The sequence below is a fragment of the Pollutibacter soli genome, from assembly GCA_029269725.1.
GTDB lineage: Bacteria > Bacteroidota > Bacteroidia > Chitinophagales > Chitinophagaceae > Pollutibacter > Pollutibacter soli.
The window spans coordinates 1-57,671 of the sequence record JARJHS010000003.1; the positions used below are offsets into that span (position 1 = coordinate 1).

Below are 57,671 nucleotides of genomic sequence, written 5' to 3' on the forward strand. Positions count from 1 at the left end.
TAACCTCCTTTTTATACAGCTCAATTGTGTATAAACCTATATCCAAAACTGAAAATAAAAAAAGCTGCCTCATTTTACTTTTGAGACAGCCTCTTTTATGGATAGAATACTATGTCAATTATTTTAATTTTTTACGGATTGCTTCGGCTGCATCCAGATGTGCCTGCAATTTTGGAATGGTGCTGTTCACAAATGCTTTTACATCTGCATTCATATCATCATCGCTTGCATCTTTAAACAGGTCGATTGTTTTTTTATGATCCTTCACCATCTGGTCCATAAAATCCTTGTCAAAATCTTTGGCGCTTTTTTCATTGAGTTTTGCTACATCTTTCTGATTTTCTTCAGATGGCGCTGAAGGAAGCGTAACATTCAAAGCTGCAGCCAGTTTTTTAACTTCTGCGTTTGCGCCGGAATGGTCATCAACCATCATTTTTGCGAAATCTTTTACCTCCTTATGGGTAGCTTTTTGCTCACCTACTTTACCAGCTTCTACTTCAGTTAAGCCACCATCGGCTGCTTTAACGAGAAAGTTGCTGGTATTCTCAACTGATTTAGTATCTGTGTTGGTTTGCTCTTGCTTTACTTCGTTGGTCGAGTCTGCTTTTTCAACCGGATCAGACTGGTTGTTACATGCAAACAATACGGAAGAGCCGATTAATAAGAATAACGCGGTCTGTTTCATTTGTCGAAATTTTAATTCAGGTTGTTTAAAATTCATGCCACGTAACCAGGAAAATACTCATCAATATATAGCGTGAAAAGACCGATATTAAAAAAGGAAGGAGAAACATCCGCACTATGTGGAATTTTGATGCATTGTAGTGGTTTATTTCTACAAAAATCAAACCAGGTGGCTATGCATTGAAAGAACAACAATGAACTCCACGCCTCTTCCGGGCTCGTTGTTTATTTGAATTTCCCCACCATGTGCTTTAATTATATCATATGAAAGTGACAAACCCAGACCCGTCCCGGTGCCGGTTGGTTTGGTGGTAAAGAAAGGTTGAAAAACTTTTTCGAGTACTCTTTCGGGAATACCTCCGCCGTTGTCTCTGATCCTTATTTCGACAATATCATTTATTTTTTTTGTTGTCAACTCAACTACCGGAACGAATTCATTGCCTTCCACTTTTTTCCTTTCACACACTGCATAAAACGCATTGTTGTATAAATTCAATAACACACGCCCGATATCCTGTGGAACAATGTTGATTTTTTCAATAGATACATCCTTATCAGTTTTAAGTTTTATTTCTGCCAGGTTATCTGCATACGGCTGAGCACCTTTACCCCTGTATCCATGATAGGCAAGTTGTAAATATTCTTCTGCCAGCGCATTGATATCTGTTGGTTCTTTCTGACCTGTTCCTGCGCGACTATGCTGCAACATACCTTTTACAATGGCATCTGCACGTTTGCCGTGGAAGTTTATTTTGGTGAGATTTTCTTTGACCTCAGAAAGCAATTCATCTACTGCCGGGCTGTTTTCTCCGGCCTCCTTCCTGCTTACTCCTGCCTCTTCAAGCAATTCACTACTCACTTCAGAAAAATTGTTTACAAAATTCAACGGGTTCTGTATTTCATGTGCGATGCCGGCAGTAAGCTCACCCAGGCTCGCCATTTTTTCAGACTGTATCAATTGTTTCTGCGTAGACTTTAGTTCATCCAGTGATTGCTGAAGTTGTGCAGTTCGTCGCGCAACTTTCTCCTCCAGTTTTCTATTTTCTTTCCTTAGTTGATATGATCGGAAGTAGACAATACTCCAGATGATGCCGAAAATTGTAATCGCGAAAAGCAAATATGCCCACCAGGTTCTCCACCAGGGAGGACGGATAATAATTTTGATTGTTTTTTCAGCCCAGATACCATAGCCATTTGAACCCTTCACATGAAACACATATTCACCTGGTGGAATATTGAAGTAATAACCCCTGTGATCCAATCCTGATGTTCTCCAGGCATTGTCATAATGCTCCAGCATGTACAACACCTGATTTGATTCAGGAAAATTATAGTCGATAACGGCGAAATCAATTGAAAAAATATTCTGATTATAATTCAGCGTAATCATTTTTGATTCTGAGAGTGGCGCAGTCAGAATTTCTGCACTACTTGATTGTACAGTATTATTAGCGAGTCTGAAGTCGGTTAAAGCAATTATTGGGGGTGGTATCCCTTTTCCAGGATCTCCAGGAAAGAAATGATAAAATCCTTCAGCATGTCCGAAAAATATTTTTCCATTTCGTGTTCGGTAACTTGATCCATAATTGAAGCCGTAGGCATTCACATTAAATTTACTGCCGTAATCAGCGGATTTTTTCGCTCGCATATCGATCATCTTAATGCCGTCAGGGTTTGCTAACCAGATGGCACCATTATTATCGTTAATGAGAGAATTTGCATTTGTGATTTCTGACGTCGACATGGGGTCGGAAAATTGGTAAAAACTGTCAGTAGTCTTATCAAACTGGTAGAAGTTATTACCCCCACCCCATACTGTGCCGGCACTATCTTCAAATAATCCTACAATTGAATTTCCTATAAGGTAACTTCGGATTTCGTTTCCTTGTGTATCGAGCAGATGAATTCCTCCCCCCATCGTACTACCGATCCATATTTTTCCATCTTTAGTCTGAACAATAGCCGAAATAAAGTTTTGCCCGATAACATTGGTATCGCCAGGAAAAAAAATATATTGTCTGAATGTATCGGGGCCTGGAAACATAAGGTTTAATCCAAGATGTGTGCCGACCCATAACCTGTTCTGGCGATCTTCATAAATAACTCTGACCAGGTTATTACCTAATGACCCAGCCACCGATGGATTATGCCTGAAGTGTTTAAAAATTCCGGTCTTTTTGTCAAGCTTATCAAGACCATATTCCGTACCAATCCAAAGGTTGCCCAAATGATCTCCCTTAAGTGCTGAAACCGTAAGACTACCTAACGAGTCCGGATGTCCATGTCCATCTCTGTAATGATGAAGAATACGAAATGATGAATCTGTGTGCAAAAGACCTTCTTCATATGAACCGATCCACAATGTACCATCATTGTCTTCATAAAAGGAACTTACATCCTTTATGAGTTTATTTTCAAACGGAATACTCCATGTTGAAGTCTGGGCACGGTAAAGCTTACCCGAAAGTCCGGATATCCATGTAATACCTTCTTTAGTGTTGAATGAAGCCCAGGCAGTACGGTCGCCATAATTATTCGCAGTATCTTTTATAGATTCAAAATGAATTATTTTCTTTTTTACAGGATCGTAATAATTCAGTCCTGATTCAGTTGTGCCAATCCATATGCCGCCATTCACATCCTCGTTGATAAAGCTGATATGATCATATTGGTAAAAATATTTGTTTAAACGAGGCCGACTCAGTTTTTCGGGATGATGCGGATCGTATGGAAATCGTCGAAAAGTTCCCTTTTCCCTGTCCATGATATGTAGTCCGTCGCCGGCAGTGCCTATCCAGAAATTTCCGTACCTGTCTTCTTCCATCGCCTTTACTCTATTATCAGTAAGAGAAGTTGTATCTCCCGGATGGTTTACAAACTTTTTGAATCTCCCCGTTTTTCTATCCATGCGATTGAGCCCCCCTTCTTCCGCTTTCAGTTTCTGATTATACACGCTGCCGGTTGCTATCCAAAGAGTTCCCCGTCTGTCTTCAAAAATGTTTGTGATATCATTACAACTTATACTTGTCGAATCGGATGGATTGTTTAAGTATCGAATAAATTTTGATTTGGCAGTATCAAAACGACATAGTCCCTGCGTAGTACCAATCCATAAAACGCCATCTTTGGAAACGAATAGTTTTCTTATTCCATCGCTCGGAAGTGTTGCGGAATCATTGGCCTCAAAACGGAAATGTGTGAATATCCCTGTAACAGGATCCAGTTTGTCGAGACCTTTATCTCCGGTACCGATCCAGATATTTCCGGAACTGTCACAAACTACTGCCTCCAGCGCATCGCTTACTATGGAATTCTGATCGTGCGAATTATTTTTGTAAGTGGAATAACGATACCCATCATATCGATACAATCCCCTTTTTGTTGCCAGCCATAGAAAGCCGGTCTTATCCTGAGTAATCGAAGTAACATGTTCAAAAGTTTTTCCTTCCGGCGGAAGAACTCTATGAAAAATAACGGGCTGGGCCTCTGCAATCGTTACCTGAAGAAGCAAACCAATCGTCAAATTAAACCGGATTCTGCCCATAAACATTTTTGAAAAATGCCTGGGTACAGGATTAACCGCGAACAAAAGAAATGCGAATACTTTTCGGCCTACATATCACTAAATTTAATGTAATCCCTCAATTTGACAGAAGAAGAATTCGGATAAATATCTGCTCACGAATTGCCGGAAAGAAAAAACACAAACCCGGCTCCTGAACGATATTAAAAGCACATAAAATTTGCATGTTTGTAAGGTGATTAAAAAAATGCATACCCGTTAAAAAAAATATCATCCTCCCTAACGACGAAGTTCAATTACCTCAGCTGAACAGTGACAGAAAACAGAAACATATAAAATACCGGAACTCTGCGTGGTCTGCTACCTGCTCACTGCTGCTCTTACATCATCGCTTCCCTCAACATCGCAATACTCTTCGGCACCGCTGTTGCAGGATCTTCTCTGCCTTCAAACTCCAGCGACAAATACCCCTGGTAATTTACTTTTTTCAGGATGGAGAAGATTCGTTTGTAATCGAGATCGAGACTATACCATTCACCACCACCGTAATATGTTTTCGCCTGTACAAACTGCGTATATGGTGCAAGCATCTCCAGTTTGCTTTAAGGATTCTCGAGGAAATTCCCGGTGTCCATCATGATGCCAAACCAGGGAGAATCAATTGCTTTCTTTATTCGCAACTGCCCTTCCGGCGTTGAACAAAGACCCCAGTGATTTTCCAAAGCCATCAATACACCAAATTCTTCCGCAGCGGGCAGACACTGCTGAATGCTGTCAATACACCATTTGAATCCGTCATCTTCAGTATATCCTGGTAATACCGGTTCAATACCGCGGTTCTTCATCAGGTCATCAAAAGATTTAATCGTATTCCAACGTCCTGAATTTAATCGCAGACAAGGAATGCCCATCCTCGCGGCCAGTTCGATACATTTTTTTGTATGATCGATTTCTTTTTTCAGGAATGCTTTATCCGGCGAAACAAAACTCTGATGAATAGACAAACAGGTAAAGGTGATGCCATTTTCAAATGCATGCTTTTTCAGATCCTGGATGTATTTGTTATCATCACCATCCATTTGTCTGTGAAGAATATCGATACCCTCGACACCAAGTTTTGCTGCTTCATCGATAACCTTCCTGATCGGGTATTTTTCACCCCGGAAATGCCAGTACGAATAAGATGAGATACTGAGCTTTATTCTGCCGGCGGCTTCAATTTTGTCTTCTGAATCCAGGTGGAATTGCGGGACTAACGGCAATGCGAGCGTACCGGCCAAACCGTTTCTGATAAAGGAGCGTCTCGAGGATGACATTTGAAAAATTTTGAAAGAAGATATGAAGAAAACTTTGCTTTTCAACCCTGATCAGGAAATTTTTCATTCATCTGAATGCAGAAAGGCCGGGCTCCATAATAGTTTTGCTGATTGGCGATAAATATTGGATTTTAGCTAAGTATATTTCTGCATTCAAAACAATATGCATGGTTATGAAAATGATAACAGCATCGTTCCTGCTACGTTTTCCCGTAGCCGTCATCCTGCTGGTACATAGCGTTCCAGGGATGTTCAACAACGGCATCAATGACTTCGGAAAACTTTACCTCAATGAAGCAGGCTTTGCTCCTGTTGGCGTGCTGCTTGCATGGATCATCAAACTATCCCACGTCGTTTGTGCAATCTGTCTTTTAGTAAATCGCTTTATTATCGCTGCATGCATCATCACGCTCCTGATACTGGTAGTCGGCATTTTTATGGTTCATCTGAAAGACGGCTGGTTTGTTGTAGGGGGTGGTAGAAATGGTATCGAATTTAATTTTCTGCTGATATTCGTTTTGCTTGCAATTGTAAGGCTTGATCGTGCAAACCTGAGCGCAGCATTATAACTCTCAGAAATATTACCTCGCAGTCGGTGTCTGCTGTTACATGTGCGAATCACATTCAATTTTGAATTACTGGAAATTTTGGCGTCAGTGTCCGTACGTATGTAATAGTCAAAGCGTGAAATACCTCGCACCTGGCTAACGTTCTTTTACGGTTTAAACTTTTTATCCTTCGTTTCTGCATTTCTGCAAAACGCAGCGATTCAACGAATAACGAAAAACGAAGAATGAAAAACTAACAACTAACAGCGATGAACCCCACCAGTCCTCACTTAATCAGCAATCCCTGCTGAGTGATCGGTAACACGATAATAAATTCCGCCCCTTCGCCCGGCATACTATTGACATTTATTTCCCCCTGGTGTGCATGAATGATATCGTAAGCAATCGATAGACCCAGCCCCGTTCCTATACCCGTTGGTTTTGTTGTAAAAAATGGTTGAAATATTTTATCAATTATTTTTTCAGGTATACCCTCTCCATTATCACTGATTGAAATCTCAATGCGATTAAAAATTTTTCTGGTACTTACTTTCACTGTTGGTAAATAGCCTTCATCATCTGTGATCGATTCTTCATCTGTGGAGTTTTTGCCTTTTTGACTGACAGAATAAAATGCATTATTGAAAACATTAACCAATGCGCGACCGATGTCCTGCGGTACAATAACCATTTCACCAATACCTTCCTGTAGATCTGATGTAATTGCTGCCTGGAAACTATTGTCCTTTCCACGATAGCCATGGTATGCGAGACGCAAATATTCGTCGACAAATTTGTTAATATCCATCGGCATTTTCTGTCCGCTTCCACCACGACTGTGCTGAAGCATTCCCTTCACAATGGAATCAGCTCTTTTACCGTGGTGATTGATCTTTTTTTCATTGGAGATAACATCAGTCGCTATAAGTTCGATTTCTCCAAAATTACCTTTCGATATTTCCTCCTTCATCTCCTGCAGTAAATCACCGTTCAGGTCGGAAAAATTATTTACGAAATTCAATGGATTCTGAATTTCATGAGCTATACCGGCAGTCAGCTGACCGAGTGAAGCCATTTTCTCCGATTGAATCAATTGGCTTTGTGTTGACCGGAGATGTTCAACAGTTGCCCTGAGTTCCGAAGTTTGCCGGGCAACCTCTTCTTCCAGCAGGCGCTGCTGATGTAAAGCGACTTCCTTTTTTTCTTCAGAAAGCCTCACGATTTCCTCCGCATTTCTCCTTACTTCACTAATGATTTCCCTGAATCGGAAGCTTACATAAAACAATAGTCCTAAGGGAAATGAAAGGTAAATAGCAGAAACAAATTTCAGTGCGTGCGGAAATATCTGAACCCTGTACCTTGAACTGAAATAAACAAAAACTGCGATCCAGAAAAGCGTCAGTACCATTCCAACTATTATCGCCCATTGTGCACCACGTAGTTTTTTCCAGGAAGTCGCAATATACCATACACAGATTCCGAGTACTGTTGCAACGAGTATATTACGAAGAGTAGCATCAGGGAAAAACATATTAAAGATGCCGAGCAATAACAATCCAGCAAGAATTATCCGGATAGGTGCAACGATCCGGCTATGAAACACCTGGCCGATGATAATTACCATCATCCATAAACTCAAGGCGATAAATATTTCGAAAAGGTAACGATAGTTTTGATAGGCAGAATACGTGTTATTGCCATTCTCCGACGTTGCGTAGGAAAGGATGGAAAAAGTCAGAAAACTGGTACAAAGTGCAATAGAGAAAAAATTCTTTTCTTTATTGTTCTGAATATAAATCAACCAGAATAATAAACTCAGTATTGCGCAAACAGCAATTAACGCTGTATAATAAATCTTCCATTCATTTATATGCCTGGCCAGTGCATTGTTATAGAGTGGACCTGTTAATCTCAGGAAAGCCTCACCTTCAGTTTGTTCAAGTCTTAAAATTCGGTTTGGAAAGCCAACAACGGTGTCCCTGATATGAACGGCAATAACATGACTGATGCCTTTTTCCATTTTAACAGGAATGGGCAACTTATTTAATGGATTGAATTCATGAAAGTGTCTGCCATCCGCTCCGGTACTTCCCAATCGACTTACAAGAACACCATCCAGATAAAGATCCGCAGCCGCCCAGTTATAATACCTTAATCCTAACAGAATATTACCAAATGAAGTATCGGGAATAAATCTGAATCTTAGCCAACCCTCAAGCCTTCCGTTCTCAGCCATATCGGTACGTAGATCCAGCGGACTGAGCTTCGCCCAATCATCGTCATCAAAATCTTTTGCTGCCCATGAGATATCATTTCCTTTCCTGAAATGCCAGCCATCCATTCCGCCAATAAAAACTTCCTGGATATTATTGAACATTGAAGGAGTGATCAGCACTCCCTGTTCCTGGGAATATATACCTGAATAAAAAGAACAAAGAAATAAAGAAAGGGTAAAACGTGCCGCAGCGGAGACATAACGGTTCCGCATAAGGTAAGACTTACAGAAAACTCCATCCCCTCGAAACCGATACACCCGTAATAGCATAGGCAGACTCAACAGAATAAAGTTTTGGTTACCCTTGTGTTTAATATTCACTTGTAATATAATAACAATACGAATCCGCTTGCATAATACCGGTGAATTTCATTATCAAAAAATGCAGGCTCAACGATATTGTAATCACCGAAGAACAGAATTTTCCGAAACAATTGTCGATAAGCTACATTCTGTGATTGATTTACCAACTGGTTATCGGGTACTGGTGCAGGTAAGTAAATGCGGAGAAGAAATGCAAACTTCTTTTCGATCAAAGTGTAAAACATCGCATTACATGCAGAATAATCTGTCTCTGAAAAGTATTTTCCCTTTTTTTAAAAGTGGCAATCGGGTTAAATTGTTTCTGCTAAAAACAACCAGGTATCCGATACTTGCAAGTATCGGATACCTGGCGAAAAAATTTCCTATGGTCCATTTTTAAAAAATCCCTGCAATCTTGAAATAAAAGCAAGGAATTTCTGGTTAGGCAGGTCTGGATTTAGGAGTTAAGGCTGGTGGCGTAGGTTGGACAGAATGATTTTTGACCGGTTTAATAGTTCTGAGATAAGCGAAAATCGCCTTGAGTTCATCATCCGTCATATGCTTTACAGGCATCATAGCCATAGGTGGCAGCAGCGGACGAGACCCTTTCAGACCCTTGCTGGTCATATTGCGTAATGCATACAAAAACTGCTCTTCGGTCCAGTTGCCCGTTCCGGATGAATCGGGAGTGAGGTTGGCTGAATACGTAATACCCCATGGCCCCACCCAAGAAGTAAAGGTTGCGGTAACCACCAATCCTTTTGACTCCATCTGCTTACGATCAACAGCAGGAGCCGGCATGTTTTCCGGATGGCCGGATAACATAAGAGAAGAATCATCGACCGGGCCCTGTGGGGTCATTTTTTTCGGCGTATGGCAATCGTTGCAACCACCGATCGTTACCAGGTGTTCACCCCACTCGACCTGCGAATTAAAGCCACCGAATTGAGGTTTTTCTGCTGCTACAGCTTTGACTTCTTCTTCGGGTTTAGGTTCTTCCGTCTTGGATCCGGAACAGCCATAAATGCTGAATGCCGCCACTACCAGGCAGCCGCCGACGAACATTGCGTGCTTGTTCATAATGATTGACTTTATTGTATGGAATGGTTTACCAACCTCGTCAGGGCAACGATTAAATTATCATTTTGAAATAACAGGGGGTACAAAAGGCATCGATAAAAAGCATCCCTTAGTTAGCAGTAATCACATCGATTGTTTTGCAGCGAAGTCTTTATGCACAGAAGTTAGGAAGATTCCGGAAAATTCCAATATTTTATTTTCAAACCTTTCTGAAATAAAACTACAGTTCAGCCTGGGAAATATTGGAGTCATTATCACCTAAATCATTCCCTCCTTCCTACTCACTACGTACTACTTACTATTTAAAAACCTTTCCGCATTGTTATAAAAAATATCCTCCTTGTCCTTTTTCGTAAGGAAATCCAGACTATTCAGAAACTGAACAGATTTTTCAATCGAATATGGCCAGATCATCTGATCCGAACCAAACATCACTTTGTTGAGATAACCTGCTTCTTTGGCATTCCGAAGAAATATTTTTACTGATCTCTGTGCATTTGGTTCCACCCATAACATCACTGCGATATCAGTATATAACTGAGGATAGTAAGCCATCAATCTTAACGCGTGTTCGTGCCAATCTTCCGCACCTGCGTGCATCAGATATATCCTGAGTTTTGGAAATTCCACCAGTACATCTTCAATTAAATATGGATCACCCAAACTAAGTCTCGCCTTCGGAGACCAGGAGTAAGTACCGCCAGGATCTCCGCCACCGGAATGGACTGCCACGGGAATATTATACTTTTCGCAAATCCGCAGATAGGGTTTCCATCCGGCATCGCTTAAAGTTCCACCGGAATAATATGGTGCGATCTCTCCGAATATTTCAATCTTTTTCTCCTGCACCAGTTTTTCAAATTTTACCGAATCAAGACCATAGTCATCCGGACTAAACATAAGGATACCACGAATCAATCGATGGCTGCTGTCTTTTTCAACCCATTCATCAACGCTTTCCGGGTGTCCGCTTACCACAGCTTTCAGAATGTTTAATTTTTTAAGGGCGGCAAAGGTCTCAATTCTGTGCGCCCCAGCGTTAGCCGCGCCTTTCTTCCCATAAAAATCAGGTACATTCTCGCGCGCTCCCCAATCCTTATCAAAATAAGAATGCAAATGCATATCAATGATCCTTGTTTGCGCAGAAACAAACAATGAGGTCAATGAAAAAATCAAAAGCAGTAAATTCTTTTGCAGGGTCAACATCTTCAGGTGGCTGATTTATCTTTCAGAAAAATACTGATCGGGGATCTCTTATTACCCCATTTGCTTTCAATCGTCATCTGGATTACTCCTTCCGGCTTCAATACAAATGATAACTTTTCGTAGCTGCCATCGGGCATTCCGGGCGATTCAAAACTATTTTCTCCAATGTATTTATAACCTTCACCAAACACCTCATTTTTTATCCACAAAGTGTTATCCTTTTTAAAAATCTCCATTTTCTTATTCGCATCCGAAATATCGGTATACGTTCCCGTTAGTTTATCAAGCGAGGCAGATTCCGGGACAAGGTTGGTGGTCATGCTTACATTATATACAATTTTCTGGCTACCGGATTTCAGTTTTTGTACTTTAAGTATCCTGCTTTTTGATGTAGCGGCGCTTGAAGCAGGATCGTCCTTGATATGCTCATCTCCTTCAAAATACAATTGTGTAACGAGTGGCATATAACCTTTTGCTGTCACCATCAGGTGAAAATGAGCAGGACGTATAAACCCAACGCCGCCATAAGGCACCGGCATCATGGTATTGAATTTATAATTGCCTTTATCATCAGTAAATACTGTACCCCTGTAACGAAACTCCTGAGTGGAATTGTCATACTGACCTTCACTATCGCAATGCCATAATTCCACTTTTGCATTTACATACGGCGTGACACAATCCGTATGTCGGATCTTACCACTCAATTCGACCGGAGTTCCTTTAGCGCCGGGGAAAACAAGACTGCTTCGTACCGGGCTATCGGGTCGGTAAAATGGGCCCAGTATATCTGTCGTCGTTTCGCAATCGCCGATGAATTTCTGACCATCGAAATGAATAAATCCGGAAGATGAGACGGCGATAACCGACAGACCGGAGTTGAAGATAAAATCCCTGCGTTTCATATGCTGTAAGTTTTAAGTGATAAACTATTCTTCATCGTCAGCAACATGATTTTTTTCAAAGGAGAATCCGGAGTATGCAATCAGAAAGAAACAATTTATATAGGCAGGGATTGTGTGAAGGAGTATGACGTTAAATACTGTTCATCTTCAAAATTCCAATCAGCAAAAAAATACTACTGCTCCTTTTCAGTAGCAATTCTTTTTACAAAATCTTCATACCCGGTCTTAAACTGCTGGTATTGGTAAGCCCCGTTTTGCGGCTGATCCTCACCGGTAGTTGCTTCGTTCACAAGTTCGAAATAGGCCTGCGGATATTCATCAGAATAAAGGCCCGGCAACACTCCCATTCGGTTCAATCCGAGATAAATAGAAAAAAGAAAAAAGATAGAAGCAATCAGCAACGAATGATCTTTTAGTTTAAATATGATCGAAAACCCGGACTCTGTTTTTCCCTTTACAATCGCAGTGCCGCTAAACGTACAGTAGATAATGTCCGCCAGCAAAACTACAAAAGCAATGGTACCGATCACTTCAGCTGACGGTTCATGCAAAGGCATCAGCAACAAAGCAAGTAAAAATAACATCAGGCTTGAATAAAATGCGATCACCGGGTATGCCAGCTTCGGTTGCTCATACATCATCTCTCTACTCAGCCTCATCATGCGTCGGGCATACACGAGTATCAATAATAAGGACACCAATGCCAGTAAAATCTCCGTGCCCGGAATGCGGAAATAAAAAACGCGAAGGGCAAGCAGAACTGAAATTATTGCAAGACAAAACATTTCAATTATAGCAAAAGTTTTCTTTGGACCTTTTGCCCTGATCTGACTTATGCCCCTCCAAAGAAAAATGATGGCAAAGGTTATCCCTACCAGGCCAAGAATAGTTAGCCCATAACTATTTTGAGCCATGGAAGCAAAAGCTCCCATGATCAGCAGGAAGAAAAGAATGTAAAATAATTGTGCGTACCTGTTCATTAATTTGGCAAAAAGTCTGTGTGATGATAGTTATGCAATAAAGCATTGTCTACTTCTTCCCAGCGCTTGTTATTATTCTGTTTTTCTTTTGCACGGGAAGCTCCCATCATTATTTCTGTTCTGCATTGAAGGTCCTGCGACTCAGTCAATGTATTTGGAATTGATGTAAGCGCCCGATAATAATTTCCTTCAAGCGTTATACCCTGTATCTGTGCAAGGATACCTCTGAGTTTATTTTGCTCAGGGATATCTCTCAACACTTCGGCGGATGCCATGTTTATTCTTTTACTCCCGATTTCAGATAGAACGCGGATTAAATCAGGTCGGGAATCCAGAAGACCAATGGAATTAGAAAAATCAGCCTTCAGCATTTTTGCCCAGGCAGAATCCGCGAAAATGAATGCTTCGGGGTTTGCATTTCGCTGGTACAAAGCTTCGGTCATCGCACTGTATACAATCACCTTCTCCATATTTCCGGGAAATAATTCAGCGACAACAACGGCATCTTTGATATGACCAGCCTTACCAAGATTTGCTGCGAGGTATTTCATTTGGTTATATATAAATCCTTTTTCAAGGTATTCATATCGATCTGAAGATTGCCTGAGGGTCTGAACATCGATCTGCGAAAAATATTTCAGGCCTGATGTTGTATCCCCCCGGTCAAAAGAGCGACTGCTGAGTACGAGCAGCAGGAGGTTTTTATCAAATTCATTTCCGTTCGGATGCTGCGACACGTACATCAGAATCGATTTCATTGCTGTGTCCGGTAACTTAAAATTATTACTGTACAAAGATCTCGAAAGCTGCGGCTGAACTTCAAACGCCTTGGTAACCCAGAGATGCAAAAGTTTCAAATCATTACCATTCCGGAAATAGCCAGATAATAAATTCTTTCGAAGCAGGTAATTAAACAGGTAATCGCCGTGATAGGTCCAGGCAAACCATCCGTCCCTGTAATCAGGATATAAAAAAAGACTTTCCCGCGACTGTTGTCCGGTTCGGAAACCATCGCTGTTATAAATCAGCGTTGTGCTCTCTGTTCCCTCTTTGTAAGCCTGACTGACAAGTGCGAAAGATGCAAAAGATTTTGCTAGCCAATCATCCAGCTGTACTGAATCCAATGGCATTTTTCTGTCACCGCGATACTTGTATTCGAAGATGGCTTTACGTTTATAATTCATTGCCTCTTCGAAATTTCGTTCATCTGCATCCGGAATTTTTTGAATAAGGCTGTCGTAATCATGCATCATAGCATCGTATACATAGCGTTCGCTGAAATATAGGTTAGGATAGATGTAACCACGAATTGACCTGTAAAAATTTTTCTGGATATTGATCCAATAGAGATGGGTTATATAACCAGAACGAATAACCGCGTTTCGGACAAGTGTGATGGGTGGATTATCTTCTGTGTGTATGGCAATCCAGTTCAGAAAACGCGGAATGAGTGCATTGTGCCTGTACTGGTAAAGGTAGCCAAGTACGTTCAGGTGATTGTTCAGCACACGTGGTAATTCGAAATAAGGTCGTTGGTTGTTGTCCAGCAACTGCTGAAAACACCATTCTGTTTTTTCAATATTTCCTGCGGCGGCATACATCGATGCTAGTGTATGGTATCCGCCATTAAAATCAAATGACTGTCGGCCGCCCGGTTCAAAGGCTCCCTTGGGATAATATATGTTGAATGCTTTCCGGGCAGCTTCATTTTCTGCCGGTGAGATCGCGCCAAGGAGATGATTGATTTTTTCAACCGACACAGATCCAAATGTCAGCCAGTAATGAACAATCAGGTTGAGCTCGGTAGAGATCGTCGGCCGGAATAGTTCCGTGTGCTGATAAAACTGCAATGCGAGCTCATATCCTTTATCGGCAATCGCACGCAGCTTTTCTCTTTTTACCGCTCCAGGATTATAATATTCGTCCATTGCAAGACGAATCATAAATTCATTGCCCTGCGTAACCCTGAACTCCGGCGCAAAATCATATTCCTTAGAAAGCAAAAGATCTGAAGTGAGTGTAAATAGATTTCCCACAAGCACTGACGTGTCGTGCTTCCTGAGGTTAACCAGCAGCCCATACACCTGCGCAGCCATCTGTAACTGGTCGCGTTTATTTAAGGTCTTGAGGTATTTCATGATGGCTCCTTCTTCAAATCTTTCTTCACTAATCAGGTAAAGACCTTTGTTGAAAACGGTTACCTCCTGGCTGCTCAGTAACTTACCCGATTCACTTCTTACCCTGTCCAGAACATTGCCGTTTTTCTTTTCATCGGCATTATACCAGTAAAAGCCGGTAAGTACCAACATAATAAAAATGGCCAACAGGGTTGCGATTCGACGTACCCCATACTTCATAAATGTGCGTGCGAAAATCTCCTTGGATGCACTCTTCTTTAAGAAAAGATCCGCCTCAGTCAACAGTTTTGATGCATCACGCTCTTTCTTTTCCCGGGTTTCAGACACACCAGCATAACGCATGATCCACGCGAGGTTCGGTTTTGACTCAGCATACCAGTTCTCAAAAAAAGTCAACGGTCCTATTGGCAACAAATAACCGCTCTTCTGACCGCTTTGTTTCCAGCGATCAAATTGTTTTCTGAAGTCGAGCCATATACTATAAGATTCAAATTCCTTATTAGCCCAAATTTCCAGCTTATCCCAGTTGCGGATCAGGCTCTCGTGCGTAATGTCCAGGACGGTTTCCGGCTCCAGCTCAAAACTGGCCGGGTCGAGGGTTTTGAAAGGATGTATGAAGGAATTGCCTTCCTCACGAAAAATATTGATCACCTTACCAATAATGGTAGTAGTGATTTTGGGAACATTGATCAGGCCTGTAATTTCCGCCAGCGTCATACGGTTTCTTACTGCACGACTGTTATCAATTTTTGTAAGACCTGTAAACGTGGTCGAAATGATTCTTTTTACTTCCTCATCGGATAAAGGAACTCCTGTACCCTGGCTATTGTAAATTGATGCAGCATTTTCATACAACAGGTTTGCATGGATATCAATTACCCGGCTCAATCCTGTCTGATTATAAAATTGTTTATGTGCCTCTGGGAGTCGGTTAAACCATTGTTGAAAACGATTGAAATCTTCATCAGGCAAATCCTCCGGCGGCATACCTCCTACCATGGCATAATGAATAAGATCCATCTGGTCCTGGCCGCGATCTGCAGCGAGCCATACCTGGTTCAATGCGTGTTGAAGTATTGGCAACTGATCCACACCGTCAGCCATATCAAATACCAGGCGTTCGATCAGACGTTGAGAAATTCGATTTCCGCTTAATAGTGCCGGCTCTTCAATCACTTCCTTCAAATCCATTCGCTTGAGCCGCGGTACAAAAAACTGTGAGAAGCCAATATACTCCGGAAGTCCGCGGAACGCAGAACACTGCCCGATATAATCGGACCGCATCGTACATACTATAAAGACGGGTAAGTTCCTTTTGATGGCAATGCGCGCTGATTCCAGCATTAGATTAACAACGATCTGCGCATCTGTAGACGGCACATCGTTATAAAAATTTTCAGGGTTGGTAAAGAATTCTTCAAACTGATCCGCAATGATCATCAGGTTGGCAGCATGCCTTTGCTTTTCCTTACTGTCTTTTTCTGTTATCTGTGCGTCACCTGATTCAGCAGCCGGGTAACAGGCAGATTGCGTATACAGATCTATCAGTGACGAATAACCGCGGCGCAGTTCCGTTTCTACTGTTACCGGATTTAAGTTAAGTTTTTCGGCCAGCGACAACGCAAGGTTATGAACAGGATTTCTTTCAGGCCGGAATGATGCAATCGCCCAGTTGGAATATTTTGCTTTGAAAAAACCAGCCCTGGCATTGGGTACGAGCCCTCCGTAAATCAATGAAGATTTTCCCTCACCGGACGCACCGGACACCATCAGGAATTTATTCTGCTCCAGCAATGCAGTGATCTGATCCACCTGCTGATCGCGGCCTTTGAAATAAATACTTTCATCCTCCGTAAATGAACGAAGGCCGGGATAAGGACATATCGGAACGAAATCAGTTATTTTCATCTATATACCTTAAATCCAGAATTGAAAGAGGGGTGTAGTTGCTGTTATATCTATCCCATTCCTTACCGGAAATCTTTTTTCTCAGATTATAATTGTAAAGAATCAGGGCATAAAAATCACAGATATCCGTATCAGAGCAGAGTTCAGGAATATTTGATTTCGCTTCAAAAAGTTTATCATCAAATCCTAAAGCCCCACAGATATAGGATGTTGCATAAAACCGGGTCGGAATATTTTTAATAATACTGAAAGCATTGTCAATATTCCTGGTTGTTGGATGCAGTGCCAGTGCAGCCGCAATCATTTCCCGGTTAGGCTGATCCTGTGTAGTTATTTCCGAACGCGGCAATTGGGCTTTTGCAGAATCAAGTAACTGTGCAGCCAATGGTCCCGCATTATTTGAGATTTGCATCTGGTAAGACGCATATGCATATAAAGATGACCGGTTGATCGGACTTTTAAACACATTTATTAACCGCTGTGCTTTCTCCGGCTGTCCATATTCATACAACGCTTTCACTGCGAAAGCGATCATGCGAAATGACTGATTTGAAATGTTACCAGCGAATTCTTTTGCCCTGAGTATATTGAAAAAATTTACCGGTATCAAATGAGCATAAATCTCCAGCATGCGGGCAGAATCCTTGTGGAGAAAGGCCTGATAACCACCGTATAGATACAACATATTCAGGTCCGTTTCTTTGGCAAAGGGCAATTTGTCAATCTGTTTCGCCAGTTCAGATAAAGTTGAATAACTCAATTGCTCTGTTAAAAGAGACGAAGGAGCAAATTGCTTTGCATTATAAGATTCCATCCACCTTGCAAAATTGCTTATATCATCCACCGAAGTATACAATTCTGAAAAAAGATTTTTTTTGAGCAGGTACTCAATAAAGGAAGTACTGTAATTAAAAAAGTAAAAAGCACGGGGCTCAAGTGGATGAAAGGCCGTTCGAAAATCCGGATATACAAACAGATCCTTCATATGCCCAGCTACTTCTTCAACTGAATTAGTACCAATAAAACTTGCTTCCCGATGAAGAAATTTATCGTTTACCTTACGATAAAATTCTATGGATTGATCGAAGCATTGCTCTGCGGTAGCTTCACCTTCTGACAACGGCTCGACATTCAACGACAAAAGAATTCCCTCATTTTTATAAGAGACTGCTGCAAGAAAATTCCTTTCGTCAATATCCTTAATTTCAGTTTGAACAACTTCTCTGTATTTGTTAAAGAAAAAGCGCAATGGGGCACGTCGGAGAAATTTCAGATTGACGTTTTCGATGGAATTTCCCCAGAAAAATAAATCGATCGAAGCGAATGTTGCATTGCTGGGTGCTGTTCTTCCGATCAAGCGGTTGTAAAACATCTCACCTGAAATTTTCTTTTTGCTGCAATAATCCTGTACAAAGGCATCGAGTTTATCCAGCTGATCATAAGTGTAGTAGACTACGGCAATATTGGACGCATTCTCCGGGTTGGCAGTATAGTCGTTCTGGTAATAGATCTGGTTATAGAACAAAAGCGTATCAATACATTTGGCCACCTGTGCATTATTACCCATGGCGGCGTAGAGATAAGCGAGATCCTGGTACAGCCCGTTAAATGGAAATCCATAACCGGTAGGGCCACGAAAAGCTATTTTATCATTCGAAAATTTTTGCTTCAGCCACGGTGTCTGCAAACCGTTATCCATTGGAGAAAGGATACTGATCAATTGCTTAATTTCCTCACTACTCAGTGCTTTTTGATTTATTGCATTTTCCAGATTCAGCATGAGCTGATCGATATTCTCGAAACTTTCAGGTTGACTTTCCAGAATTTGCTTTACGACAGCAGCAGATCGTAAACCATTTCGTTTGCGAAGACTATCGATGCGCGGGTCGGCGTTGTAATAAAACGCCATCTCAATTCCAGTCCTCAGATCCGAGATTTCCTTAAGCAATAATGCCAGGCTTACACCATCTTTTTCAGGAACAGGGAACTTTTGCAAGAGACTGTCTGTGGTGAAAAGGCTTTGGGCTATCAATGAAGCCGGCTCTTTTTCACCCTGTAAAATCAACATCTGAGCAATACCGTTAGTTACATGGATCTGCGTAATCGGATTTTTGACAGCGGCAATTACTTCATCAATGGTGGTGAGCCCTAGTTTAAGTTCTTCAACTATGAGTGCTGCCTTGGAACCAAGACTCACTTTATTTACAGGTGCCAGCCTCAGCGACTCCTTATGTATCAATTGCAGAACGAAATCATTCTGCTTTTTGTACATCCCATTGATCACGAAAGAGCATAATGAAAGCACTACAATCCCCGCAATCACAGCAGCAATTCGCTTAGGTCCGATCTTCATCAGTTTTCTGGTCAGGTAATATTTCCGCGCTCCCTGGCTCAGAAAATCTTTACTGTCTGTGAGTGTTTTTTCCGCTTTCTCCAGCTTCACGGTTTTAGCGCTGCTGTCGTCAATGTATCGTGCGATCCAGTGTGGATTTGGTTTTGATTTAATAAACCAGTTTTCGAAATAGGTGAGCTGTCCGATGGACAACAAAAAGTCTTTTGACTTTTCGCTGTTTACCCAACGACTCAGCTGTTGTTCAAAATCTTTGGAGACGGTGTAACTATCGTATTCTTCTTTCGCCCATTTATCGAGGTATTGCCAGTTGCGGATCAGGCTTTCATGAGTAATATCCAGGATCTGGTTCGGCTGTATCCTGTTATTCTCCGGATGTTCCTGGCTGATAAAAGGGTGAATAAATGTACTGCCGGGTTCCCTGAATATGTCGACGACACCGGCAATGGTATCCGAATTGCAGGCCGGATTTGCCGCAATATCAGTGATCTCACGCAGCGTCATCCTGTTTCTTACTGCACGTCCCTGGTCAATTTTTGTAAGACAAACAAATACGAGGCGGATTATTGCTTTCGCATCGGTGTCGGTAATCTTGTTTTTCGTATTTTCTTCGTAATACGTTGCCGCGTTTTCATAAAGCTTATTACAATGCGTGTCGAGAACATTCTGAAGGCTCGGCGCATGATAGCAGGAACGGATAACCGAAGATTGGGAACTGAACCAGGTGTCAAAACGATTCAATTGTTCGTCGGGGAGTTCTGCAGCGCTCAGGCCACCAACCATTGCATAATGGATCAGGTCCATCTCCTCTGCTCCATTCGAGGCCGCAATCCAAACCTGTTTTAATGTATGCTGAAGAATCGGGAGCTGGTCAACGCCTTCGGTAATATCGTGTATCAATCTTTCTGTCAGTCTTCTTGTGATGCTATTGGCGTTGAGACTTGCCGGTTCTTCGATCACCTGTTGCAACTGACTTCGATTCAGTCTCGGAACGAAATATTGCGAAAAGCCCAGGTATTCGGGAAGGCTGCGGAAGGCAGCACATTGCCCGATATAATCTGAGCGCATAGTAAAAACAATATATATCGGGAGATCTTCATCAAGTGCGATCCTTGCTGTTTCGAGTAAAAGATTCAGTACAAGGTTAGCGTCCTTCGATGGAGCACCCTGTCTGTAATTTTCCGGATTCGTAAAAAATTCTTCAAACTGATCCACCAATATCATCAGGTTGGCCGCATCTCTTTTTATCGCAGCTCGTTTTGACTGATCGGCTTCCTGCCATGCTATGCTTTCGGTATCTGCAAATCGTTTGGAATTTTTATAAAGGTCAGCGAGTGCAGAAAAGCCATGCCCCAATTCCGCCTGTACTGTTTCCACAGCGGGAATTTCCAATTGCTTCGCAACGGCTTCACAAAGATTCAGGAAGGGGCAGCGCTCAGGCCGGAAATCGGCTACACACCAACGTGAGTACAGCGCTTTGAGAAATCCTGCGCGTGCATTGGGTATGATGCCGGCGTAGATCAGCGAAGATTTTCCATCACCGGAAGCGCCTGTCAGCATCAGAAATTTATTTCGCTGCAACTGCGCAGTGGCGAGGTCAATATCTTCATCCCTCCCTTTGAAATAGATGGATTCCTCCTCTGTGAAGGAGCGTAGACCGGTATAAGGACAAGTTTGAAAGGTTTCGAACATCGGTTGTTGACTCATGTTTTAATCCTTTCATAGGGTATGACGGTCATCAGAAACCAATCATGAGCACTGAAAAAAATTCAGATTAGTTATTTCTGGTAAAGCATATTATTATACTACGTTTAGATAAACCTTCTTCACTTCAGATGGAATTGCTTCTTTCGGAATTATAGAGGATATCACTTTGGGTGCCCTGAAATTTCGTGCAAGGTTGGATCTCGGGTCATCTTCTCCTACCAGGAACATAGGTGTGGTTGACGAAGCGCCTCCTACCTGTTTCCATATCTGTTTTATAAACGGCAGGGCCCAGTCCGCCGCATACTTAAAGTACACAACTGCAAGTTTGCTTTTAGGAATCTGCTGAGAAGAAATATCACGATATGCATCTTCGCCTTCAGGTAATATGTTCATTGTTTCTACCGGGTATTCCATACTCAACTGGTCGATGATCAGCTGAGCATCAAATTCATCCTGCTGGTTAAATATGAAAAAGATATCCGTATCCTTGGAATCATATGCTTTAGCATCCTGCTTCATGATCACGATACGCATATCATCTACCAGTGCCATTGGACCAAGGCTGTTGGAAAACATCATGTTTCTCGTAATGTTATTGCGGATGTATTTAATGAATTGCTGTTGGGCCGGTTTTACGTTAGCTGTATTTTCCGGAGAGAGCCAGATGAAAACATTAAAATCCGACCCAGGCTGTTCCACTTTTTGTTTTGCCTGGAGGAACTGATATTGCGGAAATGAAATTTCGTCATCGGATTCAAAACGTCTTCCGAATTCGCCGCTGATCATATGCAGTGAGCAGACACATTTTTCAAGTTCTTCAGCCGTCTTTCTTTTAAAAGTTTCATCATCTGCCGGGCAATCAATTGCCGGCAATACATTGAATCCGGCCTTCTGCAAAATGATCGCCATCTCCTCGCGGCTTTCTTTAAGATCTCCCGATGTCCACGCGAGAAAAATATTCGGGCGTTGCCTGTCGATAACCTGTACCTTAATTGCGTTGGATACAGGGGCAGCAATCACATTTGGAAGAATGGTTCTTGCTACAGGAACAAACTCCGCTGTTTCCGCAGGTGCAGAACGCAATTGTTGTTTAATACCCAGTGCCAGTTCTTTAATTGTATTTGCCAGTTTATTAATCTGGTTGCGATACATTGGCCGGAGATGGCTGCCGGCTTTGTCGTCATCAACCGGGCGCAATGGTCTGTTCACACCGTCTTCACGGTAAATAAAATCAACCGAACGAAGATCTCCTGCAAGTGAAGACTCCAATAGTCGAACATCATCCTTATCAATTTCATGAATTTTAACCGGTATTACACGCGATGAATATATACCGCTCGGGAGTCGTATGCTGGTGCCGAGACTATCGGTTTTAACAAGTTCCTGGAATGCGCTGAATTCGTTTATCCATACCGGTGACTGAACATCGCAATAGGTCTGTGAAATAACCGGGATAAAAATCAGCGATTTGTTTGGATTATCCTTTGATTGAATCCTGGTTTCATCCAGGTTGCGATCAAAATAAATGGTGAGCTTGTCTTTAAGAGTTGCGGCCAGTTCCTGGTTGAGTTTTTCTACAAACTCGGTGACCCAACCATCGTATTTGTTATCATTCAAACGAAAACTGACGTGGATATCACTATCGTAATCGGGAGAAAGTGTTGCCTGTCTTGCTTTTCCCTGAGGAGAAACAAATTCATCCTTTTCTGTCAGAATTCTGAATACAGAAATGGGCTCTTTTACATTCTTTAAGGATTCTACCCGTGCGAAAACAGAACGGATATCATGTTTGTTTGAAATATCCCGATGTACTGATTCAGAAACGAAAATCCCACCGGGAGGTGCCGCCGTCTGTATGCGTGCGGCGATATTCACCACATCGCCAAATACATCGCCGGCTTCAAAAATTACCTCACCCTGGTGGATGCCTATACGTAGTTCAAACGCATTTTTCTCTTTACACGCTTCTGTGATTTTTAAAGCTGCATATACCGCATTGCTCACTGAAGGAAAGCTGGCCATCACACCATCACCAAGTTCTTTGATCCATTGGCCGCCGAAAGCTTCAATAACAGGTTTGTGAATCTCGCGGTTTAACCGAAGCAGATCAAAAGCCTTTTGTTCATTATTACCCATTAATGCGGTATATCCAACGATATCCGTGAACATGATGGCGGAGAGTTTTCGGGATTGAGACATGTCGATAAATTAACCAAATAATATGTGATGCTGAAAAAAAACCGGTTAAACCGTAGTAATAATCTCTCGGGTAATATTTGCTTAAGGTACATTTTACCCCTTCAATCCTGCTGAATCAGGGACGAGGAATGCTTTAAAATGTCCGAAGCCGGGGTTTTACCTTTCGGAAGACCTGGCAGGTCTTAAACCTTGGAGGTCTTAGACCTGCGAGGTCTTAAACCTGGGAGGTCTTTTAAACCTGGGAGGCCTTAGACCTGCGAGGTCTTTTAAACATGCGAGGTCTTTTAAACATGCGAGGTCTTTTAAACCTGGGAGGTCTAAGACCTCCCAGGTGGTGGGTGTTTGTAACGGTTCTAACCCGTGAAAACACCGCTTATTCAAGTTTGAAATGGAATAAAAATTGCAAATTCGACTCCCTCGCCCGGCCGGTTATCAACCTTAACCTCTCCACCATGTGCTTTTATAATATCATAACTCAAAGACAATCCCAAACCGGTGCCCTGCCCTGTTGGCTTGGTAGTGAAAAAAGGTTGAAATATTTTATCAATATTTCTTTCATTAATGCCGGCACCATTGTCTTTTATGGAAATTCTCACCCCGCCTTCCGTTTTTTTAGTTTCGACAGTAACGATTGGCTCATACTGCTCCAACGCCTCTCTCTTTTTTTCGCTCACTGCATGAAATGCATTAGAAACAATATTTAATATAACTCTCCCGATATCTTTCGGAATAATCTCAATCATTCCGATCGAGTCATCGTATTCTGTTTTGATCTGGCAGTTAAAAGATTTGTTCTTTGCACGAAGACCATGATAGCAAAGACGGGTATACTCGTCTGTCAGCGCATTAATATCTGTCAATTGTTTTTCAGACGCCCCCGACCGCGAATGTTCCAGCATGCCTTTTACAATCGCATCTGCTCTTTTTCCATGGTGATTGATCTTTTCTTCATTGGCGATAAGATCTTCAGCAATCAATCTCGCCGTTTCCAGGTCGCCCCTATCAATTTCCTCCTTCAGTTCAGCGAGCATTTCCTTGTTTACTTCTGAAAAGTTATTAACGAAATTCAATGGATTCTGAATCTCATGGGCTATGCCCGCAGTCAGTTCGCCCAGGCTAGCCATCTTTTCTGATTGAATCAATTGTTTTTGTGTTGCGCGAAGTTCTATAAGCGCATCTTCCGCACGCTTCTTTTCAGTCTGTAATTTGATAAGATCTTCCGCAGCCTGTATTGCATGCGCTTCAGCTACCTTCAGATCATTGAACCTTGTGAAAGTAAGATTGAAAACATAAGCAAATCTTTCCAGCAACTTTAATGTTGAGTCCGGCTGCTCTTCAGGTGAAGCCAATCCGATAAATCCTTTTGAAAAATAAGCGAGGTAATGAATCCTTCGTGTGTGCGAAACAATATCTTTAAACGATACATGAAGTTCTTCACCGAGGTAATGAAAATATTCTGTCAGCTCATCCCCGCGCATATCGATCACCTGGCATTTCTGCCTTCTCCAGCCTTCAAATATTTTCATCAACGAAGCATTTTTTGTGGCTTCACCAGCAAACATGGTACTTACTTTTGAACCATCTTCATCTGTTATCCAGAATTCCATATGACCGGTTTCGTCGGTAATAATTCCAATGTATAATCGATTAGGTGCAATACCCAGGTTAATCAACTGACGGAAAAGCACAGCCGCAGTATCAGGGAGTTCACCGGATCTCTGCATAGCGAGTGTCCTGCTTCTAACTCTCTCCAATGCTGCTTCAATTTGTGCTTCTCTCGCCTGCGCTTCTGCCTTTTGTAAATCAATGAACCGGCTATAGGTGAGCGTGAAAACTCCTGCAAACCTTTTCAGAACAACTTTTGACGCTTCTGTGAACTTAGACTCACTGAATGCATATAAACCTCCTGCCTGGAATGCCGCCATAAAATAGTATTGCCCAGCCTCCGGAGATTCAGAAAGATTTAACGCAGAATCCGGTAACCGGAAATTGGTTTGTGCGGTAGCATCATAATAATCATGCAGATCCTCTGCAGTCAGTTCATATTCAAAATCTTCGTGCCGTGTAAATGCATGAAACGCTCCGAGCAATAACGGATGGATCGACATAGACTCGTTACCTGTAACATGAACGGCGATCCCCGATTCTGATCTGGTTGTAGTATATACTTCAACCGATTTTGTTTCAGCATCAATAATTCCGATTCCGCAACGGATCAAGCCCAGCTGAAGCTTGTCAAGCTCTTCAAATACAACAGCAACAGCAGTTGTCATATCATCACTTTTATGCATGGCCATTGCTGCGGCACGTACCCGTTCCAGTGAGGCTTCCACTTTTGCTTCCGACGCCTGCTCTTCCGCATGTTTCAGATCTAAAAAACGAGTGTACGATTGATCAAAAACCCGCGCAAAACGTTCAAATACTTTAATGTCGTTTTCAGAATAGTGAACGCCTTTATAGTTCCCGACATATAAATTGATCTTGTCCAGAATAAAAGTCGCTCGCACATATCCCGGGCTGCTGAGAATATAATGTTTTACTTTTTCAGGATAATGTACCAGCTCGGAATGATCAATGAGATGCTGTACCCATTCCCTGTTTTCTTCACTGCTTAGAAAATCAGTAAAAGACTTTACACCATTTTTCTGCGCCTCGATCACGCGGTTAGGAGCCGGATTATTTTTATAAGGAACATGGATATACAATGGAGTAGCCTGACCAGCAGCTGCCATCCAGAATCTGAAACCTTCATCCTGGCTGTTTATTCCGAAAGTAACATTGTCGAAAATAAAACCAAGTTGTGCTAGTTGTTCGGAGATGATATTGATAACATCCAGCAACTCTATACTTTTCCGCATCGTATTGGTTCGTACCCGGATTTTCTCAAGGGATTTTTCAATTGCAATCTCGCGTTCTTTTTCTGCCAGGGATTTTTGCAAATCATCGATCTGAACATCTGTTCCTTTTTCTGAGATTCCATTTGTTTCTGTTCTATTGAAAAACTTTGATTCGTAACTGTAAGAGTTTTGCCAGCGGCTGTCACCATATTCAAAGAAAGAAGTCAGCTGAATGGAAGAAAAATCAGGCAGTTTGATTTCATCGATAAAAACTGCGGCAGTGCCATTAAAAAATACCTGGTTTGATACCGTTCTGATGTCAATTTCCGGGAAGCCAGCAACACCTGACCAGGAACCGAAGCCTGCAGATATTGGCTTAGGTTCAGGTTCGTCGAGTTCTTTATCACTGAAGCTATTGGTCGCTGGTCGCTGTATTCTTTTATCGTCAGTATTGAGCAGGCTGGAATATTTCCCCACCACCTGTTTAAGGTAAAGAGAATGCGCTCCCATTAGAAGATGCTCATGAATTGCCTGCATTAAGATGGTTATTAGGGGTGTTTAAAGCTAATGAAAAGTTCCTTGTTCATAAACTGCCTGCCGCCAGGCAGGTTCATAGTTTTGAACAGCCAGTTCAGAGTTCATGGGAAGGGAGCAGCTTTGAATCGAAAACCGATTTTTTCCGGTTTCGGTTTTCAGTTTGGGTTTTCGGCTTACAGTTCCGTTGAAAGGAAGCGGGTTCATTGTTTAAACAAAAAGAACGGCTTCAGCCTTTGGGGCAGAGCCGGCTGAAAAATTTTCCGCAGAAGAGAAATTCTGACATTAACAACCGGTCAATTTTTCGCAAACAATTCCTTTGGCACAAATACTGTGGCCTGTTTTTGAAAAAAAGGAGGTTTTTATGTCTGACTCAATTGCAAAAAGAACCAATGGAAATCCATCGACTAGTTTTGGAAATGTAGTTGACAATATCTTCCAGAACAGTCTTCGTCGTTTTTTTGACGACAACTATTTTGACAGTGATCATCCCGCAATGATGCGTCGCGTACCTGTAAATGTGCGCGAAACAGATCAGCAATTTGAAATCGATGTTATTGCACCAGGTTGCAAAAAAGAAGATTTTAAAATTAAGATGGATGACAATGTACTGACCGTATCCTTCGAACACAAAGAAGAAAAAAAACAAGCTGACGAAAAAGGTCGCTGGGAAAGAAATGAATTTGTACAGCAATCCTTCAGCCGCAGTTTCACTCTTGACGATACCGTCGACATGGAAAAAATAAATGCCACCTATACTGACGGAATACTTCGTCTGACACTTGCCAAAAATGAAAAAGCAAAAAAAGTGTCACGCAATATCATGGTGAAATAACATTGTAAAAAAAGAAAAGGTGGAATGTATTTCTCCACCTTTTTCTTATTATAAAATTCAAACCTTTAAAATACTGCAATGATGAAAAACATAAAAAATTGTCGCTGTTCAAAATTTAATCCGATCTCCAGGATTCTCGGAAAACTGGCCAGGATCAATTCAAGACAAAAAGATCCTTTCGACAATCCTTTTCTGATTTTATAAAGCTGGAAATTTCGATCAGCTTTTTACAGAAATCAATTTTTCTCTTCCGTTTTTCGGTGGAAGTTTTGAAGGACGTGCTTTTACCTCCACCTCCTTTTCGTAGTTCTCCATGACCAATGCAGCAGCTCCGATGAGTTCGGCATCATATCCGAGTTCAGAAATCTGGATTACGGTGTGTGCCGAAAGTTTCGGAATACAGTGTTCATTAATTGCCTGTTGAATCGGTGCGTGAAGGATTTTGCCAACGGCAGACCCACGTCCGCTGAGAATAATCTCTTTCGGATTAAGGATATGGATCAGGATGGCAACACCGCGCCCGATATTATAACCGGCTTCGGAAATAAGCTCAATAGCATATTGATCACCGTTGAGTGCAGCCTTGACTATTGACCCGAGCGATTGCTCTACATGATCTTCCGGCAGATTGGTTGCTACAGTTACTTTACCCTGGATTAATCCTTTACGTGCTTTTTCAATGACAACAAGTAATGAGGATTCAGTTTCAAGACAACCACGCTTTCCGCAGCTGCAAAGTTTTCCGTTGGAAAAAAGCGGGATATGGCTGAACTCACTCGCGAAGCCATTATGCCCGCGGAAAAGTTCACCATTCAACACCATTCCCAAACCAATACCCCACCCGATATTCACGATCATCGCATTCTGAGAACCACGTGCCGCACCAAATCGCAATTCGGCCAATGCAATAAGACTCGAGTCATTGTCGATAAATACGGGCAGCTGAATTCTTTCTGCGAGATACTCAGAAATGCTTCCGTTACTTACTTCCAGGAAGGAATAGTTCACACCCTTTCTTACATCAACAAAACCAGGCATACCCATTCCAATTCCGGCAATCTTCGATTTTGGTACGCCGGATTGTTTGATAACGTCATTTATTCTTTCCGCAAGTAAACCAAGCGACTGCGGATCCTTGGTCAGAGGCAATTCGATCTTCTCAATTTTTGTTACAGGATTATTCTCAAGATCCATGATGGCAATTCTAGTCACAAACTGATCCATCGCAACGGAAACAATATAGAAATTGTTCTTTTTGAGAGAGTACATGGCCGGCCTGCGGCCACCTGTCGATGCCGCATAACCGATTTCGTCTACACTACCTTCCCTGATCAGCTCATTCAGCATTTTGGTAGTAAGGGGCAGACTTTTATTGATACGCAGACTCAGCTCCGCGCAGGAAAGTATTCTTGCAAAATATAATTCGCGGATGATCTGCCTCCGGTAAGTTTTCTTTTTTTCTGTCATGGACTGATAGTTATTCCAAAAAACAAATCAAATAAATTACAACTTACGGCTAGCGGACAGATTCATACAATGGCATACCTGTGATTGCAAACATTGATTTCGGGTCACAAAATATAGCGTTTGTTTTTGAATCCCGCAGGTCCGGGGAAATAATGTTTTAGCTCCTGAGGCGTTTTTCGTTGTTCGTTCATGGTAGTTCGTTCGTCGTTCTTCCTTCTCCATTCGAAGCAACGGGATGAAGAAGAAAATTCAATTATTAGGTGTTGGTTGCCAGCTCTTATTACAAATCATTCCTGCATTTAGCTTCACAGTTCCGGCTTCCGTCCCACAACATTCGACTAAGGCTTTTGTCTTCCGGCCCTCGAAAGGCGCAGGCACAGGCTGCTGGATTTCTTATTCCTACTAACCTGGCTGTTCTCTGCTGTCTTCCGTCTCCTTGAAAACCAAAGGGGAGGGCTCCCCCTCCCCCTTGTCGTATGATACAAAAACTGCGGCGAATAAAAATCCCCTGCTAGAATATCTTATGGCATGACCCAGATCTTCTCTGAAGGAAGGTCTGCATCGCCCGCAGCTACTTTATAATTATCATAATTGTAGCTCAATTCATTCTCAGGATATATGAACCGATTGTACACGCCGAAGTTTGTGTTATAGTATTGCTCATTTTCAGTTGACTTCGGAGTTTTACCACCTGTTCTTCTCTGCAACAACCAGGCATCCCATGGCTGACGATACATATCGATCCAGTTTTGTGCATAGATCTGTTTCAACGCATTGGATGCATTGGCTTCATCATATTTCACTACGGGATTTGCAAGAAGGTCATCAATCACTGATTGCGGAACAGTTGGAGCAGCAGGTTTATTTACTACCCAAACCGGTGAATTATAAGCGATAGAAGTCCACATGTTCACAGAAGCTTTCACACCTGCTTCGTATTCTGCTTTTGCAGAAGCTGGTGAAGCAGCAACACCAAGTCCGCGGTTATATACTTCTGCTTTCAGGAAATGTACCTGTGCAGCAGTGAGCATAAGTTCAGGAATTGATTTAGTATCCTGTTCGAAATAAAGGTTCACTGGTGAATAGATATTCGCAGCGCCTTTATCAGGCCAGTTGGTAAAACGTTTGGTATCGTATGGTGCACCGCCCTCTGTTGGAGTAGAAGTGGTTGGGTTCTGCGGATATGCAGCCCACTGACCAGCATTATTAGTCTCATAGAAAATTTTTGCACGCGGGTCGAAAATACCACTGCCATTTGGATTATCGTTTGAAGACATCAGATCCCACATAGTTGTACCCATGCGGAGGTAACAGTTGGCAGAGAAGGACCATGTGCGCCATTGCAGATCAAGTCCTGCAATTTTTGCCGGCCACAAACCGATATCATCGCCATCAGCAAGTAATGGTTTTGACAACGCTTCGGTGATCGCAGCATTTGCAGCAGCTGAATTTTTATCAGCCATAGTTACAGCTACATATAAACGTAAGCTGTTTGCAAATTTTGTCCACTTTGCGATATCGCCCTGGAGGAATGTTTCATAAGCACCCAGGGATTCCTGGTCAGCGCCGTTGCTGAAATTGTCAACGGCCCATTTCAGTTCTTCGAGCAGATCAACATAAATATCTGCCTGGGAGTCATACGGAACTTTATAACCAGATGAACCTTGCAATGGTGCATAACCAGCCTGTGAATAAGGCATATCACCATAGTAGTTGGTAGTCTTGAACGCTTTGTATGCCATGATGGTTTTCAGCATCGCATAAATATTGTTCAGTTTACCTGGATTTTCTGAAGTAGCAATTCTGTCTTCCAGCAAACGATAATTCGCGAGTGTCAGATAATAATTGCTCCAGGCGTCGTTGCGGGCGTTGTTATATGGATAAGCACCTGATACAACAATTGCCTGTTGAGTGATAGGATATATCCACGAATTAAAAACGGACTGTTCTCCCGCGGTCAGCGGGAGCGAGCTGATGATCATGTTATACACCTGCGGAGTAGGAGCAGAAGTCGCGTCCTTCGGAGGCGTATTGATCTCTTCAAAATTTTTCGTGCAGGAAAACAGGGTCGCTACTGCAAAACAGGTAGTTAGTCCTTTTCCTATGTATGAAGAATAATTCATAGTAGATTGTTTATACAGTTATAACCTGAGTTTTACGGAGAAACCAAAATCTCTTGTACCAGGGAATTGTGACCATTGTACACCCTGTCCGTTTCCGATACCGTTAACAGCTTCAGGATTCAGATTGTCAGGCAATGTGGTAAAGAAATAGAACAGGTTGCGACCAACAAGTGATACATCCAGTCCCTGGATCACTTTTGTCTTGCGCAACCAGTCCTGGGGAACCGAATAAGTCAAAGTCAGTTCCCTCAGTTTCATCCATGAGTTGGTGAAGATGGCATTGGCACGTGGCATTTTCACGTTTGACCATGCTACATATTCCCCTGCATATTTCCACATATAAGGAACCACATCAGTATTCTGTGTTCCGTCAGCGAATACACCTTCGATAATAACACCATTGTTTGCAGATGTTCCATCAGGATAAGTAAGCGGCAATCCACCACCATCACGCTCTTTCAGTGTAGAAGGTGAAAGACCTGCGCCTACAGCAGCAGCATAGTCTGCTGAGTAGATATCGCCACCGATCTTAAAGTCAGTCAGGAAATAAAGACTGAAGTTTTTGAAACGGAATGTATTCGCAAAACCCCCGGTAAACTTCGGTGTTGCATTACCGATAGCTACAGGATCAGCTGTTGTTACATACTGGGTACCTACAACTTTGCTTGGATTGGAATTATCAACAACTTTCTTAACTACTTTCTGACCGTTCAGGTAAGTGTAGTCGTAACCGTAAATGGTACCATAGTTCTCACCTGCTTTAACATACATCTGAACACCATTGGCACCCCAGAGATCCTGTAAAGGATAACGGTCAATACCTTCAGCAAGTGAAATCACTTTATTGGTATTGTGTGCTGCGTTAAGTACCAGATTCCAGTTGAAGTTTTTCTCCTGGATCGGAGTCGCTCTCAACACGATTTCAATACCCTTGTTTGCAAGTTCGCCTGTGTTGAAAGTTACTGCTGAAGCACCGGAAGATAATGCGAGGTTCCCCTGCAGGATCTGGCTGGTGGCTTTTGACTGATAGTAAGTTACCTCAGCTCCCAAACGGTTGTTGAAGAAGCCTGCTTCCACACCAACTTCAAAAGACTGGTTACGCTGTGGCTCGAGGAATACGCCCGGAGGAAGAACAGACTGGTAACCACGAACAGGCTGACCACCAAATGAAGTAGGTGCAGTTCCGTTCAGGTAGTTACTCATTACGTTAGCATTGTACGTATAAGTAGAGAGGTATGGGTTGGTACCGTTTGCACTCTGTGCATAAGATACTTTCAGTTTACCATAGCTCAACCATGCTGAATTCTGCAGGCTTTTCAGAGACTCGGTAAATACCCAGCTCAAACTTGCAGAAGGGAAGAAATAAGATGAAGTTTCAACTGGTAATGTTGATGACCAGTCGTTTCTTCCTGTTAACTGCAGGAAGAGGAAATTATCATAAGAAAGATCAAGAACACCGAAGAGTGAATTCAGATCGTAGTTGTTCCAGAATTCACGCGGTGCTTGAATACCTGCTGAATTCGTTGTGTTACCCAGAAAGTATTTATTTGGTACTGACCATGGGAAGTTGCTGCTCTGGCCATAAGTTGCACCAGGCTCACCGCTCACCCAGGCTGCATTGTCATACATCCTGCTTTTCAAAGCACTGTTGCCAATCATCAGGCTACCATTGAATTTAGAGCCAAAGAGATTGTTTTTGTGCAGTGTCGTGAACAACTCAAGGTTCACATCATTATTCTTGATGGACTCTGTGCCATACTGACCCTGTACACCATTTGCATCGATCGGAGTGTATTTGCTTTCCACTCTTGTATTGGCAGCGTTCAGAGAGGCGCGGCCGGTGATATTTAACCAGGAAGTGATATCAGCAGACAGTTTCACTGACCCGAGAAGCTGGTTCCTGTTCAGGCGCTGGTTCTGTTCGAATAAATGCCAGAAAAGGTTTTGGTTATAATTGTTCTGGTAAGGATAATAACCGAACGGAGAAAGAGCAATCAGGTTGTTCCTGCTTCCGTCAGGATTCTTATAAATATCGAACTCGATAGGCTTGTAATCGCGGGACATGGAGTAGATTGAAAAGTTCGACCAGCCCTGATCGTTAGCCACATCGGGTACATTCAACCGATAATAATCAGTATAGCTTGCAGAAACTTCGGCTTTCAGTTTTTTAGAGATGTTCAGACTGGTTCCGAAGTTCAGATTGTTCTGATTAAAATGACTGTTTTTTATAATCGCTTCGTTATCCTGGCGGGTATAACCTACGCGGAAACTTCCGTAGTTACCGCCACCAGTTACTGCGACATTATGCGTAGTTGTATTTCCTGTTCTGTAAAATGCTTTTCTGTTGTCCGGTTGCGGATCCCATTTCCTTTTCACACCATCCCACCAGATGATTTCTGTTCCATCCAGTTTTGGACCCCATGACGCAGCAGGACCATACCAGCTGAACACATCCCATGTGCTGTATCCACCAGGGATCGCACCAGCGCGCTGATACTTATCACCAGAAGGCGTACCATCCCATGGATAGTTACCTGGGTAACGAAGTTCGCCGGATGCAGTAGTCGGGAACTGAGGAGTTGCTGTCCACAAGCTGCTTGCACCACCATAACCATAAGAATTCTGCATATCCTGGAAACGGTATGGATCTGTCCACAAAGAACTTACAGAATAATCAATTCCAAGTCCGGGGCGTGTTCCACCTTTTTTAGTTGTGATCAACAGTACTCCGTTAGCACCGCGTGCACCATACAGGGCTGCAGCGTTTGCGCCTTTCAGAACGGTTACGTCCTGTACATCATCACTGTTGATGAAGTTCAGGAAAGAACCCCAGTCTTTAGGAGAAACAAGGTCAGTAGAAGAAGTATTAAAAGAAGAAGCCTGTCCACCAACTGGATCATTCTGCACCTGGATACCATCCACCACGATCAGCGGCTGGTTAGTTCCAAGGATACTATTATTACCGCGGATAACGATACGTTGAGAGTTACCCTGGACACCGTTTGATTGCGTAATATTCAGACCGGCAGATTTACCCATCAGACCCTGAGCGAGATCCGGAGGTGCTGCCCGGACGATATCTGTAGAAGCTACTCTTTGTGCCGAGTAACCGAGAGAACGTTGTTCACGTTTAAAACCCAGCGAAGTAACTACTACGGCGTCCAGTGCATTGGTAGAAATCTGCATAACGACGTTCATAACATCGGAACTTCCTACCGCCACTTCCTGGCGCTGAAAACCGATCCCTGTAAACACGATCACGGCGCCGTTGTTTACAGAAACCGCAAAGCGGCCTTCGCCATCAGTAGAACCTGATGTCGCGGTGCCCTTGATTTGATAGGTGATGCCACTGATACCTGCACCCGCGCTATCGGTAACGGTACCACGAATGGTTCGTTGCGCCAAAGCGAAACTGCTTATACATAACAGCAGCATCACACAAAAAGTCGATTGGATAACTTTTTTCATGACAGTTTGGTTTAAATAATAAGATGTAAGAGAGCGGCAACGACGATATAAGCTACGCCTGGGGGTTCATGCCGTCATCCGCAAGGCAGATCCGCTTTGCTGGTGTGAGGAGAATTATCCGTTCGTAAGGTATAAACAGTCGTCTGGTTACAAGCGATGCCACCAAAGGATACATACGTGGATCCAGGGAAGCATCTGTTAAAAACACATTTGGAGACGGAGCTCATTCGAATCCTTAATATCTTTTTAACATATCAAATATAGCCTACTTTTTAAATAAAAGTAAAAAGTTCTTAAATTTTTTACTAAACCTTGGCTTTAAGGATAATAATTTAAGAAGTTAATCTAAAAAAATAAGAAAGCCGCGGAACTTATGTAAACTGAGCTATTTATTGATGAATGGACGAATGAGTTGGTAATCAACAATCCAAGGCACAGTTAATAATGTGCAGCCGGAAGCCAGGGCTGACAATCAAGGCGCTGCCGAAAAATCGCACGTAAATGTTAGTCTGGAAATTATGCAGGACGCGATACATCCTGTCCCTGCATAACCTACTATTCCGTTCTATTGCCTTTTGCCTCCTGCTTCAGCATTTGTTTCATCCCTCCGCTTGATAACAGCGATCTGCTGCCTGCTGCCCGCTGCCTATTACCTAATTTAGACCCATGAAACCAGAAGAACAATATTGCGACTTCAGCACCCAGGCAGTACACGGAGGAAGATATCTTCACGGCGAACATGCACACAGCGCGCCGATATACGCGACTTCAACATTTACATTTGACAATGCAGAACAGGGCATGAACCGCTTTGCCGGAAATGAAAATGGATTTATTTACTCAAGATTTGGAAATCCAACAACAGCAGAAGCGGCCGATGCCATTGCAAAACTGGAAGCTTTTGGTCTGAAAGATGAAAAAGGAGATCCACTGGAACTTAGCGCTCTCCTGCATTCCAGCGGACAGTCAGCGATGGTTACTATGTTTTTGTCGAACCTGAAAGCAGGTGATAAAGTGCTCACGCACTATTCACTTTACGGAGGAACACATGAATTTCTTTTTGATTTCTTACCAGGACTCGGCATTCAATCCCTGATTACGGATTTCAAAAAAATTGAAGAAACGGAAAATCTTCTGATGCAAAATCCGGAAATAAAGATCATTCATATCGAATCTCCGGCGAACCCAACCATGGATTGTACTGACCTGCAAGCGGTCGTTACATTGGCAAAAAAATTCCAGGTTCTGGTAACCGTTGACAACACATTTTCCACTCCTTACCTGCAGCAACCCTTTCGTTTTGGTGTAGACTTTGTGTTTCATTCAACAACCAAGTTTTTAAACGGTCATGGAAATACCATTGGCGGAGTATTGATAGGAAAGGACAAAGCATTCATGAAATCAATTGTGAACCGGATTCACAAACTGCTGGGCGGAAACAGCAGCCCGTTCGATGCTTTTCTTCTTTTGCAAGGGTTGAAAACACTGCCCATCCGGATGGAAAAGCATTGCAGCAATGCGAAAATCATTGCGAAATTTTTGTCAGAACATCCTGCCGTGTCAAAGGTGAATTTCAATGGTCTTCCCGATCACCCGGATTATGTATTATCGCAAAGACAAATGCGGCATGCCGGCGCTGTGATGAGTTTTGAGCTTGCAGCCGGATTAGAAGGAGGGAGGAAATTTATCGATGCCCTGCGTATTTGCGTGAGAGCGGTATCGCTGGGTACTGCAGATACATTGGTTTCGCACCCTGCTTCAATGTCACACTCGGGAATGAAAAGAGAAGACAGGATAAAATCCGGTATAACTGATGGACTCATCCGCATGAGCGTTGGCCTCGAAGACCCGAATGATCTCTTGCAGGATCTTCGACAAGCACTCAGTGCAACAATATAATTTTATCTGCGGATGATCTTTCTCCTTTCCTGCCTTCTTGTTCAAAAAACTTTGACCCAAAACAATTTTTCAAGAAGACAGGAATGCATTTAACAGGCGATAGTCAATACACTTTGTGAGGTTGTTCGTTAATATCGATCAGTGCTTTGGTAAGTTCGTCATCAAACCTGCTATCAACATGCAATAAAACTTCACGAAGCAAATCGTGAATGGTGATTACACCTCGAAATTCTCCATCTTCTTTAACAATAAGATATCGCTGGCTCATGGATGCCAGCAGATGCATGCAGGTTTCGATGGGGGCATCAAAATCAACTTCAGGCATATCGGTAGACATAACTTCGGCAACCGTAGTTTCAGTGCTGTTTCTTCCTTTCAATATTACCTTGCGTGCATAATCTCTTTCACTGAATATCCCGACAACATCGTCACCGTCCTGAACAACCAGGTAACTCAGGTTGAGATCATTCAACCGATTTAATGCATCAATAACTTTAGCGCCGGGTTCAATGGAATTGTCAACTATACTTTTCTTTAATAAAACATCGCTGGCTGCAACCATAATAAATATTCTTTTACTGAATACTGTTAACTTTTAATTATTCCGCCTGTCGTTCTGCCGGGGCAGGGTTCAGTTTATAAATTTAACAATGAAAACACATTAACCCTCATTTTACTGAATAGTTTTACTCATCGGTGCCGGGCTTTCCGATGAAGAAAAAACCGTACCCGGTAATTTCACACTAACTTTCCTGATGTTAGTGCCTTAATTACTGTTGGTATGCCGGTGGAAAATTTTACCCTAAATTGCCGCATGGAGGTGCAATTTCTCTTTATTGGTAAAAATATGGCCGCAATCCTAGGATGGACAGGTACCATCTCTTACCTGTTGGCCTATCTCCTGTTGAGTCTCAACAAACTCAAATCAAGTCAGAAAATCTACCATTTCTTAAACATCATCGGCGCTGTGGGGCTCACGATGAATGCATTCTTTTTCAGGGATTATCCAAATGTTGCGGTAAACCTTGCCTGGGGAATAATTGCACTTTCTGCCGTTATCTTTTTTACGAAGCAGAAACAAAATTGAGCTGTGCCAGTGCCTGCTTTTTATATCGTGCAAGTTTCTGCTGATATTCCTTTTTGTCAGACACAAGACACAAGTAATAATAAGCCCCATCAACCATTACAAAAATGATATCTGCTGTTAATGCAGGATCTTTTACTGATAATATTCCCTGTGCGTTACAATCCTCAATCAGTCGCTGCAGATTCAATCTTAAGGTATCGAGGAGATTTTTATATTTTCTTTTGATGGTCTTATCGCGAAAGGCAAGAGAATAACAACTGTAAGAAACACTATCATCAAATAACTGGTTCCACTTGTGTGAAAATATATTGTCTATAATCTGCAGCAACGCTTTTTTTGAACTGCCATTAAATTCTGCAGGCAGCTTAAAAATAAGCAGGTATTTGTCGAGAATATATTCGATCAATCCATATACCAACCATTCCCTGCTTTTGAAGTAATGTACAATCAGACTGGGATTGATATCAATAATAGCAGCCACTTTCGCAATGGAAGCATTCTCCAGGCCTTCTTTTTTTGCCAGTTTATAAAATGCCCTGATGATCTCCTGTTGTCTTGGTGTTTTTAAACTTTTTCTACCCATAGTTTACCGGCTATCATTTTTTTAGTGCTGGCAAATATATGCACCGCAATTATTAAATATACAAGACCATAATTTTTTATAAGCAATCAAACAACTATTACCAGAGAAGTCAATATTTAAAAAAAATGGTACAGGACAGCATGGTCGTATAGATAAATTAAACGCTGCATACAAGATTAAATAATTATAAAATTATCATTAGCAAATAATAAATAAATTGAACGTACATTCAATTTATTTTTCAGCAACAACTCTAATACTCATATTTGCCAGATAAATCCGGATACTCAAATGCAAAAACGTTTTTGCATCCGGAACAAATTGAGAAAGTCTGAAAACTGATAACGATTATTTATTTCCAAAACATTTCTGACATGAAAAGAACTGCTTTATTATTCATGATCTTTCTACTTTTCTGTGCCCCGGGGTTTGCACAGAACACAACAGTTACCGGTACTGTTTATTCAGCACTGGATAGTACAACGCTAAGCGATGTTTCTGTCGTAGTGAAAGGATCATCCGGAGGAACCACAACTGGTGGAAATGGCACCTTTTCTCTGACAGTGAGCAGCCAGGCAACATTGGTTTTTTCCTCCGTAGGCTTTACCACACTGGAAGTTCCGGTGAACGGTCGTTCGGTAATTAATGTTTATCTCGAACAGAGTTCAACAAATCAGTTAAGTGAAGTTGTGGTTACAACTGCACTGGGTATCAAAAAACAACAAAAAACATTGGGTTATGCTGTACAGGAAGTCAACGGCGAAACGATGGCAAAAACCAAAATGCCAACAGCTGTGGGCGCATTAACCGGTAAAGTTGCTGGTCTTAACATCATCAACACCACTGATCTTTTCCAGAATCCTTCAATATCCCTGCGTGGACGCACGCCTTTGATTGTTATTGATGGTATTCCTGATCCGACTGCAGATCCGTACAAGATCAATGCTGATGATATTGAAAACATTACTGTTCTGAAAGGAACAGCTGCCGGTGCGTTGTATGGTGCGCTGGGTGTAAATGGTGCAATATTGTATACGACCAAAAAAGGGAAAAAAGGGAAACTGGTGGTTGAAGTAAATTCATCAACGATGTTCCAGACCAGCTATACTGTTGTTCCGAAAGTGCAGACACAATACGGAAACGGTGACGCAGGAAAATATGCATATGTGGATGGTTCCGGTAACGGTACCGAAGGTGGTGGATGGATCTGGGGACCAAAACTGGATGTGAAAGATCCGAGTACACCCAGTGGATATTGGGAAACCACTCAATACAACAGCCCGGTTGATCCAAATACAGGACAACTCGTGCCTCTTCCATGGGTCTCCCGCGGTAAGGATAATATCAAAAATTATTTCCGGACAGGCGTCCTTTCCACCAACAGCGTCTCTGCGTCGATCGGAAGTGACCGTGGTTCATTCCGGGCATCGGCAGCACATATTTATCAGAAAGGCGTGGTGCCGAATACAGATGTAAATAACTCATCATTTTCAATAGGCGGTAACTACAACCTGACATCCAAATTCAATGTCGATGCCAAGCTCACGTATAACCGCGAATACTCCGACAACTATCCTACTATCGGCTACGGACCACCGAACATTCTGTATAACCTTTTACTCTGGATCGGACCGGATATCGACATCCGTGATCTGCAGGATTACTGGGTGAAAGGAAAAGAAGGTTTACAACAGAAAAATTATAACCTTTCCTGGTATAACAATCCATATTTTATCGCAAACCAGTTGCTTAACGGTTACCGTCGCAGCAACAGTTTTGGCCAGGTAACTTTTGATTACAAATTCGCAAAAGACTTCTCTGCAAAACTGCGTACAGGCTTTAACCAGTTCTCGATAGACCAGGATGTGAAAGAACCATATTCATATATAGCATATGATTACATTTCGAGAGGAAATTACTCCATCACTGCATCAAACTATTTTGACATTACCACTGATCTTATCCTGAATTACAGACACGATTTCGGTGATAACCTGGGTGTAAGTGTGACCTTAGGTGGTGCAAATGCATACCGTATTGAAAAAGCTGTTTCATCATCTACTGATGGGTTGACCATACCTGAATACTATAACCTCAGCAACACCATCAATCCCATAAGATCTTCCAACTATCAACGCGAACGCAGAACCGGCAGCGTTTACGGAATGATCGATCTTGAAGCATTGAAATTTTTGTATTTCTCATTTACAGGTCGCTATGATAAAACATCTACACTTCCTGTAAAAAACAATGGTTATTTCTACCCTTCATTCGGTGTTTCTGCTGTGTTGAGCGACGTGCTGAAACTGCCTGAACCTATTTCTTTCCTGAAGGCCCGTGCTTCATGGGCGAAGGTGAATACAGGTTTTATCAACAGCGGAGATCCTTATGCGCATCTGACAACGTATAGCATCGGCCAGAAATGGAACAACGTTCCTTCACTCGTTTGGCCGACAACATCCATTTCACCGGATCTCGTTCCGGAAACAGTTTCCTCTGGTGAATATGGAATCGCAGTCGGTTTGTTTGGAAACAGGTTGATGCTGGATGCAACTTATTTCAGAAATAAGGACTATAACAATTTCGTAAACGTACCACAGAGCCAGGCCAGCGGTATTACATCGATCCTGAAAAATGCGAATGTTTATATCCGTCGTGGCTGGGAATTTATGATCAGCGGTGTTCCGATCAAAGGAAAAAATTTCAAATGGGAATCCGGATTTAATTTCTCAACAGTTCATCGCTGGCTGGAAGATGCAACGGAAAGTCCTGACGGATACATTGGTACGCTGAAAGAAGGCGATCGCACGGATAAAATCTTCACATGGGAATCACGTACACCCGATGGAAGAGCGATTTATGAGACCAATGGAATGCAGGCATGGAGTCCATATGCACAGTTCTTTGGCTATGATGATCCCGATTGGATTTATGGATGGCAGAACACTTTCACCTACAAAAATGTAACCCTGAGTTTTTCGGTTGATGGTCGTATCGGTGGTTTGATTTATTCTACAACCAACCAGAAAATGTGGTGGGGCGGTACAGCTCCCGGTACCGTTAACCAGTTCCGTGACGATGCAAACGCAGGCCAGAGTACTTATGTTGGACCAGGTGTTGTGGTGACCGGTGGTGATGTACAATACGACAGTCATGGAAATATCATCAGCGATACACGCAAGTACACAGAAAATACAACTGCGGTGAACTATATCAGTTTTATGCAGACAACCAGTGGCGGCATGCTGAACAATTATTTCTATTACAAAGGAAGTTATCTGAAAATGCGTGAGTTGGTGGTCACCTATAATTTCCCTCAGAAATGGACAAAAAATGTGTTCAGTTCAGCTTCGATTTCCTTTATCGCCAACAATCTTTTCCTGATTGCAAAGCTGCCGAATGTTGATCCGGATGCGGAAAGTGATAACCTGCAGACTCCATCCATGCGCAGCCTTGGTGTTAACCTTAACCTCAAATTTTAATCTCGTAAAATGAAACAAATAAAATTATTCACGGTGGTACTGTTGCTGGCGATTTTCAGCTCCTGCGAAAAATTCCAGGATTTCCAGGTGAACCCAAACAACCCAACAGTGGCAGATCCTTCTCTCCTGCTGCCTAATATTGAACTCAGGGCATTCAGCAACATTTCGCTCGATGCGGCGCTCGCAAGTCGCTACCTTGTCTATACACAATCATCTAGCAACAGTCAGTATTACGGCTGGCAGAGGAACAGTATGAATTATGCGGATATCAGCCAGGTGGTAAAAATGGAACAGGAAGCTGCCAGGGTGGGCAAACTGAATTATCGCTACCTGGGTAAATTTTTCAGATCCTATTTTGTTGTCAATATGACGCAGATCTTTGGCGACATCCCTTATTCCCAGATGATGCAGAGTATACAGAATGGAAATTTTGATTCTTCTGCTGCGCGACCTGCTTACGATAAACAGGAAGACATTTATCTGGGCGTTTTGAATGATCTGAAAATTGCAGCTGATTCACTTTCATCCGATCAAACACCGATCGGTGCGGATCTCATTTATGGAAATAATATTGAGCAATGGAAAAAGCTCGTCAACTCTTTTACACTTCGTGTGCTGATGAGTCTTTCAAAAAAAGAAGGCAATGGTAATCTCAATATTAAACAGCGTTTTAACGAGATCGTTTCCAACCCTTCAAAATATCCATTGTTTGAATCGAATGCAGATAATGCACAACTGAATTATGTTGACATCACCGGGAACCAGTACCCCTATTTTAACAGCAATTCCGTAAAAACAGATTATTACCTGGACAGTTCATTTGTAGATATTCTCCAGGAATTTAAGGATCCCCGCCTGTTTACATTCGGAATGCCGACAACTGCTTCAGGATTGCCTGCCAATAATTTCAATGCTTATGATGGGTTGATAGGAAGTGCCGCTCTTGCTTACAATACCAACAAACGCGGGTTGGGTAAAGCATCCCAGATTAACGACAGGTACGCTTATGATGCAATCAATGAACCGAGCGTATTAATGGGTTATGCTGAGTTGCAGTTTATTCTTGCCGAAGCTGTCGTTCGCGGCTGGATCACCGGCAATGCAGACACTTATTATAAAAAAGGAATTGAAGCATCGCTCCAGTTTTCCAATTTCAACAATACATATTCATCTGCTACCATTCAGGATTACCTGGCACAGCCCATCATTACTCTTCAACCGGGGAAAGAGATAGAACAGATCATCACGCAGAAGTACATCAGTATGTACATGAACAGCGGCTGGCAACCTTTTTTCGAACAGCGCCGCACCGGCTTTCCTGAATTTGAAACTGCAGGCGACGGCATCCTGAATGATGGAAAAATCCCGAAGAGATGGATGTATCCAACGGACGAGTACAACAACAATGCAGTGAATGTTGAAAATGCGGTGAAAAGTCAGTATCCCGGAGGGGATGATATTAATGGTGTGATGTGGATCGTACAATAGCTAATGTTGAACGTTAAACGTAGAACGTTAAACGTAAAACGTTAAACGTAGAACGTCGAAAACGGGGAGATGAGATTTTCATCTTCCCGTTTCCTTTCCGAACTTTCCCTTTCCGGCGACATTGGAAATCATCTGAGCCCTCAAATACTTTGAATCAAAAAATCAGCACAACCGAATCTGAAATGAAAGCAACAATTCTTTCCATAACCATTTTTCTTTTTTCGTTCACCGCTTTTACACAGAATAATAAGAAGGCAATTTTTGTAATTGTTGATGGTATTCCTGCAGATCTTATTGAAAAACTGGAAACACCCAATCTTGATGCCATCGCCAAGGTGGGTGGGTACACCCGTGCACATGTCGGCGGAGAAAAGGGAACATATTCTCAATCACCCACCATTTCAGCAGTGGGATACAATCACCTGCTGACAGGCGTGTGGACCAACAAACACAATGTCTGGGACAATGACATAAAGGATCCTAACTACCATTACTGGACGATCTTTCGTTTTTTGAAGCAGGAGTACCCGCAGAAAAAAGCGGCCGTATTTTCAAGCTGGCTCGATAACAGAACGAAACTGGTGGGCGAAGGTCTTTCACAAACCGGCAAACTGCAACTGGATTATCATTTCGACGGACTTGAACTGGATACGGTCAATTACCCCCACGATAAGGATGCCAACTATATGCATCGCATAGACGAAGCTGTAGTTGACAACGCCGCAGAATATATCCGAACGGAATCTCCTGATCTTTCCTGGGTGTACCTGGAGTATACAGATGATATGGGACATAAATATGGTGATGGTCCTGAATTCTATCGCGCGATCGGTTTGATGGACAAACAAATGGGAAGACTCTGGGAAGCCATACAATACCGTGAAAGGACATTTAAAGAAAATTGGGTGATCTACATTACCACAGATCATGGCCGCGATTCAGCCACTGGCAGAAATCATGGCGGTCAGTCTACCCGTGAACGTGGAACATGGATCGTTACCAATGCAAAAGGACTGAACGATTATTTTAAAACCGGTAATCCGGGTGTAGTGGACATCATGCCTTCCATCGCGAAATTTATGAATGTTCATATACCAAAAGATCAATTGATGGAGGTGGATGGAATTCCCCTTACCGGCAGACTCTCGGCCATTGCGCCTGTCGCTACCATAGAAAACGGAAAACTGAAATTGAGCTGGAAGGCGTTGGATAAAAAAGGCAATGCAAAAATCTGGGTGGCGAATACCAATAATTTTAAAACCGATGGTTCAAAAGATGAGTATAAACTGATGGCGACGGTGCCGGTGTCAAAGCAATCAGCCATAATCGATCTAAAAAATACGACGTCGGATTTCTACAAGATTTATATTGAAATGCCGGAGAATTCGCTGGTAAGATGGGTGGTTAAAGAAGCCGCTCAGCAGTAGGCGGCAGAAGTGGGAAGGAGATAGTTGCAGGGACTTACTGCCTGGAGAGTCTAATAAACAGGCTGGAAATTAAAATTCGCCGGCCTGACCATCCGTGAGGCCAAGATGTCTGCACCAAGAAAATCCGACACTGAATAATGGTAGAGCCGCGATGCTTCGTGGCTCTTTCATTTTACACCACCTGTATTTTCCTTACATTTTCATTTTTGCTTTGATACCAGACCTTGATCGACTACCGACCACCGACTTCCGGCTTTTTCCAGCCTCGCTGGTTATTCATTTAATCAGCATCAAAATGCTTTTGGTAACTTTTACTCATCAAACTATTAACGACGACAAACCGACTGCCATGAAATCCTTTCAATTACTACTATTGCTCGTTCTGTTTTCATTTTCTTCTTCCGCGCAAAAAAAATATACGGAAACACCCAAAGGAAATTTTACCCTGGTTCAAAATAACGGTGGGCAGACCCTGGGTTATTCTCCTGGTTCCGGGGTAAAAATTATCAGTGCCGATGGCTTTGCATTTAAAGATCTCAACAGGAATGGCGTATTGGATAAATTTGAAGACTGGCGCCTTCCTGCAGCTACGCGCGCAAAAGATCTTGCTTCGAAATTAAAAATCGAGGAGATCGCCGGACTGATGCTGTACTCCGCACATCAATCGGTTCCGGCGCGAAGCTCAGGCTATTTCTCTGGCACTTATAACGGAGCTCCTTTCAAACCCGGTGAAACCGATCCGACGGAACTTACAGATCAGCAGAAAAAATTTCTGAAGGAAGATCATCTCCGCCATGTACTCATCACTGTTGTACAATCGCCGGAAATCGCTGCTCAGTGGAATAATAAGCTACAGGCCTATTGCGAATCCCTGGATAACGGAATACCCGCAAATAATAGTTCTGATCCAAGGCATGGTACCCGGGCAAAAGCCGAGTACGATGCCGGATCCGGTGGAGAAATCTCGATGTGGCCGGGTACACTTGGCCTCGCTGCAAGTTTCGATCCTGCGCTGGCAGAAGCCTTTGGACAGATAGCTGCAACAGAATATCGTGCTTTGGGAATCACCACCGCACTTTCGCCGCAGGTGGATATCGCCACCGAACCCAGGTGGATAAGGTTCAACGGAACATTTGGTGAAAGTCCCAGTCTCTCTGCTGCAATGGCAGAAGCTTATTGCAATGGATTCCAGACTTCGACTGGGAAAAAAGAAATACGTGATAACTGGGGTTTTGGTTCGGTCAATGCGATGGTGAAGCACTGGCCGGGTGGTGGAGCTGGCGAAGCCGGCAGAGATGCGCATTATGCAAACGGAAAATTCGCAGTATATCCCGGCAACAATTTCGACGCACACCTGATACCTTTTATAAATGGTGCTTTTAAGCTCAAAGGAAAAACGAAAACCGCTTCAGCAGTGATGCCGTACTATACGATCTCCTGGAACCAGGATAAAAAGAATAATGAAAATGTCGGCAACAGCTATAACCAGTTTCTTATTAATGACCTGCTTAGAAATAAATATAAATATGATGGAGTGGTTTGTACCGACTGGGGAATCACCGGTGATCATAAATCAATGGATAATTTCCTGGATGGAAAATCATGGGGTGTGGAAAGTCTGAGCCTCGCGGAAAGACATTATAAAATTCTGATGGCTGGAGTAGATCAGTTTGGTGGTAACAATGATGCAAAACCCGTGATTGAAGCTTACCAGATCGGAGTGAATGCCCATGGCGAAGCAAAGATGCGTGCAAGAATGGAAGCCTCCGCAGTAAGATTACTGATGAATATTTTCAGGGTGGGACTTTTTGAAAATCCATATCTGGACCCTGCAGAGACAAAGTCGATTGTAGGCAAGCCGGAATTCATGAAAGCTGGTTATGATGCACAGTTAAAATCTGTGGTGATGCTGAAAAACAAATCAAACGCGTTGCCGGCTACAGGAAAGAAAACAGTCTATATGCCGAAGAGATTTGTTGCTGCCAGCAGGAATTTCCTTGGTGTAGAATCACCCTCAACCAATGATTATCCTTTCAGTATCGATCTTGTAAAAAAATATTTTAATGTTACTGATAATCCCAACGAAGCTGATTTCGCTCTTGTGGTAATACAGAATCCACTTCCGTCTGGCGGTTATGACAAAACTGATCTGCAGAAGGGTGGTAATGGTTATATACCGATCAGTTTACAGTACAACACTTATTCGGCTACCGGTGCCCGTGAAACAAGTATCGCCGGCGGCGATCCGATGGAGAGTTTCATTAACAGATCATATAAAGACAAAACGACCATCGCCTCAAATTCTACCGATGCTCAGTTGGTAAATGAAACCTATGCGAAGATGAATGGTAAGCCTGTTGTGGTTGCGATCCAAACAACCAACCCGATGGTATTTTCAGAAATAGAAAAATCTGCCACTGCTATACTCGTGAGTTTCGGAGTTCAGGACCAGGCCATCCTGGATATTATTTCCGGAAAGGCCGAACCCTCTGCCCTTCTTCCCATGCAGATGCCTGCAGATATGGGCATCGTTGAAAGTCAGAAAGAAGATGTGCCCTTCGACATGAATTGTTATAAAGATTCCGAACGAAACATTTATGATTTCGGATTTGGTATGAACTGGAAGGGGATAATCAGGGATGCCAGAGCAGGGAAATTCCGGAAATAAGAGGGGAAAAAATAAAATCAGTTCTTTTCATGGAATCATTTCACCGTGAAATCAAATCATTTTGCGAGGAGAAATTCATTTTTTACCTGGATGATCAACTTATCCATCGGGACAGACATGTGAAATCCTGAATGATTTTTCATAGCCTTTCTTCTTTTCAACCTAAGCTCTCAGGAAAGGGAATATTCGATAAAAACGATAAAATCAAAAATAAGGTATTCTTCTGAAAGCCTGTACCATGGCTGATTTCATTCCAATCAGCAATCATTGCCTGACTATACCGGGTGCGATTTTTCTTACAAACTGAATACTATTTCTTTTGAAAAAACGATTATATGATCCGGTTCAAAAAAGCGGTTCCCTAGGGAAAAATGGGCGTTTCAGAGGAACTCCCTTTGTGTTTCCCTCTTAAAATCTGTGCATATTAAGTGAACTACTTTTTTTGCCTAGGGCATTGCTAGGAGAAATTCTATCTTACCTTTATTAAAACAGACTTGAAAAAAGTCATTTATTAACCCGTTAAATAACGATTATACTATATGGCAAAAGCAGCAAAAAAAGCAGCTAAGAAAGCAGCTCCAAAAAAAGCCGCCGCAAAGAAGGCAGCTCCTAAGAAAGCAGTAAAAAAAGCAGCACCCAAAAAAGCAGCTCCAAAAAAAGCAGCGAAACCAGCAAAAAAGAGCGCCCGTAAAGCACCAGCAGGATTTACAGCTCCATTGACTCCAAGTGCTACACTCGCTGAAATCGTAGGTGCAAAAGCACTTCCACGTACAGAGATCACTAAAAAAATCTGGGACTATATCAAAAAGAATGGCCTCCAGGACAAAGTGAACAGAAGAATGATCAACGCAGATGGAAAGCTGAAATCATTATTTGATGGTAAAGGCCAGGTATCTATGTTCGATCTCACTAAGTTTGTTTCTAAACATGTAAAGAAATAGTCTGATTTATCAGATTCAAAATAACAACTCCTCCGGTATCCCCGGGGGAGTTTGTTTTTTCGCTCAACGTTAAACGTTCAACGTTCAACGTTAAACGTAACTACTTCTCAGCTTTTTTCCTTTTATTTATATATCAAACAAGTACTTGCCATTCCATGATGAAAATCGACTACACTATTTCTCCGGAATCGTTACAATCCTTGCTCAATCAATTCTGGGAATTATCTGCAGCCAAAATAAAACTGATTGACAAAAACTACGATGCCGCCAAAGGCTCTCCGGTATTTACTGTAGCCGGGAAATATTCAACAAGAGGTTGGACGGAATGGACGCAGGGCTTTCAATATGGTTCTGCGATTCTTCAATACGATGCAACAGGAGACGATTATTTCCTCGGATATGGTCGCGCAAAAACCATTAACGTGATGGCTCCGCATGTGAGTCATACCGGTGTTCATGATCATGGATTCAACAATGTAAGCACCTACGGAAATCTGCTCCGGCTTATGCGTGAAAATAAAATTGCACATGATGAATGGGAGAAAAATTTTTACGAACTCGCTTTAAAAATTTCCGGTGCTGTACAGGCAGGTCGCTGGACGACAATAAAAGATGGTGGATTTATTCACTCGTTCAACGGTGCTCATTCATTGTTTGTAGATACCGTTCGTTCCTGCCGTTCATTAATGTTGAGTTATGCTCTCGGACATGTGATGCAGGGTGAAGGTGATGTCAGAATAAACCTCCTCGATCGCGCTATTCAACACTTGCAGGCAACTGCGAGATATTCTGTTTATTATGGTGAAGGTCGCGACAGTTATGATTTACGGGGACGAACTGCACACGAATCAGTATTCAATGTGAAAGATGGAAATTTCCGATGCCCGAATTCCCAACAGGGTTTTTCCGGATTTACCACCTGGACACGCGGATTGGCATGGGCCGTTTGCGGATTTGCAGAAGAACTTGAATGGCTTGATAGCCGGCCAGAAAAAGATTTTGAAAATCATGGAGGCAAAAAAGAAATAGAAAAACAAATGCTGAGGGCAGCAGCAGCAGTGTCTGATTTTTATATTGAATATTCCTGTACCGATGGCGTTACGTATTGGGATACCGGCGCCCCGGACCTTTCAAAGCTGGGTGACTTTAGGAATCGTCCTGCAGATCCTTACAACGATTTCGAACCCGTCGATAGTTCGGCTGGTGCAATTGCCGCACAAGGCTTGCTCAGACTTGGAAATTATTTGAAAAGCAAGGGACAGGATGAAGATGGAAAACGTTACTGGCAGGCAGGCCTTACCGTTGTAAAAACTTTGTTGCAGGAACCATATCTCAGCACGGACAGTAATCACGAAGGATTGTTATTACACTCCATTTACCATCGGCCTAACGGCTGGGACCACACGCCAACAGGATCAAAAATACCGAATGGTGAATCAAGTATGTGGGGCGATTATCATATGCGTGAAGTTTGTCTATACCTGCATAAACTCATCAGCAAAGAAAAATATTATACCTTTTTTAATTGTCTTGCATGAGTGCAAAACCGTTGACCAACCTCGAACAGTTATGCATACATACGATCACCACAAAACCCTGGGCGATTGAAGATGCTGTAAAGCATTTTGCTGCCAGCGGTGTAAAAGGAATTACTGTATGGCGCGATGCACTACACAACCGGGATATCAAAAAAACCGGTGAGATGATTCGTAACGAAGGGTTGAATATCGTATCACTTTGTCGTGGCGGTTTTTTTCCTGCTGCAGATAAGCAAAAAAGAAATGCTGCCATCGACGATAATAAAAAAGCAATAGAGGAAGCCGAAGCACTGGGCGCACCTCTGATTGTTCTCGTTTGTGGAGCAGATCCTGCTCAATCGCTGGAGGACTCTCGTACCCAGATACAGGAAGGAATTGAAGAAATCGTTCCGGTTGCATCAGCCGCCGGTGTAAAGCTGGCGATAGAACCCCTGCATCCAATGTATGCTGACACCAGATCCGCGATTAATACTTTGGCGCAGGCGAATGACATAGCCGGGAAGATTGATTCACCACACGTTGGTGTTGCCGTGGATGTATATCACCTCTGGTGGGATCCTCACCTGAAACCGGAGATAGAACGTTGCGGCAGAAACAATCATTTGTTTGCATTTCATATCTGCGACTGGAACACACCAACAACAGATCTTTTACTTGATCGTGGATTGATGGGTGACGGATGCATCCCGGTAAATGAAATACGCGGCTGGGTGGAAGCAACAGGTTTTAATGGATTTTATGAAGTAGAAATTTTCTCGAATAAATACTGGTCGATGGACCAGCAGGATTTCCTGAAAAAAATCATCAGCGCATACAAGGAAAAATCATAGAAATGAAAGAACACAGAATAGGTATTATCATGAATGGCGTAACGGGGCGAATGGGCACCAACCAGCACCTGCTTCGTTCGATCGCGGAAATCATCAGACAGGGAGGCGTGAAAATCGGGGCTGGAGAAACGATCATACCTGATCCGGTGCTGGTCGGTCGCGACATCGATAAACTAGAAAAACTGAAATCGATTTCAGGGATACAAAAGATCACCACCGATCTCGATTCTGTTTTAAATGATAAATCATACTCTGTTTATTTCGATGCACAGGTAACTGGGCGACGTGCAGATGCAGTAAGACGCGCGGTTGACCTGGGCAAACATATCTATTGTGAAAAACCGGTGGCAACCGATACTGCCACTGCCCTTGAGCTTTACGAATTATGTAAAAGCAAAGGTGTAAAACACGGTGTCGTCCAGGACAAACTCTGGTTGCCCGGAATACTAAAACTGAAAAGATTGATCCAGCAGGGATTTTTTGGAAAGATATTATCTGTTCGCGGGGAATTTGGCTACTGGGTTTTTGAAGGTGATAGTATCGCAGCACAAAGACCTTCATGGAATTACAGGAAAGAAGATGACGGAGGAATTATTGTTGATATGCTTTGTCACTGGCGATATGTTCTTGACAACGTTTTTGGGAAAGTGCAATCGGTTTCCTGCCTTGGTGCAACGCATATACCTGAACGCGTAAACGAAAATGGAAAACGTTACTCCGCAACGGCCGATGATGCTGCGTATGCTACTTTCCAGCTCGAGAACGGGATCATAGCACAATTCAATTCATCCTGGACGGTAAGGGTAAGAAGAGACGACTTGCTGACTTTACAGGTTGATGGCACGAAAGGTTCTGCGGTTGCCGGGCTGCGTGAATGTTATATTCAGCATTATGGCAATACACCGAAACCTGTATGGAACCCCGATATTGCACAGCCGATCAATTTCCTTGAGGGATGGGCAAAAGTTCCCGAGCAGGAAACTTATGACAATGCATTCAAAGCCCAGTGGGAATTATTCCTCAAACATGTAGTAAAAGGCGATCCGTTTCCATGGGATATGCTGGAAGGTGCAAAAGGTGTTCAGCTGGCAGAAAAAGGTATCGAAAGCTGGCAGAAGAGAGCGTGGGTGGATATTCCTGAGCTCTGATTTCCGGGACAATCCTGTTTACTATTTGCAATTGGGTTAAATATATCAGCAGATGAAAAAAGTGGCATTAATTACAGGTGGGAGCCGGGGCATCGGTTTTGGAATCGCCTTACAACTGGCGGAAACTGGTTTTGACATTGCCATCAACGGTGTCCGGGAACAATCACAGGTGGAAGACGCGATCGGTCAGCTAAAATCTTCAGGTGCAAACGTTATTTATTGTCGCGGGAATATTTCATCATCCGAAGACAGAGCGGGGATACTGGAAGAAATAAATTCTCATTTCGGCAGATTACATGTATTGGTTAATAATGCAGGTATGGCTCCCCGTGAGCGACGCGATATTCTTGAAGCAACAGAAGAAAGCTTTGATGAGGTTGTCTCAACCAATCTGAAAGGCCCGTATTTTTTAACGCAGAAAGTTGCCCGCTGGATGATCGAACAACAGGATAATGACGCTGGATTCTCCGGCTGCATTATCAATGTCTCTTCGATTTCTGCAACGGTAGTTTCCGTCAACAGGGGCGAATACTGTATTTCGAAAGCAGGCGTCAGTATGGCGACACAATTGTTTGCAGCCAGGCTTGGTCAGTACAATATCCCGGTGTTTGAAGTGAGGCCGGGAGTGATTTATACCGACATGACAGCTGGCGTCAAGGATAAATACGATCAGCTGATCTCCAACGGACTTTGTGTGACGAATCGCTGGGGACAATCAGAAGACGTGGGCAAAGTGGTTGCAGCTTTGGCGGGTGGTGGCTTTATGTATTCTACCGGACAGGTGATTATGGTGGATGGCGGGTTGACAATTCCGAGACTTTAAAGAATAATGATGTTTCTGGTATTTCCGGAAGCTCGTACAAAAAAATAAACAGGAATGGAATCTGTTCAACGACCGGTAGCAAAAGAATTGATCCGTGTACCCGTGCTCGTGGCTGCATTGGGCTATCTCGTCGATATGTATGATCTTTTCCTCTTTAGCATCGTAAGGGTACCCAGCCTGAAGTCTCTTGGACTCAGCGATGATGAAGTATTGAAGGATGGTGTTCTCTTACTTAACCTGCAAATGGCGGGTCTGCTGATTGGCGGAATTGTATGGGGGATCCTCGGTGATAAAAAAGGTCGGTTGTCCGTTTTATTCGGCTCGATATTAATTTACTCTCTTGCAAATATTGGAAACGGTTTTGTACAATCCGTCAGCACATATGCGATTCTACGGTTTGTCGCAGGTTTTGGTCTAGCAGGTGAACTGGGCGCAGGCATCACCCTTGTATCTGAAATTCTGCCCAATCGTATACGTGGCTATGGGGCCACGTTAGTTGCTACGCTTGGTGCTTTAGGTGCATTACTCGCCTATCTCGCTTCTACCCTTTTCGACTGGAGGGTTTCCTACATCATCGGTGGATGCCTTGGATTGTTGCTGCTCATCATGCGGATCCGCGTTTTTGAGTCAGGTGTATTTGTAAAATTGAAAGAAACAAAAATCAGGCGCGGAGATATCCGGATGATCTTTAACAACAAGAAACGCCTGAAGAAATATCTTACGAGTATAATCATTGGGATGCCGATCTGGTTTGTTGCAGGCGTACTCATCACTTTCTCGCCTGAATTTGGAAAATCAATGGGTATCGTTGAACCCATCAATGCAGGAAAAGGAATTCTTTTTTATTTTGTTGGTCAGACATTCGGGAATATTGTCAGCGGCATTTTCAGTCAATATCTTCAAAGCAGAAAAAAAGTGATTCTCGGATTTCTCCTGATGTCATTTGCTTTCGCGATGTCCTTTCTTCTATATCCTTTCCAGAATGCAGCATGGCTTTACTTTATCATGGCATGCATCGGTTTCTGCAGCGGGTACTGGACGTTGTTTTTTACCGTCGCAGCAGAACTGTTTGGAACCAATCTTCGTGCAACAGTGGCCACTACAGTTCCCAATTTTGTTCGAGCAACCGCGATACCACTTACATCAGCATTTGTATTCCTTAAGACTGATTTTGGTACTACGAAGAGTGCTTTGATTGTTGGAGTGTTTACTTACCTGCTGGCTATTTCAGCACTTGCTTTTCTTGAGGAAACTTTTAAGAAGGATATTAATTATCACGAGGAGGTATGATGTTGAAAGTTAAACGTGTAACGTTAAACGTTAGCTTATCATCGTTATGGAGCAAAATTGAAAGTCTAAAGTCTGGTCCGGTTATTAAAAGTAGCTTATTCCGATCGGCAATAGGTGTTACACGAAAAAGTAATTTAGACCAAAGTCTGTTAATTACTGATCCAATACTTAACATCCATATTCTGAAACTCAGCCTCGTACGTTCTACGTTTAACGTTCTACGTCAAACATCATGGAAGCGCCGCTCCAACAGGAAGATCACAACGATGTCCGGGCTGACCGTGCTGCGGATTCGTTTTGCCGGAACCGGCGTTGAGTTGCGGCAATTGCAATTGAGAAGGTACCGGAGTAACTGCAGGTTGTTGTTGAGTCACCTGCGGTTGAGCAGCTGCAGCGACCGGAGCGGCTCCGTTAAGCGGAGATCCAACGGGTATATCGCAACGATGACCTGGTTCACCGTGTTTTGGATTCAACGGCCCATTGCTATTTGAAGAAACTGCTGGTAGGCTGATGGGCTGCGGATTCGCTATCGCCTGGGCGGTCGGTGCTGCAGTCGCCTGGCTAAGCGGTGATCCCACGGGAATATCACAGCGATGCCCGGGCTGACCATGTGCCGGGTTCAACGGACCAGAAGATGCAACAGCTCCTGCAGCCGGTGTTGCAGAAGTGGGTGCTGGAAGCGTAACCGGAGCCTGGGGAGCAGCTAAAGCCGCAGGCGCCTGTGGATTTACCAGCGAAGTTTTTTCACCACTGTCACAACTGGATAAAACCATTACTGATAACCCGATGACTGCCATTTTGATTTTGCCCGCTGACATATTAGAGGTTTATTATGCTAATTAACGGATTTCTAATGATTTAATTGTATTCCGACAAAGTCGGCGTATAAGTCCGGGTAATTAAAGTCAGCCCCTTGCCCCTCAAAAAACTCCTGTCCCTGCCTAAAGCAACGTCAACCATTTGTTCTTTACATTTGACATTCAACGAAGCCAATGAAAATAATTCTGTATTACTTTTTGATAGTCTCACTGATCACCGGCTGTAAAAAAACAGGTGGTGATGTTCCGCCACCAGAACCGGAAGTAGAAACAGCTCCTTTGCCCGCAGGAGCCAAAGACGGCGTTGCTTTTATCAACGACGGAAAATCGGCTATCATTACTCTTTATGCTCCGGAAAAAAGTTCTGTAGCCATCATCGGCGACTTCAATAACTGGAACGCGCAAACGGGGAAAATGAAGAACACACCAGATAAAAAAACCTGGTGGACGCAGATCGATAACCTCGAACCAGGTACAGAATATGCATACCAGTTTCTCGTAAATGGATCATTAAAAGTCGGTGATCCCTATTCCGAAAAAATCCTTGACCCCAGCAACGACCAATACATCAGTTCAACAGTTTACCCCGGACTAAAAGCATATCCTACAGGCAAAACGACCGGAATCGTAAGCGTGATGCAGGGTAAGCCAGCAGCTTACACCTGGAAGTACACCAATTTCAACAGACCGGAAAAAACCAACCTGGTTATTTATGAATTACTGATCCGGGATTTTTCTGGTGAGCACAGTTACGCATCAACACTTCAAAAAATTGATTACCTGAAAACACTTGGAATTAATGCAATAGAATTGATGCCCGTAAATGAATTTGAAGGAAACCTCAGCTGGGGATACAATCCCTCCTATTATTTCGCGCCGGATAAATACTATGGTACAAAAAATGCGTTGAAAAATTTTATAGATGAATGCCACGGAAAGGGGATCGCAGTTATCGTTGATATGGTTTTAAATCATTCATTCAGTCAGTCGCCGCTGGTGCAATTGTATTTTGATGGAACAAAACCAACAACCACGAATCCCTGGTACAATGCTGATGCGAAACATCCTTATAATGTCGGCTTCGATTTTAATCACGAAAGCGCCCAGACGAAAACCTTCGCAAAAAATGTAATTAAATTCTGGATACAGGAATACCATATCGATGGATACCGCTTCGATCTTTCCAAAGGATTTACGCAGAAACAATCTTCTGATGATGCGTCATTCGCTGCCTACGACCCAACGCGTGTTGCCATCTGGAAAGAATATAACAGTTTCATCAAAACAATTGATCCAAACAATTTTTATGTAATTCTTGAACATTTTGCAGATGTGCAGGAAGAAAAAATGCTTGCAGATGAAGGGATGATGTTGTGGGGGAACCTGAACTACAACATGAATGAAGCCACAATGGGCTGGCTTGGAAAATCCGATTTCAGCTGGGGATTTTACAAAAGACATGCTTTCGACAAAGCCGAAAACCTGGTGGCTTATATGGAAAGTCATGATGAAGAAAGAATCAATTTTAAAAACATCACTTATGGGAATGCCGCCGGAACCTATTCGATAAAAGCCAATCTGCCGGTATCGCTCACACGGTCTGAAATGGGAGCAGCATTTTACTTTGCAATGCCCGGGCCTAAAATGATCTGGCAATTCGGGGAGCTTGGATATGATATCAGTATTGAAACCAATGGGCGCACCGGAGAAAAGCCGATCAAGTGGGAATATTTTGATGACCCTAACAGAAAAGCCTTGTACAATGCCTACAGTAAATTTATCCAGCTCAGAAAAAACAACAGCATTTTTGAAACGCCTGAATTTACATATGATCTGACCGGAGCTGTAAAATACATCAAGCTAATGGATGGTGCTGCAACTGTAGTTGTTGTTGGTAATTTTGATGTAGTGAATCAAAATGCAAATATCAATTTCGGAGCAGCCGGTACATGGTATGACGCGGGCGGCGGTTCTATCAATCTCGGTTCAACAAATTATGTGGCAACGCTTTCACCTGGAGAATATCATATTTACAGCAACACGATTCTGCAATAGCATTATTCTTTTGTCTGATTAACTATGTAAGGTGAATGTTTTAAGTACCGTTCAATTTAGATGGGAATCATTATCATCTATGAGGCCGACCAGAAGCCGGTGAATAGGCCTGACCGACAGAGCGAAGGTACGGAGGAAGAAACAGCAACGGGTGATCAAATAAACTCGTTCAATTTTCATCGTTCATTGGTAATAAGATAGTGATAGTGGCGCCTTTGTCGGGAGCGCCATGCGCAGTTATTGATCCGCCATAACGTTGCACTATATTTTTACAGAGAGCCAGGCCCAGGCCTGTTCCTTCATACTGGTCTTTTGGATTGAGTCTTGCAAACGGCTGAAAAATCCGGTTGACATCTTCGGTTCTGAACCCAATTCCATTATCCTTTACCGTTACTTTGATCTGACGATCACCCGGACTGTAATCGGTTTCAGGTGTTTCGATTAATTCTGCTTCGATTGTTATCAACAGTTTTCTACCTTTTTTAGAAAACTTTAGCGAATTATTGATCAGGTTATAGAAAAGCTGATAAATTAAAACAGGAGAGGCTTTTATTACAGGCAGGTGATGATACTCAACATCCGCATTCTTAAGCTGGATCGTAATTTCAAGATCGCTCACTATATTATCCAGCAGGTCATTCAGATCGACATTTTCCAGCGGAGTATCCATTGCACCGAAAGAAGAGTACTGAAGAACACCTTCTATCATGGAATACATCCGGTTGGCAGCTTTTTCAATTTTCGACAAATAGTTTGCTGCGGCTTCCGGCAGTTCTCGCCCGAATTCATCTTTAATCCTGGCCGAGAAGGTCATTACTTTCCGAACAGGCTCCTTGAGATCATGGGACGCCACATGCGCGAATCGCTGCAAATCTTCGTTAGATCGATGCAACTCCCTTGTGCGCTCAGCAACCAGCGCTTCGAGTTCTTCACTGCTTTGTTTTAAGGCAGCTTCTGCCTTTTTTAGTTCAGTAATATCCCGCGTGGTACCTGCAACGGCTTCCACAACGCCGTGCTTATTGATGACAGGCACGAAAATATAATCGTATATCCTTTTGCCCAGTGTCGCGTGGGGGAAACTCACCTCTCCGCGGATTGGCTCTTTTGTTGCCGCCACATGATCGATCTCACGTTCATGCATCTCAGCATGCCAGGGCTCGTAACCGTTTTCCAGCAACCCGAATCCCACCGCATTCTCCCATGTCTTG

At 42.8% G+C, this 57,671-nt stretch carries 35 protein-coding genes (1 of these 35 running past the window's edge); 15 read left to right on the top strand and 20 right to left on the bottom strand.

Annotation, left to right across the window (positions count from 1 at the left end; genetic code table 11):
• Positions 1-118 precede the first annotated feature (118 nt).
• The 4 genes from P2W82_RS08470 to P2W82_RS08485 all read right to left on the bottom strand — a co-directional run bounded on the left by P2W82_RS08470 (position 119) and on the right by P2W82_RS08485 (position 5,523).
• Positions 119-685, bottom strand: coding sequence for a DUF4142 domain-containing protein (locus P2W82_RS08470; RefSeq protein ID WP_336515436.1), 567 nt, complete (start codon positions 683-685; stop codon positions 119-121).
• Positions 686-844: 159 nt separating this feature from the next.
• Complete coding sequence (locus tag P2W82_RS08475; RefSeq protein ID WP_336515437.1) at positions 845-4,228, bottom strand: two-component regulator propeller domain-containing protein; 3,384 nt, start codon at positions 4,226-4,228, stop codon at positions 845-847.
• 359 nt (positions 4,229-4,587) lie between these two features.
• Positions 4,588-4,797, bottom strand: a complete 210-nt coding sequence (locus P2W82_RS08480; RefSeq protein ID WP_336515438.1) for a hypothetical protein — start codon at positions 4,795-4,797, stop codon at positions 4,588-4,590.
• Between the two features lie 12 nt (positions 4,798-4,809).
• Positions 4,810-5,523, bottom strand: coding sequence for a sugar phosphate isomerase/epimerase family protein (locus P2W82_RS08485; protein ID WP_336515439.1), 714 nt, complete (start codon positions 5,521-5,523; stop codon positions 4,810-4,812).
• A 173-nt stretch (positions 5,524-5,696) separates the two neighbouring features.
• Here P2W82_RS08485 and P2W82_RS08490 point away from each other — a divergent pair, with 173 nt between their 5' ends.
• Positions 5,697-6,092 (top strand): DoxX family protein, encoded by a 396-nt coding sequence (locus P2W82_RS08490; RefSeq protein ID WP_336515440.1) that lies wholly within the window; start codon positions 5,697-5,699, stop codon positions 6,090-6,092.
• 265 nt (positions 6,093-6,357) lie between these two features.
• On the opposite strand, the gene P2W82_RS08495 is transcribed toward P2W82_RS08490, so the two are convergent.
• The 9 genes from P2W82_RS08495 to P2W82_RS08535 all read right to left on the bottom strand — a co-directional run bounded on the left by P2W82_RS08495 (position 6,358) and on the right by P2W82_RS08535 (position 26,496).
• Positions 6,358-8,559 (bottom strand): sensor histidine kinase, encoded by a 2,202-nt coding sequence (locus tag P2W82_RS08495; RefSeq protein ID WP_336515441.1) that lies wholly within the window; start codon positions 8,557-8,559, stop codon positions 6,358-6,360.
• 531 nt (positions 8,560-9,090) lie between these two features.
• Entirely contained in the window at positions 9,091-9,729 is a 639-nt protein-coding gene (locus tag P2W82_RS08500; protein ID WP_336515442.1) for a c-type cytochrome, read from the bottom strand.
• A 291-nt stretch (positions 9,730-10,020) separates the two neighbouring features.
• A complete protein-coding gene (locus P2W82_RS08505; protein ID WP_336515443.1) occupies positions 10,021-10,935 on the bottom strand; it encodes an amidohydrolase family protein in 915 nt (304 codons plus the stop codon).
• A gap of 2 nt (positions 10,936-10,937) precedes the next feature.
• Positions 10,938-11,840, bottom strand: a complete 903-nt coding sequence (locus P2W82_RS08510) for a dioxygenase family protein (protein WP_336515444.1) — start codon at positions 11,838-11,840, stop codon at positions 10,938-10,940.
• Between the two features lie 173 nt (positions 11,841-12,013).
• Positions 12,014-12,820: a hypothetical protein gene (locus P2W82_RS08515; protein WP_336515445.1), complete on the bottom strand. Its 807-nt coding sequence runs from the start codon at positions 12,818-12,820 to the stop codon at positions 12,014-12,016.
• Positions 12,820-16,866 (bottom strand): ATP-binding protein, encoded by a 4,047-nt coding sequence (locus P2W82_RS08520; protein WP_336515446.1) that lies wholly within the window; start codon positions 16,864-16,866, stop codon positions 12,820-12,822. Before P2W82_RS08520 ends, P2W82_RS08515 begins: the two co-directional genes overlap by 1 nt.
• Complete coding sequence (locus tag P2W82_RS08525; protein ID WP_336515447.1) at positions 16,853-20,923, bottom strand: nSTAND1 domain-containing NTPase; 4,071 nt, start codon at positions 20,921-20,923, stop codon at positions 16,853-16,855. Before P2W82_RS08525 ends, P2W82_RS08520 begins: the two co-directional genes overlap by 14 nt.
• Before the next feature lie 93 nt (positions 20,924-21,016).
• A complete protein-coding gene (locus tag P2W82_RS08530; RefSeq protein ID WP_336515448.1) occupies positions 21,017-23,122 on the bottom strand; it encodes an adenylate/guanylate cyclase domain-containing protein in 2,106 nt (701 codons plus the stop codon).
• 377 nt (positions 23,123-23,499) lie between these two features.
• The gene (locus P2W82_RS08535; RefSeq protein ID WP_336515449.1) at positions 23,500-26,496 is read right to left on the bottom strand and encodes a sensor histidine kinase; all 2,997 of its coding nucleotides are present in this window, start codon (positions 26,494-26,496) and stop codon (positions 23,500-23,502) included.
• A 361-nt stretch (positions 26,497-26,857) separates the two neighbouring features.
• Between P2W82_RS08535 and P2W82_RS08540 the strand changes: the two genes are divergently transcribed.
• Positions 26,858-27,328 (top strand): Hsp20/alpha crystallin family protein, encoded by a 471-nt coding sequence (locus tag P2W82_RS08540; RefSeq protein ID WP_336515450.1) that lies wholly within the window; start codon positions 26,858-26,860, stop codon positions 27,326-27,328.
• A gap of 219 nt (positions 27,329-27,547) precedes the next feature.
• On the opposite strand, the gene P2W82_RS08545 is transcribed toward P2W82_RS08540, so the two are convergent.
• The 3 genes from P2W82_RS08545 to P2W82_RS08555 form a co-directional block, all read right to left on the bottom strand.
• Positions 27,548-28,795, bottom strand: coding sequence for an ROK family protein (locus P2W82_RS08545; RefSeq protein ID WP_336515451.1), 1,248 nt, complete (start codon positions 28,793-28,795; stop codon positions 27,548-27,550).
• Between the two features lie 521 nt (positions 28,796-29,316).
• Positions 29,317-30,918, bottom strand: a complete 1,602-nt coding sequence (locus P2W82_RS08550) for a SusD/RagB family nutrient-binding outer membrane lipoprotein (RefSeq protein WP_336515452.1) — start codon at positions 30,916-30,918, stop codon at positions 29,317-29,319.
• 18 nt (positions 30,919-30,936) lie between these two features.
• Positions 30,937-34,386: a SusC/RagA family TonB-linked outer membrane protein gene (locus tag P2W82_RS08555; RefSeq protein WP_336515453.1), complete on the bottom strand. Its 3,450-nt coding sequence runs from the start codon at positions 34,384-34,386 to the stop codon at positions 30,937-30,939.
• A gap of 666 nt (positions 34,387-35,052) precedes the next feature.
• On the opposite strand from P2W82_RS08555, the gene P2W82_RS08560 reads away from it, so the two are divergent.
• Complete coding sequence (locus P2W82_RS08560; RefSeq protein WP_336515454.1) at positions 35,053-36,285, top strand: trans-sulfuration enzyme family protein; 1,233 nt, start codon at positions 35,053-35,055, stop codon at positions 36,283-36,285.
• A gap of 103 nt (positions 36,286-36,388) precedes the next feature.
• On the opposite strand, the gene P2W82_RS08565 is transcribed toward P2W82_RS08560, so the two are convergent.
• Complete coding sequence (locus P2W82_RS08565; protein ID WP_336515455.1) at positions 36,389-36,847, bottom strand: CBS domain-containing protein; 459 nt, start codon at positions 36,845-36,847, stop codon at positions 36,389-36,391.
• A gap of 285 nt (positions 36,848-37,132) precedes the next feature.
• Between P2W82_RS08565 and P2W82_RS08570 the strand changes: the two genes are divergently transcribed.
• On the top strand, positions 37,133-37,372 hold the full coding sequence (locus tag P2W82_RS08570; RefSeq protein WP_336515456.1) for a CBU_0592 family membrane protein: 240 nt from the start codon (positions 37,133-37,135) through the stop codon (positions 37,370-37,372).
• On the opposite strand, the gene P2W82_RS08575 is transcribed toward P2W82_RS08570, so the two are convergent.
• On the bottom strand, positions 37,350-37,955 hold the full coding sequence (locus P2W82_RS08575) for a TetR/AcrR family transcriptional regulator (protein WP_336515457.1): 606 nt from the start codon (positions 37,953-37,955) through the stop codon (positions 37,350-37,352). The genes P2W82_RS08570 and P2W82_RS08575 overlap by 23 nt on opposite strands.
• A 374-nt stretch (positions 37,956-38,329) precedes the next feature.
• On the opposite strand from P2W82_RS08575, the gene P2W82_RS08580 reads away from it, so the two are divergent.
• The 10 genes from P2W82_RS08580 (at position 38,330) to P2W82_RS08625 (ending at position 53,590) form a co-directional block, all read left to right on the top strand.
• Positions 38,330-41,437, top strand: coding sequence for a SusC/RagA family TonB-linked outer membrane protein (locus tag P2W82_RS08580; protein ID WP_336515458.1), 3,108 nt, complete (start codon positions 38,330-38,332; stop codon positions 41,435-41,437).
• A 9-nt stretch (positions 41,438-41,446) separates the two neighbouring features.
• Positions 41,447-42,925: a SusD/RagB family nutrient-binding outer membrane lipoprotein gene (locus P2W82_RS08585; RefSeq protein ID WP_336515459.1), complete on the top strand. Its 1,479-nt coding sequence runs from the start codon at positions 41,447-41,449 to the stop codon at positions 42,923-42,925.
• A 182-nt stretch (positions 42,926-43,107) separates the two neighbouring features.
• Positions 43,108-44,352: an alkaline phosphatase family protein gene (locus P2W82_RS08590; RefSeq protein WP_336515460.1), complete on the top strand. Its 1,245-nt coding sequence runs from the start codon at positions 43,108-43,110 to the stop codon at positions 44,350-44,352.
• A gap of 349 nt (positions 44,353-44,701) precedes the next feature.
• Positions 44,702-47,020 carry a glycoside hydrolase family 3 protein gene (locus P2W82_RS08595; RefSeq protein ID WP_336515461.1) on the top strand — a complete coding sequence of 773 codons (2,319 nt, stop codon included), beginning with the start codon at positions 44,702-44,704 and terminating at the stop codon, positions 47,018-47,020.
• A gap of 539 nt (positions 47,021-47,559) precedes the next feature.
• Positions 47,560-47,961, top strand: coding sequence for an SWIB/MDM2 domain-containing protein (locus P2W82_RS08600; protein WP_336515462.1), 402 nt, complete (start codon positions 47,560-47,562; stop codon positions 47,959-47,961).
• Positions 47,962-48,116: 155 nt separating this feature from the next.
• Complete coding sequence (locus P2W82_RS08605; protein WP_336515463.1) at positions 48,117-49,499, top strand: glycosyl hydrolase; 1,383 nt, start codon at positions 48,117-48,119, stop codon at positions 49,497-49,499.
• On the top strand, positions 49,496-50,329 hold the full coding sequence (locus P2W82_RS08610) for a sugar phosphate isomerase/epimerase family protein (protein ID WP_336515464.1): 834 nt from the start codon (positions 49,496-49,498) through the stop codon (positions 50,327-50,329). Before P2W82_RS08605 ends, P2W82_RS08610 begins: the two co-directional genes overlap by 4 nt.
• Before the next feature lie 2 nt (positions 50,330-50,331).
• Positions 50,332-51,477: a Gfo/Idh/MocA family protein gene (locus tag P2W82_RS08615; protein WP_336515465.1), complete on the top strand. Its 1,146-nt coding sequence runs from the start codon at positions 50,332-50,334 to the stop codon at positions 51,475-51,477.
• 52 nt (positions 51,478-51,529) lie between these two features.
• The gene (locus P2W82_RS08620; protein WP_336515466.1) at positions 51,530-52,300 is read left to right on the top strand and encodes a 3-ketoacyl-ACP reductase; all 771 of its coding nucleotides are present in this window, start codon (positions 51,530-51,532) and stop codon (positions 52,298-52,300) included.
• Positions 52,301-52,354: 54 nt separating this feature from the next.
• Positions 52,355-53,590: an MFS transporter gene (locus tag P2W82_RS08625; RefSeq protein ID WP_336515467.1), complete on the top strand. Its 1,236-nt coding sequence runs from the start codon at positions 52,355-52,357 to the stop codon at positions 53,588-53,590.
• 230 nt (positions 53,591-53,820) lie between these two features.
• On the opposite strand, the gene P2W82_RS08630 is transcribed toward P2W82_RS08625, so the two are convergent.
• The gene (locus P2W82_RS08630; protein ID WP_336515468.1) at positions 53,821-54,408 is read right to left on the bottom strand and encodes a hypothetical protein; all 588 of its coding nucleotides are present in this window, start codon (positions 54,406-54,408) and stop codon (positions 53,821-53,823) included.
• 174 nt (positions 54,409-54,582) lie between these two features.
• On the opposite strand from P2W82_RS08630, the gene P2W82_RS08635 reads away from it, so the two are divergent.
• Positions 54,583-56,463 (top strand): alpha-amylase family glycosyl hydrolase, encoded by a 1,881-nt coding sequence (locus P2W82_RS08635; RefSeq protein WP_336515469.1) that lies wholly within the window; start codon positions 54,583-54,585, stop codon positions 56,461-56,463.
• A 169-nt stretch (positions 56,464-56,632) separates the two neighbouring features.
• On the opposite strand, the gene P2W82_RS08640 is transcribed toward P2W82_RS08635, so the two are convergent.
• On the bottom strand, positions 56,633-57,671 hold the 3' portion of the coding sequence (locus tag P2W82_RS08640) for a PAS domain-containing sensor histidine kinase (RefSeq protein ID WP_336515470.1). The gene runs 926 nt beyond the window's last position; 1,039 of the gene's 1,965 nt are visible here — the last part of the coding sequence; the start codon falls outside the window, past its right edge; its stop codon occupies positions 56,633-56,635.

Excerpts from the sequence above, each read along its gene's own strand:
- P2W82_RS08620 (WP_336515466.1), top strand. The coding sequence starts at position 51,530 with ATGAAAAAAGTGGCATTAATTACAGGTGGGAGCCGGGGCATCGGTTTT.
- P2W82_RS08615 (WP_336515465.1), top strand. The coding sequence starts at position 50,332 with ATGAAAGAACACAGAATAGGTATTATCATGAATGGCGTAACGGGGCGA.
- P2W82_RS08530 (WP_336515448.1), bottom strand. The coding sequence starts at position 23,122 with ATGTCTCAATCCCGAAAACTCTCCGCCATCATGTTCACGGATATCGTT.
- P2W82_RS08480 (WP_336515438.1), bottom strand. The coding sequence starts at position 4,797 with ATGCTTGCACCATATACGCAGTTTGTACAGGCGAAAACATATTACGGT.
- P2W82_RS08575 (WP_336515457.1), bottom strand. The coding sequence starts at position 37,955 with ATGGGTAGAAAAAGTTTAAAAACACCAAGACAACAGGAGATCATCAGG.
- P2W82_RS08630 (WP_336515468.1), bottom strand. The coding sequence starts at position 54,408 with ATGTCAGCGGGCAAAATCAAAATGGCAGTCATCGGGTTATCAGTAATG.
- P2W82_RS08590 (WP_336515460.1), top strand. The coding sequence starts at position 43,108 with ATGAAAGCAACAATTCTTTCCATAACCATTTTTCTTTTTTCGTTCACC.
- P2W82_RS08585 (WP_336515459.1), top strand. The coding sequence starts at position 41,447 with ATGAAACAAATAAAATTATTCACGGTGGTACTGTTGCTGGCGATTTTC.
- P2W82_RS08565 (WP_336515455.1), bottom strand. The coding sequence starts at position 36,847 with ATGGTTGCAGCCAGCGATGTTTTATTAAAGAAAAGTATAGTTGACAAT.
- P2W82_RS08625 (WP_336515467.1), top strand. The coding sequence starts at position 52,355 with ATGGAATCTGTTCAACGACCGGTAGCAAAAGAATTGATCCGTGTACCC.
- P2W82_RS08505 (WP_336515443.1), bottom strand. The coding sequence starts at position 10,935 with ATGTTGACCCTGCAAAAGAATTTACTGCTTTTGATTTTTTCATTGACC.
- P2W82_RS08605 (WP_336515463.1), top strand. The coding sequence starts at position 48,117 with ATGATGAAAATCGACTACACTATTTCTCCGGAATCGTTACAATCCTTG.
- P2W82_RS08535 (WP_336515449.1), bottom strand. The coding sequence starts at position 26,496 with ATGCAGGCAATTCATGAGCATCTTCTAATGGGAGCGCATTCTCTTTAC.
- P2W82_RS08600 (WP_336515462.1), top strand. The coding sequence starts at position 47,560 with ATGGCAAAAGCAGCAAAAAAAGCAGCTAAGAAAGCAGCTCCAAAAAAA.
- P2W82_RS08475 (WP_336515437.1), bottom strand. The coding sequence starts at position 4,228 with ATGGGCAGAATCCGGTTTAATTTGACGATTGGTTTGCTTCTTCAGGTA.
- P2W82_RS08540 (WP_336515450.1), top strand. The coding sequence starts at position 26,858 with ATGTCTGACTCAATTGCAAAAAGAACCAATGGAAATCCATCGACTAGT.
- P2W82_RS08545 (WP_336515451.1), bottom strand. The coding sequence starts at position 28,795 with ATGACAGAAAAAAAGAAAACTTACCGGAGGCAGATCATCCGCGAATTA.
- P2W82_RS08500 (WP_336515442.1), bottom strand. The coding sequence starts at position 9,729 with ATGAACAAGCACGCAATGTTCGTCGGCGGCTGCCTGGTAGTGGCGGCA.
- P2W82_RS08560 (WP_336515454.1), top strand. The coding sequence starts at position 35,053 with ATGAAACCAGAAGAACAATATTGCGACTTCAGCACCCAGGCAGTACAC.
- P2W82_RS08490 (WP_336515440.1), top strand. The coding sequence starts at position 5,697 with ATGAAAATGATAACAGCATCGTTCCTGCTACGTTTTCCCGTAGCCGTC.
- P2W82_RS08510 (WP_336515444.1), bottom strand. The coding sequence starts at position 11,840 with ATGAAACGCAGGGATTTTATCTTCAACTCCGGTCTGTCGGTTATCGCC.
- P2W82_RS08515 (WP_336515445.1), bottom strand. The coding sequence starts at position 12,820 with ATGAACAGGTACGCACAATTATTTTACATTCTTTTCTTCCTGCTGATC.
- P2W82_RS08470 (WP_336515436.1), bottom strand. The coding sequence starts at position 685 with ATGAAACAGACCGCGTTATTCTTATTAATCGGCTCTTCCGTATTGTTT.
- P2W82_RS08610 (WP_336515464.1), top strand. The coding sequence starts at position 49,496 with ATGAGTGCAAAACCGTTGACCAACCTCGAACAGTTATGCATACATACG.
- P2W82_RS08570 (WP_336515456.1), top strand. The coding sequence starts at position 37,133 with ATGGCCGCAATCCTAGGATGGACAGGTACCATCTCTTACCTGTTGGCC.
- P2W82_RS08550 (WP_336515452.1), bottom strand. The coding sequence starts at position 30,918 with ATGAATTATTCTTCATACATAGGAAAAGGACTAACTACCTGTTTTGCA.
- P2W82_RS08495 (WP_336515441.1), bottom strand. The coding sequence starts at position 8,559 with ATGCGGAACCGTTATGTCTCCGCTGCGGCACGTTTTACCCTTTCTTTA.
- P2W82_RS08525 (WP_336515447.1), bottom strand. The coding sequence starts at position 20,923 with ATGAGTCAACAACCGATGTTCGAAACCTTTCAAACTTGTCCTTATACC.
- P2W82_RS08595 (WP_336515461.1), top strand. The coding sequence starts at position 44,702 with ATGAAATCCTTTCAATTACTACTATTGCTCGTTCTGTTTTCATTTTCT.
- P2W82_RS08580 (WP_336515458.1), top strand. The coding sequence starts at position 38,330 with ATGAAAAGAACTGCTTTATTATTCATGATCTTTCTACTTTTCTGTGCC.
- P2W82_RS08485 (WP_336515439.1), bottom strand. The coding sequence starts at position 5,523 with ATGTCATCCTCGAGACGCTCCTTTATCAGAAACGGTTTGGCCGGTACG.
- P2W82_RS08635 (WP_336515469.1), top strand. The coding sequence starts at position 54,583 with ATGAAAATAATTCTGTATTACTTTTTGATAGTCTCACTGATCACCGGC.
- P2W82_RS08520 (WP_336515446.1), bottom strand. The coding sequence starts at position 16,866 with ATGAAAATAACTGATTTCGTTCCGATATGTCCTTATCCCGGCCTTCGT.
- P2W82_RS08555 (WP_336515453.1), bottom strand. The coding sequence starts at position 34,386 with ATGAAAAAAGTTATCCAATCGACTTTTTGTGTGATGCTGCTGTTATGT.